Origin of the sequence: Nocardia sp. GCM10030253 (genome assembly GCF_042675075.1) — a bacterium.
Taxonomy (GTDB): domain Bacteria; phylum Actinomycetota; class Actinomycetes; order Mycobacteriales; family Mycobacteriaceae; genus Nocardia.
Window position 1 is genome coordinate 1 of record NZ_JBHTDL010000014.1, and the last position, 57251, is coordinate 57251.

The window sequence follows — 57251 nt, forward strand, 5'->3', positions numbered from 1 at the left end:
TAATTGGCACTGACATTCATCGACACACTATTGAGTTCTCAAAGAACACACGCACACACCATCGTGCAGATTTACTCTGATTGATCGGTGAGGCAACTTTTCAAGCTTAGCTCAGTCGCATACCCCGGCGCAAACCAGGATCTCGATCGAGCTAGTGTGATCGTCAGGCGCTCCTCGTACTACCTCGTTTCCCTCGCCTCTCGCTCAGCGTTTCCGCTGGGCTTCTCGGCTCCGGGTCGGTGTCCGTGTCGCTCTGACTTGAATAAAGTTACGTGCCTGCGTGGACGATGTCAAATCGCCTGGTCAGAAACGGTTTTGATCAATCAGCCGCACCGACACGCTTCACTTGACCACCCAATGCCTGCAACTGCTCGACGAAATTCGGGTAACCGCGGTCGATATGGAAGACGTCGTGCACTTCGGTGACGCCATCGGCGACAAGTCCCGCGAGAACAAGTCCCGCGCCTGCCCGAATATCCGACGACCACACCGGCGCACTCGACAACCGCGGAATACCGCGCACTACCGCGTGATGCCCATCGGTCCGTGCGTCGGCGCCGAGCCGGATCATCTCCTCTACAAAGCGGAACCGCGCTTCGAAGACGTTCTCGGTGATCATCGAGGTGCCGTCGGCGATCGCCGCGAGGCCGATGGCCATCGGCTGCAGATCGGTCGGGAACCCGGGGAAGGGCAGCGTGGAGAAGTTGACCGCGCGCGGTCGGTCGGCCTGGATCACCCGGAAGCCATTCGGCTCGAACGAAATTCGCGCTCCCGCCGAACGCAGCTTGTCCAGCACCAGTGACAGATGCTTCGGGTTGACGCCGCTGACTCGGACATCGCCCATCGTCATGGCGGCGGCAATTCCCCACGTGGCGGCCACGATGCGGTCGCCGATCACCCGGTGCGTGGTCGGCAAAAGACGCTCCACACCCTGAATGGTCAGCACCGAGGTGCCCGCACCACTGATCCGGGCACCCATCCGAACCAGCATGTTGCACAGGTCGACGATGTCCGGTTCGCGCGCGGCGTTGTCGATGACCGTCTCCCCCTCGGCAAGCACGGCCGCCATGAGGATGTTCTCGGTCGCCCCTACCGACGGGAAGTCCAGCCTGATGCGGGCGCCCTGCAGTTCCTCCGCCCGAGCGACCACACAACCGTGTTCGATTTCGCTGGTCGCGCCGAGCAGGCGCAGGCCGGCCTGGTGCATATCCAATGGACGAGAGCCGATCGCGTCGCCACCGGGCAGCGCGACAACGGCCCGCTTGCACCGCGCCATCAACGGACCGAGCACACAGACCGACGCACGGAACTGCGTCACCGCGGGGAAATCCGCGTGGTACTTCGGCTCCGCAGGGGTGTTGATTGTGACGACAGAGCCATCGATCTTCACGTCGCAGCCGAGGCCGCGCAGCACGTCGCCCATCAGCGGCACATCGAGGATGTCCGGGCAGTTCGTAATGGTGGTCGTGCCCTCGGCCAGCAGGGCAGCCGCCATCAGCTTGAGGACGCTGTTTTTAGCACCCCCGACCGCGACCTCACCGACGAGTCGATTCCCGCCGGTAACCAAAAACCTCTCCATGCCGCCTCTCCGCGTTTTCGGCGCACCTTCGTGCAAAGGATAGTTGCGGGCTCCCCCGCGTCTCCGCGTCTTCAGCCGATCGGTATGTGTCGCGGGGTTTGCGTCGCGGACCGGCGGTTGGGTGCCGGGCTCAGTTGGTGGGCGTACCCGGTGAGTTACCCATGTAGTGGGGAAATCAGTCGTCTTGTATCGAGCGAGTATCAAGCACCGGGCGTAGCTCCGCCAGGCTTCCATAGGATATCGCCGCCGGGGTTGGCGACACGGCTGAGGATGAAGAGCAGGTCGGACAGGCGGTTGAGGTACATCGCCGGGAGGACGCTGGTGTCGTCCGGGTGTGCCTCGACCGCGGCCCAGGCCGCGCGTTCGGCGCGGCGTGCGACGGTGCGCGCGGTGTGCAGCAGCGCCGCCAACGGGGTGCCGCCGGGCAGGATGAACGAATTCAGCGGCGCCAGTTCGGCATTGAACTCATCGCACCAGCCTTCGAGCCGGTCGATGTAGAGCTGGGTAATCCGCAGCGGCGGGTACTTGGGCTCCGCGACAACGGGGGTCGACAGGTCGGCGCCGGCGTCGAACAGATCGTTCTGTATCTGCTGTAGCACCGCCGACAACTCCGGCGCGGGGCTCCCGAGTGCGACGGCAACACCGATGGCCGCATTGGTCTCGTCACAATCGGCGTAAGCGACAAGTCGGGGATCGGTCTTGGCGACCCGCGAGAAGTCACTGAGTCCAGTGGTCCCGTCGTCCCCGGTACGCGTGTAGATCCGCGTCAGATGGACGCTCACGACTCCTCCTCGCTGATGCTCGGCTCCGCCGTGCGCGCCGCGCGCTGTGGCATGGTTCGCTCGCTGCGCTCGCTCACAAGACCACCTTAGATGTCGGACCTGAACAGCAGGCTGTTCAGAGGCCTGGAAGTCGGCGGGTGCGGTCGGAAGGGCGGGACTCGACCCAGGACAGGAATGCGGCCAGCGAACCGCGGTCGAGGGCGAGTTCAAAAGTGCCGTCGCGGTCGGACACCGCGGTCACCGACAGTTCTTCGGTCATAATGTCGAACTCGTCACCGCGCGGGCCGCGGCGGTCACCGATCTCGATGCCCTGGCGTCGGATGGTGGAGTCGGGGCCCAGTTTGAGACTGGACAGCTTGTAGAAGACCAGCCGATCCTCGTCGTATCGGATCAGACCGTGCCGCCAGCCCTGGCCGCCGCGCGCGGGCAAAACCCGCAAAATCGCGGCCGTACCGCCGCGGCGCAGCATGATCAGGCGGTAGGTCGAGGCAAGCGCCAGGAGAACGAGCAAGAGCACCAGAATGATCAGGAGAACCATCCCGGTCTGCAATGCCGTTCGTCCCTTCGCTCCGCCGCCGTGTCGGCGACACCTCGCGGTCATTCAACCACGGACCCGAGTTTACAAATGGCGCGGCCATGTCTTTTGCCCCGCGTCTCGTACCAACCCCCTGAAACGACGCTGTCGGCGGCGAATAGCTTCGCCGCCGACAGTGTCGTGCTCAATGGTGGTGCGTGACTACGCGTTCGCGTTCTGCTCGACCGCGCGCACTCGGGCCTGGGCCGCCTTCTGCTGTCCTTCGGTAGCCTCCGAGTCGGCCAGCACCCGGCGGGCTGCCTCGACATCGACCTCACCGGCGAACTCCGCGGATTCGGCGAGCACCCGGACCGTGGTTGCGGTCACCGAGAAGAAACCGCCGTGCACCGCAGCGACGATCCGCTGACCGTCGGTGTCGACGATGGTCACGGTGCCGCCCTCGACCAACTGGCCGAGCAGCGGCTCGTGGCCCGGCATGATGCCGATCTGGCCCTCGGTGGTCTGCGCGCTGACGAACGACGCCTGGCCGGACCAGAGCAGTCGCTCGACAGCGACGAGATCAACTGACATCTCCGCCATGGGTGACTACTTTCCGGCGATCTTCTTCGCGGCGGCCTCGACGTCGTCGAGTCCACCGCAGCTGTTGAACGCCTGCTCCGGGAAGTGGTCGAACTCGCCCTTGCAGACGCGGTCGAACGCCTCGATGGTGTCGGTCAGCGGCACCACGGAACCCGGCTGGCCGGTGAACTTCTCGGCGACGATGAAGTTCTGGCCGAGGAACTTCTCCAGACGACGGGCGCGGCCGACGAGGACCTTGTCCTCTTCGGAGAGCTCGTCCATGCCGAGGATGGCGATGATGTCCTGCAGTTCCTTGTACTTCTGCAGGATCCGCTTCACCTCGTTGGCGACCCGGAAGTGCTCCGCACCGACGATCGAGGCCTCCAGAATGCGGGAGGTCGAGGTCAGCGGGTCGACGGCCGGGTAGATGCCCTTCTGCGAGATCGGGCGGGAAAGCTCGGTCGTCGCATCGAGGTGGGCGAAGGTAGTCGCCGGGGCCGGGTCGGTGTAGTCGTCGGCGGGCACGTAGATGGCCTGCAGCGAGGTGATGGACCGACCACGGGTCGAGGTGATGCGCTCCTGCAGCTCACCCATCTCGTCGGCCAGCGTCGGCTGGTAACCGACGGCCGACGGCATACGGCCGAGCAGCGTGGAGACCTCGGAACCGGCCTGGGTGAACCGGAAGATGTTGTCGATGAACAGCAGCACGTCCTGGTGCTGCACGTCGCGGAAGTACTCGGCCATGGTCAGGGCCGAGAGCGCGACGCGCATACGGGTGCCCGGCGGCTCGTCCATCTGGCCGAAGACAAGGGCGGTGTCCTGGAGGACGCCCATCTCTTCCATTTCCAGGTGCAGGTCGGTGCCTTCACGGGTGCGCTCACCGACGCCGGCGAACACCGACGTGCCGGAGAACTCACGCGCGATACGGGTGATCATCTCCTGGATCAGCACGGTCTTGCCGACACCGGCACCACCGAACAGACCGATCTTGCCGCCCTTGACGTACGGGGTCAGCAGGTCGATGACCTTGACGCCGGTCTCCAGGATCTCGGTCTTACCCTCGAGCTGGTCGAATGACGGTGGCTTGCGGTGGATGCCCCACTGCTCACCGTCGCGGCCGAGGCCGGGGGTGTCGAGGCAATCGCCGAGGGCGTTGAACACGTGGCCCTTGACGACGTCACCGACGGGCACCGAGATCGGCTTGCCGGAGTCGGAGACCTTCGCCCCACGGACCAGGCCGTCGGTCGGCTGCATCGAGATGGTGCGCACGATGTTGTCGCCGAGGTGCTGGGCAACCTCGAGGGTCAGGGTCTTGGCCACCGAGGCCAGCGCGATCTCGGCGTGCAGAGCGTTGAATAGCTCTGGGATGGAACCCCGCGGGAACTCGACGTCCACGACGGGGCCGATGACACGGACGACGCGGCCTGCGGATGCGCCGGTCCGGCTCGTGTTGTCTTGTGTGACAGCTGCGGTCATTGGTTGGTTCTCTTCCTGCGCTTAGTCGCGGTCCGAGCTCGAAGCCAGCGCGTTCACGCCGCCCACGATTTCACTGATTTCCTGCGTGATCTGGGCCTGCCGCGCCGAGTTCGCCTGCCTGGTAAGGACATTGGACAGCTCATTGGCGTTGTCGGTGGCGGCCTTCATTGCGGTGCGCCGAGCCGCGGACTCGGATGCCGCTGCCTCGAGCAACGATGAATAGATACGCGTGTTGATGTACTTGGGCAGCAGCGCCGCCAGCAGTACATCGGCGTCGGGCTCGAACTCGTACTGCGCGTGCACATCGGCGGTTGCCGAATCGGACAGGCTGTCCTCACCCATGTCGAAGTTCTCGTCGACGTAGCTCACCTGGATCGGCGCCAACCGGCGCACCTCCGGGGTCTGCGTCAACATCGAGACGAACCGGGTGTACACAATGTGCAACTCGTCGACACCGGCGATATTGCCGGTGCCGTTCGGAGCGGGAACTTCGCCGTCGGAGCCAGCCATGAAGCTGTCCACCAGGTGGTGGCACGCGGCCGACGCATCGGTGTACTTCGGCTGCTGGGAGAACCCCGTCCACGACGCACGGGGCGCGCGGTTGCGGAAGGTGTAGTAGATGAGGCCCTTGTTGCCCATCACGTACACCACCGGCTCTTTGCCCTCGCCACGCAGCGTGGTCATGAGCTCCTCGGCGCGCTTGAGCACGTTCGAGTTGTAGCCACCACACATACCGCTGTCACTGGTAATTACCAGCACGGCGGCGCGACGCGGGTTGGCGCGCTCCGTCAGCAGCGGATGCGAGAGGTTCTTCGACGCACTCGCAAGCTCACCGAGAACCTTGGTGATCTCCTCCGCGTACGGCTTGGCCGCAGCAACCCTGGCCTGAGCCTTGGTGATTCGCGAGGTCGCGATCAGCTCCTGGGCCTTGGTGATCTTCTTGATCGAATTCACACCACGAATGCGGGAGCGCAATTCACGCAGGTTTGCCATCAGCGGTTCACTCTCCCTTCATTCGCCAGATTCCAATAACGCATGCTCGCCCGCGCTACTTCTCGACGTGCTTGCGGGTCACGGTGAGCGACTCGACCTCTTCGGACTCGAGCTCGCCCGCTCCGTCCTCGACCACGCGACTGCCGTCGGAGGCGAGGAAGCCCTGCTTGAACTTGTCGGTGGCCGCCTTGATCGCGTCGGCCGCGTCGCCCTGCAGCACCTTGCCGCCCGCGATCGACTCGAACGCCTCGGGCGCGTTCCGGTGCAGTTCCTCGATCAGCTCGGCGTTGAACCGGCGGATGTCGGCGACCGGGACCGACTCGTAGTAACCGGCGTCGACCAGGAAGATCGAGACGATCTGGTCTTCGACGGGGACCGGCGAGTACTGGTCCTGCTTGAGCAGCTCGACCCAGCGGGCGCCACGCTCGAGCTGGGCGAGCGAGGCCGCGTCCAGGTCGGAAGCGAAGGCGGAGAACGCCTCCAGCTCGCGGTACTGCGCCATTTCCAGACGCAGCGAACCGGCGACCTTCTTCATGCCCTTGGTCTGGGCGGCGCCACCGACACGGGAGACCGAGGTACCGACGTTGATCGCCGGACGGACACCCTTGTTGAACAGGTCGGACTCGAGGAAGACCTGGCCGTCGGTGATGGAGATGACGTTGGTCGGGATGAAGGCCGAGATGTCGTTGGCCTTGGTCTCGATGATCGGCAGACCGGTCATCGAGCCAGCGCCCATCGCGTCGGACAGCTTCGCGCAACGCTCCAGCAGACGGGAGTGCAGGTAGAAGACGTCACCCGGGTACGCCTCGCGGCCCGGCGGGCGACGCAGCAGCAGCGAGATCGAGCGGTAGGCCTCGGCCTGCTTGCTCAGGTCGTCGAACACGATCAGGACGTGCTTGCCCTGGTACATCCAGTGCTGGCCGAGAGCCGAACCGGTGTAGGGCGCAAGCCATTTGAAGCCGGCGGAGTCCGAAGCGGGGGCCGCGACGATGGTGGTGTACTCCATCGCACCGTGCGCCTCCAGCGCGGTCTTGACGCCCGCGATGGTGGAGCCCTTCTGGCCGATCGCGACGTAGATGCAACGCATCTGCTTGGTCGGATCGCCCGACTCCCAGTTGGCCTTCTGGTTCAGGATCGCGTCGATGCAGACCGCGGTCTTGCCGGTCTTGCGGTCGCCGATGATCAGCTGACGCTGGCCACGGCCGATCGCGGTGAGCGCGTCGATGGCGGTGATACCGGTGGCCATCGGCTCCTCGACCGGCTGGCGCTGCAGCACCGACGCGGCCTGCAGCTCGAGCACACGCTGCTCTTCGGCTTCGATCTCGCCGAGGCCGTCGATCGGCTGACCGAGCGGGTTGACCACGCGGCCGAGGAACTTGTCGCCCACCGGAACCGAGAGCACGTCGCCGGTACGGCGGACTTCCTGGCCCTCTTCGAGGGTGGCGTACTCGCCGAGGATAACCGCACCGATCGCGCGGTCCTCGAGGTTCAGCGCCACGCCGAGCACACCACCGGGGAACTCGAGCAGTTCGTTGGCCATCGCCGAAGGCAGACCACTCACGTGGGCGATGCCGTCGCCGGTGTCGGTGACAACACCGACTTCTTCGATGGAGGTTTCCGGGGTGTAGCTCTGGGTGTAGCTCTCGATCGCGCTACGGATCTCATCGGTGGAGATCGTCAGCTCCGCCATAGTCTTCCTGCTCTCGCTGTCTGGTCTCGAATGTCGGGGGATTAGGAGTCGTCAGGCTGTGACATCAAGCCAGAGCCCGACGCAGCCGTTCCAGTCGGCCGGTGGCGCTGCCGTCGATCACGTCGTCGCCGATGTGCACGATGACACCGGTCAGCAGACTCGGGTCGACCTGGACGTGCACCGTGACCGGCTTGCCATAGATGCGCTGCAACGACACCGCGAGGTGCTCCCGCTGCTGGTCGGTCAGTGCGATCGCCGCGTGCACATGCGCGACGATCTGGTTGCGCCGGGCGGCCGCGAGATCGGACAGCTCGTCGAATGCCTCGCCGATGCCCGTCTTCGACCGGGTGACCACTTGGTTCGCCAGGGTTTGGGTGATGGTGTCGGTCCTGCCCGCGAGCAGCCGGTCGATCAGTTCGCGCTTGGCCACTGCGGGCTTCGAGCGATCCGAAAGTGCCTGCTCCAACTCGGGGCTGTCGCTGATGGTCCGGCCGAGTCGGAACAGTTCGTCCTCGACCGTGTCGATCCGCCCGCTGTCGGCCGCCGACTCCAGCAGCGCTTCCTGCCCGAGCAACACCAGGGTGTCGACCAAATCGGCAGTGCGCGACCAGTTCTGGGCCACCGCGGTGGTCAGCACCGCCTGCGTGGCAGCACTGACCTTGCCGCTGAAGACCCGCTCGCTCAGCTCGGCGCGAACCGCGCCGGGCACCGATACGTCCGCGAGCGCAACACGCAGCGAACGCTGGTCATCCAGCACGGCGACAACGGCGAACAGTTCGGACCCCGTCGTGGCCGCAACACCGTCGCTTCCGGTCAGAGCGGCCCGAAGCGCCTCCCGGGACCGGGAGCTTGCCTCGCGGCTCGCTGCGTACATGCTTCTCACTTTCGCGTCGCTACCTTCCGACCCCGATGCCGGCATTCGACTGGTCGAGCTCGGACAGGAACCGCTCGATCGAAGCCGCTTGCTTGGCCTCGTCCGAAACCGACTGTCCGATAATCTTTTCCGCCAGATCGACGGCCGTCTGACCGACCTCGGCACGCAGTTCGGTGAGGATCTGCTGCCGCTGGGCTTCCAGCTGGCTGTGGCCTGCCGCGACGATGCGGTCGCTTTCGGCCTGGGCGTCCGCGCGCATCTGCGCGAGGATCTGCTGGCCCTGGGTGCGTGCTTCCTCGCGGATGCGCGCGGCCTCGAGCCGGGCTTCGGCCAGCTGCTGCTGGTACTGCTGCAGGGTCAGCTGGGCCTCTTCCTGCGCGGCCTCGGCCCGCTGGAGACCACCCTCGATCTTGTCGGCACGCTCGTCCAGCACCTTCATGAGGCGCGGAATCACGTACTTGTAGAAAATGACGCCGATGATCGCAATGCAGACCACCGACCACACGATGTCGTACGTCTCGGGGATCAGGGGGTTGACATCTTCCCCCGTGGCCGCAGCGAGAACAGTTTGCGTGGTCATCGCAATCTCAGAAAATGAAGCCGGCGACGAGGCCGATCAGCGCGAGCGCCTCGGTGAACGCGATACCGAGGAACATGTTGGTGCGGATCGTGCCCTGCAGCTCAGGCTGACGGGCGATACCCTCGATGGCCTTGCCGACGACGATGCCCACGCCGATGCCGGGGCCGATGGCAGCCAGACCGTAGCCGATGGCGCCGAAGCCCTTGAACGTCGACTCGTTGGTTGCAGCTTCCTGGGCCAAGTACGCGAGGCTCATGAGTTCCATTCCCTTTCTGTTGCCCACACGCCGGTCGGCGGGTGTAGCAGGTATCCGGTAGTTGTTCGGGTCAGTGCGAGTCAGCGTGTTGCGCGAGTCCGATGTAGACGGCGGTCAGCAGTGCAAACACGTAGGCCTGCAGGAAGATGACCAAAATCTCGAAAAGGGTGAATCCGAGTCCCGCGATCAGCGAGAACGGCGAGAACACCTTCATCCACGAGGTGGCGTCGAACAGGAAGAACCAGGTGGCGCTGAAGAACAGCACCAGCATGATGTGACCTGCCAGCATGTTCGCCATGAGTCGGACCGTCAGCGTGAACGGGCGAAGGATGAAAGTCGAGACGAACTCGATCGGAATCAGCAACACGTGCAAGGCGGGCGGAACATTCGGAACCACGATGCTGCTGCGCATGTAGGTGAGGAAGCCGTACTTCTTGATACCCACGTAGTTGAACGTGATGTAAGCAAGCGCGGCCAACACCAGCGGCATGCCGATTCGGGCGTTCGACGAGATGTTCAACCCCGGAATGATGCCGGAGAAGTTCAGGAAGAGGACCGTGAAGAAGATCGTCGCGATCAGCGGGAAGAACCTGCGGCCGGATTCCTTACCGAGAACCTCGTCGCAAATCTGTTCCTTGACGAACACCAAACCGGTTTCAGCGACGTTCTGCAGGCCGCGCGGGACCAGGCGGGGACTCCGGAATGCCAGCAGCATCACAATGACAAGAACTGCCGTCATGATCAGACGGATCAGCATCAGTCGATCGAGTTCGAACGGCGTACCCTCGAACAGCAAAGCTGGAGGGAAGAAGTCGGACAGCGATGGCGCGTGGAACTCGCCCGCCAAAGTGGTGACGCTCAGCGTTCTCTCCCGTGTTCGGGCCGTGGGTTCGGTCGCACCCACGGTTCGATCGGACATTGACGATCAATTAGTCGACTCAGGTCGGCTCGAATTTCGTCAGCAGCTGTGCGGCGGGATTGGAATCCGCCTGGCGTCTGTACGTGTGTCGGCGACATCGTCGACATGCAGAACCGGAACCCCTCGGAGTCCGGCACGGCAGTAAGCATAGCGGCACTCAGCGGGATCGGGGGATCCCCCCTCGCCTTGGTTGCTTGCTTACCAACACTTTACCAAGAGATCTACGACAGTGTGTAGGTGGGTGGGTTTTATTACTGGCCAGTACCCGGTTCGGGCTCCGCGTCGGGCACCGTCACGTACGGAACCTTCTGGCGCAGAACGCCGAACGTCTCCGCCCCCAGCACGATGACCAGGCTGCCTACCACGGTCAGGAAAAGGGTCATCCTGTTGTAGAAGTCGAAGTTCTGCAGCACCGCGATCACCACCATCGCGATAAGCAGCTTGCCGACCCAACTGACCAGCATGACCAGGCCCGCGGTGCTCGGCGGCAGCTTCGCGCCGAGCAGCACGACGGCGGCCGTGGTGAGGATGAAACCGCCGCCGATGGCGGCGCCGATGAGCGCGCCCCAGAAGCCGGGCATACCGGCCGCCGCGGACGCGATCGCCACAGCGAGCACGACCAACACGATCAACCCGATCGCGCCGTAACGCAGTGCCGCTTTGAGCGGGGCGTCGGGACCGGGGACGGGTGTCGGAGTAAAGCTCACGAGCAAAACTTTACCCGCGAGGCGTCCGGTCTCCCGCCGCCTCCCCGCGTCGCAGGCTCGGGATGGCGGTGACGACGAGCGCGAAAACCAGTCCACCGGCCATCAGCAGCACCACCAGCCGCCGGTCCATCAGCGCGGTCCCGACGGCACCGAAAGCGAGCACACCGACCCACAAATAGATGAGCAACACCACGCGCCGATGCGAATGTCCGATCTGCAGCAGCCGGTGATGCAAGTGCATTTTGTCCGGAGTCGAGAAACTCACGCCCGCGCGCACCCGTCGGACAATCGCCAGCAAAAGATCGAGCACCGGAATGAACATCACCGCGCCGACCAGCAGCAGCGGAGACAGCAGACCAACGATGTCGCGGGGCCCGTATCCGTTCAGCGGAATTCGGCCGGACGCACCCGTCGATACTGCGGCGAGCATCAGCCCGATCAGCATCGAGCCGGAATCGCCCATGAATATTCGGGCAGGTTGAAAATTGTGCGGCAGGAAACCGAGGCAGGCGCCCGCCAGCGCGGCAGCGAGCAGGGCGGGCGGATAGGTATCGACCGAACCGCCCTGGTCGTAGAGCAATCCGACGGCGAAAACGAAGACGGCGCCCGCACAGATCAATCCGAGCCCGGCCGCGAGTCCGTCCAGGCCGTCGACGAAATTCATCGCGTTGATCAGGGTGACGGTGATCGCGACGGTGACAAGACCGCTCTGCAGCGCGTCCAGCACCACCGTGGTGTCGTTGAACGGGTCGTAGATGACGTACCAGCTCAGGCCCATCAGGGCCATCACACCCGCGGCAGTGACCTGACCCGCGAACTTGGTGAGTGCGTCCAGGCCCCAGCGGTCGTCGACGATGCCGACGAGCACGATGAGCGTGGCCGCCACCAGCACCGCGGGAATGTCCGGCGCATAGTCGAAGCCACGACGCAGCGCGGGCAGTTGGTGCGCGAACAGCACGGCCGCGACCACGCCGATATACATACCGACGCCGCCCATCCGGGGAATGGGCTTGACGTGCACATCTCGTTCGCGCGGCACGGCAACCGCGCCGAAAGCGATGGCGGCCACCCGGATTCCACCGGTGGCCAGGAAAGTGACCGTTGCGGAGATGAGCAGCACCAGCAGCAGCTCGCGCAGCGGAACGACCGAACCCCACCCGAATATCGGGTCAGCGAGTATCTGATCCGCGAGGAGATCAGACTGTCCACCGATCACCGGGACACGGCGCCGGTCAAGGCTTCCGGCGACAGGCCGAGCACTTCGGCGATATCGGCGACCGATACCGCGCCCTCGCGCAGAATGCGCGGCTGATCGGCGGTGAGATCGACGATGGTTGAGGCGACCGCATGCTCGGTCGGCCCGCCGTCGAGGTACACCCCGACCAGATCGCCGAGCTGATCGCGAGCCTCGGCGGCGGTCTTGGCGGGCGGCTGCCCGGAAACGTTGGCACTGGATACCGCCAGCGGACCGACCTCACGCAGCAGCTCGAGCGCGACCGGGTGCAGCGGCATCCGCAGCATCACCGTTCCTCGGGTGTCGCCCAGATCCCAGGCCAGCGAAGGCGCTTGCTGCACAACGAGACTCAGCCCGCCGGGCCAGAACGCGCGAATCAGTTCGCGGGCCTGCGGGCGCACCGAGAAGACCAGGCCGTCGATGGTGTGCCACGAACCGACCAACACCGGCACCGGCATGTCCCTGCCGCGTCGCTTGGCGTCGAGCAGCGAACTCACCGCTGACGAATCGAACGCATCGACGGCGAGGCCGTAGAGCGTGTCGGTGGGCAGCACGACCAACCGCCCGGATTTCAGGGCGCTGGTGGCTGCGGTCAGTCCGGCGGCGCGCGAGTCTGGATCCGCGCAGTCGTAGACGGTACTCACGCCCCCATCCTGTCATGGGGTTGCGCCGGCGCCACTATCCCCCAGCCTGCCGCCGGTTGGAAGGCATCGCGGTATAGCTCAGCTACGCGTTGCGGCGACGAACCGGGGCTTGCCCGCAAGGTCCGGGTGCTCGACGATGTCGGTGAATTCGCCCTGTTTGCCGAGTAGAACCGCCAGGTCCGAGCCATTGGTGTCGTCGTGTTCGATGGCCGTTGCGGCGCCGGTGCGCAGCAGGCGGGCGATGGTGGGGATCATCGCGCGGATGACGTCCAGGCCGTCGGTGCCGCCGAAGAGGGCTAGGTGCGGGTCGTGGTCGGCGACCTCGGGATCGAGTACGGCGGCGTCGGGGATGTAGGGCGGGTTGGATACCACGAGGTCGACGCGGCCGTTGAGTTCGGACAGCAGGTCCGGGTCGGTGACATCGTCGGCGTACAGGGTGATCGCGGTATCCCCGTCGGCAATGCGGAGGTCGGCATTGCGGCGTGCCCATTGCAGCGCGCGCGGATCGATCTCGATCGCGTGCACGTCGGCGTCCGGGCGGGCATGCGCGATGGCCAAGGCAAGGGCGCCTGAACCGGTGCACAGGTCGACCACGACGGGCGTGTGATCGTGCGGCAGCTTCTCCAGCTGGCCTAATGCCCAGGCGAACAGCAGCTCGGTCTCCGGTCGCGGCACGAAGACCCCCGGCCCGACCGCCAGGTCGATCTCGCCCATCGAGGCGATACCGGTCAGGTGCTGCAATGGAATTCGTTCCGCACGCCGGGCGACCAGCGTGCGGTACTCCGCCAGCAACTCGGGCTCGACCAGCGGCGTCAGCGCCAGCCGTGTCCGTTCGATGCCGAGCAGATGCGCCGCGAGATGCTCGGCATCGGCCTGCGGACTGTGTACCCCTGCCGCCCGCAAGGTCTCGACGGCTTCATTGATGGCTGGACGCAGCGGCTCACGACTCATAGGGCTGACTTTGCCTGATCGATGCTTATTCGGCGGCCATTCTGGCTTCGCGATCCGCCTTGCCCAGTGCGTCCAGCAGGGCATCCATGTCGCCATCGAGCACGGCATCCAGGTTGTGGGCCTTGAATCCGATGCGGTGGTCGGCGATCCGGTTCTCCGGGAAGTTATAGGTGCGGATGCGCTCGGAGCGGTCGACCGTGCGTATCTGGCTGGCCCGGCCTGCCGCGGCCTCCTGGTCGGCCTGCTCCTCGGCGAGCGCCTGCAGTCGCGCGGCGAGCACCTGCATGGCACGCGCCTTGTTCTGTAGCTGGGAACGCTCGTTCTGGCAGGTCACCACGATGCCGGAGGGCAGATGGGTGATGCGAACGGCCGAGTCGGTGGTGTTGACGCCCTGGCCGCCCTTGCCGGAGGAGCGGTAGACGTCGATGCGCAGGTCGGTTTCATCGATCTGCACCTCTTCCACCTCGTCGGGCTCCGGGTAGATGAGCACGCCCGCGGCCGAGGTGTGGATGCGGCCCTGCGATTCGGTCACCGGGACGCGCTGCACCCGGTGCACACCGCCCTCGAATTTGAATCGCGACCAGACGCCGTCTCGCGCGGCGTCCTTGCTCTTGATCGACAGCGTGGCGTCCTTGTAGCCGCCGAGGTCGGAGATTGTGACGTCGAGAACCTCGACCTTCCACCCGTGCCGCTCGGCGTAGCGGATGTACATGCGGGCCAGGTCGGAGGCGAACAGCGCGGATTCCTCGCCACCCTCGCCTGACTTGACCTCGAGCACCACGTCGTCACCGTCGTGCGGGTCGCGCGGGGCCAGCAGATCCGCGAGCGTCTGCTCCAGTTCGACTACCTGGCGTTCCAGGTCGGGCACCTCGGCCGCGAAGGTCGCGTCGTCGGCCCCGAGTTCCTTGGCCGCGGCCAGATCGTCGCGGGCGGACTGCAGTTTGTTGTAGGTGGCCATGATCGGGGCCAGCTCGGCGAACCGCTTGCCGACCCGGCGCGCGGCGCCCGGATCGTTGTGCAGCGCCGGATCGGACAGCTGCAGCTCCAAGCCCGCGTGCTCGGCCAGAATGTCATCGATCGCGGACGGTTGCGTCACGGTAGTGCTTCCTCTCGTTTTTCCACGTCATCCCGGGCGAAGGCCGGGACCACACAAAAGCACCGACGCCCGGCCTGCGGAGCAGGACCGGGCGTCGGCGAGGAAGCTACTTGGCGTCGGCTTCGGCTTCGGCCTTCTTGCCGGCACGCTTGCCGTAGCGAGCCTCGAAGCGGGCCACGCGGCCACCGGTGTCGAGGATCTTCTGCTTGCCGGTGTAGAACGGGTGGCACTGCGAGCAGACCTCGACGGTGATGTGTCCCGACTCCTTGGTGCTGCGAGTCTGGAAGGTGTTGCCGCAACCACAGACGACCGTGGTGTCGACATACGTCGGGTGAATTCCTGCCTTCATGGGTGTCCTCTCGATATTGGCCGCCGGGTCGCCCTCGCAGATCGCTAGGACGTGAACCGGAGCCGACTAGGCGGGAGGTCTGCTCAGTGAGCAGACGCAACGACCGTTCAGTATGCCAGAACTGCCGCTACGCTCCCAAAACGCATCCCGGTACGGGTTTGTTCCCGGCCTCGCGAGTACTCCCCCACTCTTCCCGCCCATGGAAGTTCGGGCACGCGGATCCCACACTCTTACGGAACCCTTAAGTCGAGTAGTCGGCTACTCGGGAATGCGAACATCACTGTTCATAGAGTTTGAGGCCTGATTGCACAGTGTCGTGCCGAGACAGAAAGGAGAACTTCATGAACAGTCGAATCGCGCTCGCGGTCTTCGCCCTGTTGATTCTCACTGTCGCGGTGGGCTGGCTTGCCGTACCCGATGCCCCGAACAGCTCGACCTCCGCATACGCGATGCGGGCCACAACGGCCTTCGAGTCCTCGAACACCGGGAGCGCCACCGGCGCAACGGCAACGACCGCCATGGTCCTCGGCTTCATGATCAGCGGTGCTGCCGCCATCGGGCTGGCCTTCTTCGCCCCGGCGCATCCCGAAACGAAGCAGGGGCCCCGTTTGCACGGAGCCCCTGCTCTGGATTCACTCGTCGAGTGCGCCTGGCGCGGTCTTGCTTACCTGCATCAGGAACTCGAGGTTGTTCTTGCTCTTCTTCAGTCGGTCGATCAGCAGATCGATCGCCTGATGCGAGTCGAGGCCCGTCAGTACGCGGCGCAGCTTGTGCAGCACCGCGGCCTCATCTGGGCTGAGCAGTAGCTCGTCCTTGCGGGTACCGGACGGATTGACGTCCACCGCGGGGAACACGCGCCGTTCCGCGATCTTGCGGTCCAGCTTGAGCTCCGCGTTGCCAGTGCCCTTGAACTCCTCGAAGATCACCGTGTCACCGGTCGAGCCGGTCTCCACCATCGCGGTGGCGATGATCGTCAGCGAGCCGCCGTTCTCGATGTTGCGTGCCGCGCCGAGGAACCGCTTGGGCGGGTACAGCGCGGTGGAATCGACACCACCGGACAGGATTCGGCCCGAGGCAGGCGAGGAGTTGTTGTACGCACGGCCCAATCGGGTGATCGAGTCGAGCAGCACCACAACGTCTTTGCCCATTTCGACCAGGCGCTTGGCCCGCTCGATGGCCAGCTCCGCGACCGAGGTGTGGTCTGACGGCGGCCGGTCGAAGGTAGAGGCGATGACCTCACCCTTCACCGAACGCTGCATGTCGGTGACCTCTTCCGGACGCTCGTCGACCAGCACAACCATGAGGTAGACCTCGGGGTTGTTGATGGCGATCGCGTTCGCGATGTCCTGCATGATCGTGGTCTTACCCGCCTTGGGCGGGGAAACGATCAGCGCACGCTGGCCCTTGCCGATCGGCATGATCAGATCGATCACACGCGTGGTCAGCTTGTTCTGCGTGGTTTCGAGACGCAGTCGCTGGTTCGGGTAGAGCGGGGTCAGCTTGCTGAACTCGGGGCGGCGCTTGGCTGCCTCGACGTCACCACCGTTGACGGTCTCCAGCCGCACCAGCGGATCGAACTTCTGCCGCTGGTTGCTCTGCTCGCCGTCGCGCGGAGCGCGCACCGCACCGGTGATCGCGTCACCACGGCGCAGGCCGTTCTTGCGGACCAGGTTCATCGAGACGTACACGTCGTTCGGTCCGGCCAGGTAGCCCGAGGTTCGCACGAACGCGTAGTTGTCCAGCACGTCGAGGATGCCCGCGACCGGCTGCAACACGTCGTCTTCGCGAATCTCCAGCTCACGGGCCTCGCCCGTGCTTGGGCCGCCCTCGCGGTCGCGACCACGACGACGTTCACGGAAGCGACGTCCCCGCCGTCCGCGACCACCCTCGTCCTCGTCACCGCCACGGCTGCTGTCAGCACCGCGGCTGCTGTCGCCGCCACGGCCTTCGCCGCCACGGCCACCATTGCCGTTCTGGCTGTTGCGCTCGGACTGGCCACGCTCACCGGCTTGGCCACGCTCACCGGACTGGCTGCGCTCGCCCGACTGATTGCGCTCGCGGCGGCGTTCGCCCTGTTCCTGCTCCTGCTTCGGCTCGTCACCGCGCGATTCCGCCGACGCGGTCTCGCCACCGGAGCGTGCTTGGTCACGCCCGCGACGCTGCCTGCCACGACCACGCTGACCCGGCTCACGGCCGGATTCCTCGCTGGTCTCGGTCGGCACGGCATCGGCCTGCGCCGAGTCGGCCTGCGTTTGTTCAGACCGAGCAGACCTCGAGGGAGCGGACTTCGACGCGGCAGCGGGAGCCTCATTCGACTGAGCCACAGCGGGAGCCTGATTCGACGGAGCGGGAGCCTCGTTCGCCGCGGCAGGAGCCGAAGGCATCACATCCAGGGTCGCCTGCACCGGCGCCGCATTGGCGGTGTCCGCGTCGGACTTCACCTCGCCACGCGCGGACTTTTCTGCCTTCGCCGACTTTCCGGCCTGGTTTTCCTTGATAGCGGCGATCAAATCGCCTTTGCGCATTCCGGAGGTGCCTCGGATACCGAGCTCCCCCGCGAGCGCGCGCAACTGCGGCAACAACATTCCAGTCAGCCCCGATCGTGCGACGTCGGTTTGTTCGCTCATCTTCGAAATCTGTCCGGAGTCACTTTCGCGGTCGCCCGGGGTCGTTGGGTTGGATTCCACCCCGGGTGTCGCGAGCAGGTCCGTATCTGTCACGGAAATCCTTTCCTTCCCTCGATTGCCGTGTGCTATTTCGAGGGTTTGTTCCGCAGTCCGGGCACTGTGCCGAACTCGGAGTACAACCGCCGGACATCCGTCCAGCCGGTCGCTTGTGCCGTATCACCTGCCCCGCCGGACCGGCGGCTTCGCCACCAACTGGTGAAAGGTGGGTGAGATCATTCCAGTTGCGCAGCTACGCAGCACCCCCATGGCCTGGAGGCTCGAGCCTGGAGCCTGCTGGAGCGATTGCCCTGATGAAGCACCGGCGTCTGATGCGCACGATGTACGGACTCGCTCAGGATAGCTGGCAACTGTCAACCTCGGCAAGGCAGACTCGCCGTCAGTCGACCTGGACGCCTTCCGCGAGCCCCGGCTCGACCACCCGCAGGCCTTCCGCGGCCGCCAGTTCGCGGAGTTCCCGGGGGAATTCGCTGGTAATAAGGGCCAGTACGGTCGGACCGGCACCGGAAACCATCGCCGCGATACCGGCCGCACGCAGCCGGTGGATCCAGGCGGTGGTCAGCGGCAACGCGGGCGCACGCTGAGCCTGATGCAGCCGATCCGCGGTCGCGGGCAGCAGCAGATCCGGGCGCTCGGTCAGCGCGACCACCGCGAGCGCGGCCCTGCTGACGTTGAACGCGGCGTCGCCGTGCGGCACGACCTCGGGCAGCAGACCACGGGTGTGTGCGGTGGACGAGCGCTCCTCGGGAATGAGCACCACCGCACGCAGCTCCGGATGCGGCTCGAGGCGCACCGCACGGTAGATACGGGTCGGTGCGGCCGCGGTGCCGTCCGCGCCCGCATCGGCGGGGCGATCGGTCTCGGTCCAGGACACCACCACACCGCCCAGGACGCTGGCGGCCGCGTTGTCCGGATGTCCTTCGAATTCCGAAGCCAGCTGCACCAATTGGTCGGTACCGGTGGCCAGCGCGGGATCCAGTTTCGCGGCAAGGGCGCAGCCCGCGGCCAGCCCGCCGACCACCGCGGAGGCGGACGAACCGAGACCACGCGAATGCGGAATCACGTTGCGGCACACCACATCGAGGCCGTCGGCCCACACGCCCGCGGATTCCAGGCCACGCTCGATGGCGCGCACCACGAGATGCGAAGGGCCCCACGGCACGTCGTCGGCGCCCTCGCCCTCCACCCGGATCGTCAGGCCGGAATCGGTAGTGCGCACCTCGATCTCGTCGTAGATGCCCAATGCCATACCGAGCGAATCGAATCCGGGCCCCAGGTTCGCACTGGAGGCAGGCACCCGTGCGAGCACGGACAACCCAGCGGGCAGCGTCCGTGTCACGACCGCGGCCCGCTCACGCAGTTGACTTTCCCGCGCACTCAACTCAGGCCAGCTCTAGCTCGGCGGCCACCGCGACCGGATCGACCGGAATGGCTTGGACCTGCGGTATTCCCAATAGCGCTGTGTCGGGATCCTTGAGCCCGTTACCGGTTACGGTGCACACCACGGTCAGGCCGGAATCCAGCCAGCCCTCCTTGCGGGCCGCGAGCAGCCCGGCGATGCTGGCCGCCGAAGCAGGTTCGACGAAGACACCCTCGCTGGCGGCGACCAACCGGTACGCCTCCAGGATTTCCTCGTCGGTGGCGGCGCGGAAGGCGCCGCCGGACTGCTCCTTGGCTTCCATCGCGCCGTTCCAGGACGCGGGGGCGCCGATCCGGATGGCGGTCGCGATGGTCTCCGGGTCCTTGACCGGGGCGCCATTGACCAGCGGTGCGGCGCCCGCGGCCTGCACACCGAGCATCCTCGGCAGCTGCGTGGTGATGCCGTCGGCGTAGTACTCGCGGTAACCGCGCCAGTAGGCGGTGATATTGCCCGCGTTGCCCACCGGGAGCGCGTGCACGTCCGGCGCCCGGCCGAGCACATCGCAGATCTCGAACGACGCGGTCTTCTGCCCCTCGATACGAGCCGGGTTCACCGAGTTCACCAGTCCGATGCTCGGGAAATCCGCGGTCACCTTGCGCGCCAGCTCCAGGCAGTCGTCGAAATTGCCCTCGACCTGGATGATCTTCGCGCCGAGCATGACGGCCTGGGCGAGCTTGCCCATGGCGATCTTGCCCTGCGGGATCAGCACGGCGCAGGTCATGCCGGCGCGGGTCGCGTAGGCCGCGGCCGAGGCCGAGGTGTTGCCGGTGGAGGCACACAGCACGGCGGTCTGGCCGCGGTATTTGGCGTCGGTGATCGCCATCGTCATCCCGCGGTCCTTGAACGAACCCGTCGGGTTCAGTCCCTCGACCTTGAGATACACATCACACCCGGTCAGCTCGGACAGGTGCGGCGCGGGCACCAGCGGGGTGCCGCCCTCGAAAAGGGTGACCGGCTCCCAGTCGGCTGCGCCAGCGAGTCGATCGCGATAGGCCGCGATCAGCCCCGGCCAGCGGGAGTGCACTCCTGCCTGCGGCGCGACGCCAGTCGTACTCATTCTTCGGTGCCTTCCAATCTCAGAACACTGGTCACTGATGTGACGGACTCCATCTCCGCAAGTGCGGCCACGGTGTCCGCGAGCGCCGACTCCACCGCGTGATGGGTGACAACCACGAGGCGCGCACCGTTGCCGTGCCCTTCCTGGCGGACGGTCGAGATGCTCACTCCGTGCTTGGCGAACTCACCCGCCACCTTGGCCAGAACCCCGGGACGGTCTTCGACCTGCAGGTTCACGTGGTATCGGGTCGGCGTATCGCCGATCGGCGCAATCGGTAGCTCAGCATAAACCGATTCGCCGGGAGCGCGGCCACCGTAGAACTTGTTGCGCGCGGCCATCACCAGATCACCGAGGACCGCGGACGCCGTCGGAGCGCCGCCAGCGCCCTGGCCGTAGAACATCAACCGCCCCGCGTTCTCCGCCTCGACGACCACGGCGTTGAACGCGCCGCTCACCGCGGCCAGCGGGTGCTTGCGCGGGATGAGTGCCGGGTAGACGCGCACCGAGACGCGCTCCTTGCCGCCGTCTTCCGGGCCCGGCTCACCGGGGCCCGCGCCGACCCGCTCACAGATAGCGAGCAGTTTGACGGTGCAATCCAGCGCGGACGCGGTCTCCAGGTCCTCCGCGGAGATCGCCGAGATGCCCTCGCGGAACACATCGGCCGCGGTGACCCTGGTGTGGAATGCCAGCGAGGCCAGGATCGCGGCCTTCGCCGCGGCGTCGTAGCCCTCGACGTCGGCGGTCGGGTCGGCCTCGGCGTAACCGAGGCGGGTGGCCTCGGCGAGGGTGGCCGAGTAGTCGGCGCCCGTCTCGTCCATCGCGGACAGAATGAAGTTGGTGGTGCCGTTGACGATGCCGACGACCTTGTTCACCCGATCACCGGCCAGCGACTGGATGAGGGGACGCACCACCGGGATGGCGCCTGCGACGGCGGCCTCGAAGTACAGGTCGGCGCGGCTGCGCTCGGCGGCCGCGGCCAGCTCACCGGTGTAGTCGGCCAGCAACGCCTTGTTCGCGGTCACCACGGACTTGCCCGCGTTCAGCGCGGCCAGGATCAGCCTGCGCGGCGGATCGATACCGCCGATGACCTCGACGACCACGTCGACATCGTCGCGGGCGACCAGCGCGTCCGCGTCGGTGGTCAGCAGTTCGGCCGGGACTCCGCGGTCGGTGTCCAGGTTGCGCACCGCGACACCGCGAAGCACGACCGGCGCGCCGACGCGTGAGCGCAGGTCATCGGCGTGGTCGCGCAGAATGCGCACCACCTCGGTGCCGACATTGCCCATCCCGAGGACCGCGACCCCGATCGGACGATCGGTTCCCCATGTGCCTTGCTTCGCGGCATTGGTCATGATTCCACCTCCAGGCTGAGCAGGTCCGCCACCGTTTCCCGGCGCAGAATGAGTCGCGCAACGCCGTCGCGGACCGCGACGACCGCCGGACGAGTCAGCTGGTTGTACCGGCTGGACATCGAATAGCAGTACGCGCCGGTGGCGGCGACCGCGACCAGATCGCCTGGGCCGACATCGGCGGGCATCCAGGTGTCGCGAATAACGATATCGCCACTCTCACAATGCTTTCCGACGACCCGGGCGACGACGGGATCGGCCTCCGACGAGCGCGAGACCAGACGGCAGTCGTAGTCCGCCTGATACAGCGCGGGGCGGATGTTGTCGCTCATGCCGCCGTCCACGCTGACGTAGCGCCTGCTCAGTCCGCCGTCCAGCGAGACGTCCTTGATGGTGCCGACCTCGTACAGGGTCACGGTGCCCGGTCCGGCGATGGCGCGACCCGGCTCCACCGCGACGGTCGGCTCGGGCAGACCGGCACGGTCCGCCTCCTCGCCGACCAGCTTGCGCAAGCTCGTGGCGAATTCGTCCAGCGGCGGCGGGTCATCGTTCGGCAGGTACGAAATACCAAGGCCGCCACCGAGATCCAGCGTGGAGATCTGCGCGGTGCGCTCGATGCCGAACTTGTCGACAGCGGCACGCAGCAGGCCGAGCATCCGGCGGGCGGCGATCTCGAAGCCGTCGAGCTCGAAGATCTGCGACCCGATGTGCGAGTGCAGACCGACCAGACGCAGGTTGTCGGCCTCGAACACCCGGGCAAGCGCCTCCATCGCGTCGCCACCGGCAATGGAGAAACCGAACTTCTGGTCCTCGTGCGCGGTCGAAATGTATTCGTGCGTATGGGCTTCCACGCCGACGGTGACGCGGACCAGCACGTCCTGCACCACGCCGGCGCGGCCTGCGACGACCTCGAGGCGATCGATCTCGATCAGCGAGTCGACCACCACGTGCCCGACCCCAGCGGCGACTGCCGCCTCGAGCTCGACTACGGATTTGTTGTTGCCGTGCAACGCGATTCGCTCGGCCGGGAAGCCCGCGTGCAGCGCGACGGCGAGTTCGCCGCCGGAGCACACGTCCAGCGAGAGGCCTTCGTCGCGGATCCAGCGGGCGATCTCGCCACACAGGAACGCCTTGGACGCGTAATGAACTCGCGCATTCGAGCCGAACGCGCGCACCATATCGCGGCAGCGGGAACGGAAATCGTCCTCGTCCACCACGAACAGCGGGGTACCGAACTGCGTGGCCAGATCGCGCACCGGCACACCGGCCAGCCGCACAATGCCGTCGGCGTCGCGGGAAGCGTTGCGCGGCCATACATTCGCGGGCAGGTCGATCATCTGCTTCGGATCACGCGGGCGCTCCGCCAGATTGGGGGCGTGTGGGATCTCGGCGTGCCGGGGTCCGGCTGGATGCGCGCTCACTGATTTTCCTTCCTCGCACTGCTCGTCTCGAACACCGATAGCCGGTTCACATGCGCTCCGGTGCGCTGACGCCGAGCAGCCCGAGGCCGTTGGCAAGTACCTGCCGGGTGGCTTCGCACAGCGCAAGCCGTGCCGTATGCAGCGGCGTCGGCTGCTCGTCACCCTTGGGCAGCACCTGGCATGCGCCGTAGAACCGGTGATAGGCGCCTGCCAGCTCCTCCAGATAGCGGGCGACCCGGTGTGGTTCACGCAGACCGGCGGCGCTGGCCACCACCCGCGGGTATTCGCCGATCGTGCGGATCAGTTCGCCTTCGTGCTCGGTGGCGAGCAATCCGAAGTCCGGGTTGTCGATGGTCACCCCGAGATCCACAGCGTTGCGCGCCAGCGAGGACAGCCGGGCGTGCGCGTATTGCACGTAGTAGACGGGGTTTTCGTTGTTCGCGCTGGTCCACTGGTTCAGATCGATGTCGATGCTCGAGTTCACCGAACTGCGCACCAGCGCATAACGGGACGCGTCGACCCCGATCGCCTCGACGAGGTCGTCGAGGGTGACGACGGTGCCCGCACGCTTGCTCATCTTCACCGCGGCGCCGTCTTTGACCAGGTTCACCATCTGCCCGATGAGCACCTCGACAGTGGCGGGGTCGTCGCCGAACGCGGCGGCGGCGGCCTTCAACCGGCCGATGTAGCCGTGGTGGTCGGCACCGAGCATGTAGATGCACAGGTCGAAGCCGCGGGCCCGCTTGTTCTGGAAGTAGGCGATGTCACCCGCGATATAGGCCGCGTGGCCGTCACTCTTGATAACTACGCGATCCTGGTCGTCACCGTATTCAGAGCTGGCGATCCACCACGCGCCGTCCTTCTGGTATAGATCGCCGGAATCCTTGAGCTTCGTGACGGCCTGCTCGACCGCGCCGGACTCGAACAGCGAGCTCTCGTTGAAGTAGACGTCGAAATCGGTGCCGAACTCGTGCAGCGACGCCCTGATCTGGGCGAACATCAGCTCGACGCCCTCAGCGCGGAACAGCTCGAGCTGCTCGGCCTCCGGCAGCGCCGGCGCCTCCGGATGCGCGGCGACGATCTTGTCGGCGATCTCGCCGATGTAGACGCCCGCGTAGCCGCCCTCCGGAGTCGGCGCGCCGGTGGCCGCGGCGACCAGCGACTTGGCGAACCGGTCGATCTGCGCGCCGTGATCGTTGAAGTAGTACTCGCGGGTGACGTCGGCGCCCTGCGCGGCCAGGATCCGGCCGAGCGCGTCACCGACCGAGGCCCAGCGGGTACCGCCGAGATGCACGGGGCCGGTCGGGTTGGCCGACACGAACTCGAGGTTGATGCGGGTTCCGGTCAACGCCTCCGACGTGCCGTAACCCGCACCTGCCGCAAGCACCTGCGCGACGATCGCACCCTGCGCGGACGCGGCGAGCCGGATATTCAGGAAGCCGGGGCCTGCCACGTCGGCGGAGTCGATGCCGTCGGTCGCGGCCAGCGCCGAGGCGAGCCAGGCCGCCAATTCGCGTGGATTCGTTCCGGCCCGCTTGCCGACCTGCATCGCCACATTCGTGGCATAGTCACCGTGTTCCGGATTACGGGGGCGCTCCACATTGACCTCGTCGGGCAGGACCGCAGGGTCCAGTCCACGTTCGACAAGCACCTTCGCCGCAGTTGCGCGAAGGAGATCTGCAAGGTCAGCTGGAGTCACGAGTCTCTATCCTATGGTCTGGGCGGGTGTACACCTCGAGTGGGCACCGCACTGCCAGCGGATCCATCACGTCGAAAGAGCACAACGAGCAATGCCGAGCACAAGTGCCAAATCGGCCAAGGCCGTCCGGGCCGCCGGGAAGTCATCGTCTTCGCGCAAGAAGGGCGGCGGCAAGAACCCGCTCAGCAAGAAGCGCCAGATCCCGTGGCTGGCCATCGGCGCTGCCGCGGTCATCATCGCATTGGTCGGTGTGCTCGCCTACAGCCTGGTCCCGAAGTACCGGGATAAGGCCGACCTCGAGAAGTTCACGCCGACTGCCCAGCGCAAAGACCCCTCGGATCAGATCCCGGGCGTGATCAAGCAGGAGTACCCGGCCGGTCTGCACGTCTCGGGCGCCCAGCGGGTGGCCTACGACCAGAGCCCGCCGTTCGGCGGCCCGCACGATCAGGCCTGGGCGAACTGCACCGGTGTGGTGTACAGCAAGCCGATCCGGGTGGAGAACGCGGTGCACTCGCTCGAGCACGGCGCGGTGTGGATCACCTACAACCCGGACAAGGTCGACGCGGCCGGGGTCGACACGCTGAAGAAAAAGGTCGAGGGCAAGCAACAGACGCTGATGTCGCCCTACCCCGGCTTGGAATCGGCGGTGTCGTTGCAGTCCTGGGGCCACCGGCTGAACGTGGACAGCGCGGACGACAAGCGGGTCAACCAGTTCCTCACGTCGCTGCGCGCCAACCAGTACGCCTATCCCGAAGTAGGCGCGAGTTGCTCCAACCCGTCGTTCGACGCAAATAACCCGCTGCCGTTCGATCCGACCCCGCCGGGACCGAATGCGGTGCCGATGGACGGCAAGGGCCTCGAGCCCGATCAGACCGAACTCGGTGGCGGCCTGCCCGGTGGAATCCCGGGTGTTCCAGGCGTTCCCGGGCTTCCAGGCGTTCCCGGGCTTCCCGGTGCGCCTGGCCTTCCCGGTGCGCCGGGCCTGCCGGGTGCGCAGATCCCGATGCAACCCGCACCCGGTCAACCGACGACAGGTCAGTAGATGCCCGCCGACACCAACATTGGCACCGAGCCGGAACCGGCCGACGCTTCCGGCAGTGACGACGACACCGGTTCGACCGAGCCAGACCCCGCCACCGCCTCCAGCAATGACGACAACGCCGGTTCGACCGAGCCAGACCCCGCCACCGCCTCCAGCAATGACGACGGCACCGGTTTGGGCGCGCAGTTCCGCCGCCAGCGCACCGCACTGGCGGTCATCGGTGCGATCGGCATCCTGCTCATCGGTTTCGCCGTCGGCGTCCTGGCCCGGATTCCGCTGGACCGCAACGCCGAACCCGACCCGAGCGCCGTCGATATCGGTTTCGGCCAGGACATGTCGGCCCACCATGCCCAAGCGGTCGATATGGCGGGCGTCGCACTCATCGGCTCCACCGACAACGACGTACGCAGGCTCGCCTACGACATCCTGACCACCCAGCAGGCCCAGATCGGCCGACTGCAGGGCTGGCTGCAACTGTGGGGCAAGTCGATGCAGAACGCCGACGGCTACATGGGCTGGATGACCGAACCCACCGACGGCGGCCACGACCACGCCGGCAGTACTGCGGGCCATCCCATGTCCGGCCCGATGCCGACCATGCCCGGCATGGCGACAAATGCGGAAATGACGGCGCTGCGCCAGGCCACCGGTTCGACACTGGACACGATGTTCCTGCAGCTGATGCTGCGCCATCACCAGGGCGGCATGTCGATGATCCAATACGCGGCCCAGCACGCCGAAACCACCGCCATACGCAGCCTGGCAAGCACCATGGAAACAACCCAGCGCGGCGAAGCCCAACTGATGACCACCATGCTCGCCGCCCGCGGCGCAACACCTCTCCCGATGACGTAAGCGCGATCTGCGCCGGGTACGAACCTGCGAACCACCCGGCCCGGCGCACTTTTTGGCGGACAGCTGCCGATGCGATACGCTTGCCCCGCCCGATCGGCTGCCCTACCAGGCGCCCGACCGAGATCTATCCCGCCCTCGTAGCTCAGGGGATAGAGCGTCTGCCTCCGGAGCAGAAGGCCGCAGGTTCGATTCCTGCCGAGGGCACATAGGCCACCTACCAAAAGCACTGGTAGGTGGCCTTTTTACGTCCCAAATCGCGAGGTTGCGCAGTTACCGGGAGTATCCGTGATTCGCCCTATTCGTCCCGTGTGTGTCGCACATATGTCGCACGCCGGGCGCACGGGCATCGCAGGTCGGGCTCCGGCCAGGCGCTCGATGCTGCGCTCGGTGAATTATCGACGACAGCTCTCCCCCGTCGTACGTGAAGGCCGCCGTACAACCAGCACCGGCCGCCCGTCGCGCGCCCGGTTACAAGATCATTTGTCTCGCAGTTGTCCCGAAGATGTCTCGAAGATGTCCCGAAGACGTTTAGTCCCGTCGAAGTGCGGGACAGTCCTCCCAATCTTGCGTTGACCTGCGCCTTCGGCGCAGGCTCTTGCTCTCCCCGTTCCTGATTCTCTATGGCTTCGCTGTTCATAGAGAATCAGGAACGGGGAGAGCAAGAGCCAGGGGTTCAGTAAGTAGAGGTAGTGAAAGTTAGAAGTGAGGAAGAGAGACCACAAAGAGGGGGTTGGGTAGGTGGCTGAGTCAGGTGCGGAAGCGGCGGTTTAGGGATGTCGGTGGTTGAGTCAGGTGCGGAAGCGGTGGTTAGAAGCCGCGAGTAGCGCAGGGAACAGCCCGTAGCGCGACCGCGGATCGTGCCAAGCGGTAGAGGACCACAACAGAAGAGGCAGCCGGGGCGGATTGATGCATAAGCGTCAAGTCCGGTCCGACGGTTGATGCATAGGCATCAACAGCGAATGGCCAGTTCAGCCAACATTCTCAACAGAGCCAACACCCACGAAACCCGAAACCGCCCCTAAACCGCTCTCACGCGGTTGTGATCGGATACTCGTTCACGATCACTGTTCGTTCGGCGGGCCAGACGTTCTCGGCAACCTCGAGAACTGTCCCATCTTCGGCCGTCACACAATGAACGACGTGAACCACTGGCGAACCAGGGGCAAGCTCAAGCACCGTCAGTTCGTCGGCAGTCGCAAGTCTTGCTATCAGGCGATCCTGAGCTCTTGCGTACTGCTTGCCTGATAGTTCCTCGATGCAGAGGAACAGCGCTTTCGGCACTACCGAGGGTTCTTCCAAGTAGGTCCCGGCCGCGAACTCCATCGGTATGTAGCTTGCTCCGATCTCTTCCGGACGGCCCGTGGCTTTGTCGAACAGGTGTCGGCGGCGCGTGACAACATGCGTTGTGCCCTCCGGAAAAAGGTCCGCTACATGGCTGGGAACTGGCTCAACCCCTGCGGCGACGATCTCGTGCCGCAGGTGTGGCGTGAGTAGTTTCTGGTCGACCCTCGCCCGGCCGTAGTGTCGCCAGCCCGATCGTTGTAGCCGATTTGTCTCTTTGACGAACGACCCGATCCCGTGGCGAGATTCGAGAAGACCCTCTGAGCGGAGCACGCTGAGCGCCTGACGGACCGTCGGCAGGCTGACGTTAAATCGCTCGGCCAGTTCAGGTTCAGTCGGTATCCGCTGGCCCGGTCCCAGTACGCCGTCGCCAATCTCGCGCCGTAGCGCATCCGCGATTCGGCGGTACTTAGGAGCAAATGCGCTGGTGTTGTCCACGTGTGCCCTGTCTGTGCGCGGGTCGAATCCACGTCAAAGTCTAGTCTTCACGAAGACTTGACCTCCTTTAGCCCTCATGCTCTACTGTTAACCATGGTCTTAATGAAGACCTTAAGACATGATCGTTGGGTGGCAGTTAGCCCGGTCAACAAGAAGCTCCCCGGTGGTTAGAGCCACCGGGGAGCCAGCGCCAAAGCAGTTCGTAGCTGCTTCAGCATTTCCGCACTTCAGGGATTGGAGCCCAGAAGCATGTCCAGTGTAGAAGCACACCCGCCGAACGACGAGGTCGGCAGAGATCGGAATCGTCGGTTACGTGCGGTGTCGGATGTTCCGGAAAACCGTCCATCATCGATGCGGATCATCGGCGGACCCGGTTACGACCGCGGCGCTGTAGAGCCGGTCGAGATGCCCGACCGCACACCCGAACCGGTACAGCCGTCACCGCCCGCGGCGAACGAGCGTGGTCTTGGTGTGATGCGGCGCGGTGCTGACGAGTCAGCAACCGTCATGAGAGCTCTTGCGCGCAAGTATGAGTGGACAGAGCAGCGGTTCATCGACGAGTACGCACGGACCGCAGGGCAGATGGACGGCGCGAAGGCGGAGGCCGCGCCCAGTGACCGGCAAGTCAGGCGATGGTTGTGGGGAGAGGCCAAGCCCCGCAGGTGGCACGCCCGCGTGCTGGAACAGATGTTCCCGGGCTACACAGTCGAGGACTTGCGGCAGCCGTTCGACCCGCGCGACAGGAAGCCGATACCCGAGCCCCGCACGAGCTTTGGTGGCCGTGGTCGCGGCGCACTCGCGGCGCAGTACACCAGCGAGCACAGCGGGGAAACCCCAGCGCAGCAACCGCAGGCGCAGCCGCCGCGGTCGGCGGAGGCGGTGGCTCGGGTGCGGGAGTTGATGAGCTGGGTCGGTACCGAAGCACCGATCAAGGAACACGAGATCCGTAATGGTGTCGCGAGCCCGCCAGTTGAGCAGTCGATCCGGAAGGGTTACTACTCCTACGGCCGTGGCAGCGGTGTGGAACACGACAACGGCCCGGCAATCGACCTCGACGGGCCGGAACTTCAACGGTCGACGTCGTTTTGGGGCAACCACGACCGCAGGAACGTCCGCTCCGCCGAGGAAATCCAGGACGAGATCGCCAACCACCGCTACGAGGTGGAGCAGCGCAACTCCTACCGGCGCGGCAACGGTGTGGAGCGTGCCCGATGACCATCAACCACAACAGGATCGAGCGGGTGGTCGGGCAACCAGCCGAGCGTGACCGGCGCATCCGGGAGCTTCGCGACCTCGGTGCGACCTACCAGCAGATCGCGCGTCAGCTGCGCATCTCGGCGCGGAAGGTCGAAACCGTGCTCGGCGAAGCCGCCGTACTGCACGAAAACGGTTGCACTGTCCGGGAAATCGCGGCTCGGGTCGGGCTGCCGCGCGCATCGGCGCATCGGCTGATCGCTGATCAATCCGGGGCATCGTCGCAGTCGACGGCCCAGCACACGACCGCGGTCACGGGACTCGTAGACATGTACGGGATGCAACTCGATGTCCTGGCCTGGTTCCTGAACATGGACGAAAGCCACACATACGTGCTGGTGCGACAGCTGCGGAAAGACCGTTTGGTGCAGTCGAAGCTGCTTGAAATACAGGCAGGGCGGAAGTGGGTAGTTCCGACCGGGGAGACGGCCGCGAGCTATCTCGGTTGGCGGCCGTACACGGTGTGGACGCCTCCAGTCAGTCACTGCGAGCACTACCGCGCGGTCGCGCAGGTCCGGATCATGCTGACCGGCTCGGACTTGAAGAACTGGGTGTCGGAGCGTCGGTTGCGGCATACCGCCGAAATCGAAGCTCGCCAATCCCGTTCCCGCACAGACACTCTCGAACACATTCACGACGGCCGGTTCCTTGGAGTCGTGGACGGCACCTACGGATGGTGGGCGGTCGAAGTCGAGTTGACCACCAAGAGCAAAACCAACATGGACAAGGCCCTGCGCGGGGCGATCTACGCCGCCCGCGACGCGCAGCCAGAACCCATGATCGGGGTTCTGTACCTGTATCGCGGCGACGTACACAAGGCCGTCGAAGCCGCCGCCAAACGTCTCCCTGACGTACTGCAAGAGCTGGATATGCACCTTGTGCTGCGCGACATCGACCGCGACTGGAAACGCTTCCTCACCCACCGGCAAGCCCTACGCGCCGCCAAGAAGACCGCGCCCGCTGCCATTCTCCCGAGCTTCCCCAAGGACATGTCATGACCGGCACCGCACCCGATGACGAATACTTCTATCCAACCGGGCGCGAGTCATGCGCCATCTACGCGCTGGTGCAGCACCGCGCGATGCAACCCGATGTGCTCGCCGATTTCCTCGGCACTGGCCGCAACCACGTCTACGAGATGGTCGCGAAGCTCCGGGACAGCGGAATGGTGCATCCGTTGACAAAGGTCTCCTCTGGCCCGAAGTGGATCGTGCCCACCCGTAAAGCGGTAGCGCAGGTGTTCGGTCACCGGATGCCGGACTGGGCACCTTCCCGCTTGTGGTCTGCTCGCGGCCGTGCCATCGCGCAAGTCCGGATCGCGTTGGGCGCCACCGGTTACTACGACTGGGAGTCCGAACGTGAATTGCGTTATACCAACGGCTTTCGCGGCACATTCCCATACGACGGGCGGCTGACCCTCGGCGGTGCACTGGTCGCGGTCAAAGTCGATGGCGGCAGCGACGCCGCGCCGAGCAAACTCGCCGAGACCCTGGCGCGGACCATCCGCGCCGCCGCCGACCCTGGCGACGGCCTCCTGTACGTCTGTGCCGGAACCACCGAACCCGCGACGGTGCGCACCACTGTCGACGCGCTTACGCGACACGGCATCATCGACACGAGTGCGACGCGGGTCGCGGCTGTCGATTTCGATGACCTCACCGATCCGGCCATCCCGGTCCTCACACCGTGGGGTGTCGCATGACCAAGCACGTACGCACCGGTGACGCGACACCTGAGACGGTGCGCACCGCCGCTGTCTCGGTCCCCTCAGACCTCGAATTCCGAGCCATCAAGTTCGATGACCTGATCCAAGACCGGCCCCGAGATCAGAACCAGAAACGTCCAGGTCAGCACCTGATCGAGCGGGGGCGGTAGTCATGCAACACCCATGCGACACCACGCAACACCCGCTGTCTCACAACGAGACACCGGGCGCGACGGTCCGGTTCACAGCCCCTTCCGGTGACATGTCATGCGACACCCCTTACGCACCGGACGAGACAGCGGTGCGCACCACGCGACACCGCCTGTCCCACCGTGAGACACCCTCCGCACCGGACGCGACAGCAACGCACCGGATGCAACACCGACCGTCGCCCAGCGCACCGCCAGCCGAACCAACGCACCACACCGAAACGGAGACAGCACCATGAACGGAGGCGACGATCGCGCCGCAACCAAGTACCTGAGCGTCCCGCAAGCGGCCAGTTACTTAGGAACGACCGAGCGATTCATGCGCCGCCTGGTCGCTGAGCGCCGCATCGTGTTCTACAAGGTCGGCCGACACGTTCGGTTCTCTCTGAGCGACCTGGAGGAGTTCGCACAGGCTGGACGGGTCGAACCAGTCTCGATCACCTGGCGAGGCGGACAGGTGAGTGCCTGATGGCAAAGAGCTCCCGCCGCCGCTTCGGCTCGGTACGCAAACTCCCCTCCGGCCGGTGGCAAGCATCGTTCACCGGCCCATCTGGGCAGCGACAGAATGCCCCTCACACGTTCCGCACACAGACGGACGCGGAACGATGGCTGGTCAATGTCGAATCCGACATCAGCAAGGGTGTGTGGATGGATGGCGACCTTGGCCGCGAGAAGTTCGGGAACTACGCCACGGCGTACCTGAAGACCAACCCGAACATCGGGGAGAAGTGGGCCGAGGACTGCCGCCGGAATATGAGACTGCACATGGTCGCCCTGCTCGACCTTCCGCTGATCGCGATCACCGGCCCCGTAATACGTGACTGGCACTCAGCTGCACTCGCTGGCAAAGGAGGACGAACCGCCATCGCCCAGGCATACCGCTTCGGCCGGACAGTCATGAACTGCGCAATCCGCGACAACGCGATCAGGACAAACCCGTTCAACATCAAAGGCGCTGGCGCAGACAAAGCCCACGAACGCCCGATCGCCACAGTCATTGAGGTGGCAGCACTTGTCGAGCAGATCACCCCGCGCTACCGGGCGGCCGTGCTGTTGGCTGCCTGGTGTGGCCTTCGCCGCGGTGAGATCTGCGGACTAGCGGTCACTGACCTCAACCTCGATAAGAACGAAGTTTGGGTGCGCCGGAATCGGGTCGAACTACTGGAGTCACCCAGGAAGTTCGACAAGGACCCGAAGACGCCGGCGGGGAAGCGACCGGTCTCGATACCGCCGCATCTACGCCCCTACCTAGTCGTTCACCTTGAGGAGTGGGCAGGGAAAAAGTGGCTGTTCGTCGGCCAAGACAATGCCCGGATGCGCGGAGACGCCATCCGAAAGGCGTTCACCCGCGCCCGGTCCCGCGTCGGCGTGAAGGTGACCTTTCATGACCTACGCCATACCGGGCAGACACTTGCCGCATCCACCGGCGCCAGCCTGGCCGACCTCAAGAAGAGACTTGGCCATGCCTCCGATGCGGCAGCGTCGCGGTACCTGCACGCGGTAGATGGTCGCGACAAGGAGATCGCCTCCGCATTGAGTAAGCTCGCAGCGAGAGGCAGCGCCGCGCCGTTGCCCTCATCGATTGTGGTGAAGAACTGATGTCGCACGTAGGTTGCACGCCACACCCTCCGTAGTTCCTTGACCTGCAAGGTCGCTCACCGCCTCCGGAGCAGAAGGCCGCAGGTTCGATTCCTGCCGAGGGCACCCATGAAAAGGCCCTGACCAGCACAGTAGCGGTCAGGGCCTTTCTCGTCTGAGACCTCAGCTGGCCTCGATGTCTCAACTTGTCCCAAAGTCCTCGCGGCCTCCGCCAGGAAATCGTCCGGGGAATGGGTATAGATCCGCACTGTCACACTCGCGTCCGCGTGTCCGAGCCATGCCGCGATAACCCCGCATTGTCAGCGGCTACGGCGCGGGCAAGCCTGATGAGATCGCGGACCCGGGGATCGCCGACTGTGTAGCGCAGTTTGCGGCCATTGCGGCGCGCGATCACGTACCCGCAGGCCGTGAGAAAGTGGGTGCGCAGGCACCGGGGACGACCGGTTCGGTGACCACTGTGCGGCTATATCGAATCCTGGATGTCAAGGATGCTCAGACGAGGTGCAGGTAAGTGTCGCCGCTGAACACCGTGCTGTAGGTGTTCCAGCCGCCACTGATCTTCTTCCCACCTGCACCGGCCGTCCAAGTGGCGGTGCCGTCCCGCCACCCATCGTGGCGATACCACTGCAGATCACCGTCCGGCTTTATGCCATAGATCGCGCCGTCGTAGCCGCTGAACACCGTGTCGTAGATGTTCCAGCCACCACTGATCCTGTTTCCGCCTGCACCGGCCGTCCAAGTGGCGGTGCCATCCTGCCACCCATCGTGGCGATACCACTGCAGATCACCATTCGGCTTGATGCCATAGATCACACCGAGGTAGCCGCCGAACACCGTGTCGTAGATATCCCAGCCACCACTGATCCTGTTTCCGCCTGCACCGGCCGTCCAAGTGGCGGTGCCATCCTGCCACCCATCGTGGCGATACCACTGCAGATCACCGTCCGGCTTGATGCCATAGATCACGCCCTGGCCGATGCTGAACACCGTGCTGTAGATGTCCCAGCCACCACTGACCTTCTTCCCACCTTCACCGGCCGTCCAAAAGGCGCCGCCATCCTGCCACCCATCATGGCGATACCACTGCAGATCACCATTCGGCTTGATGCCATAGATCACACCGCTGTCGCGGCCGCTGAACACCGTGCTGTAGATGTCCCAGCCACCACTGACCTTCTTCCCACCTTCACCGGCCGTCCAAAAGGCGCCGCCGCTTTGGACCCCGTCGTGGCGATACCACTGCAGATCGCCGTCCGGCTTGATGCCGTATATCGCAGTGCCGACAACTCCAGTCATTTCTGTTCCTACCTTTGTCTGTCGAGAGTGATAATTCTGTAGTCATTCAGATGTTTCGGCCCCTCGGCCAACCTCCTGCCGATAATTTCAGGGAGCTGGATGGCCGGCGCCAGTAGTCAACTACTCGTTTTCGGCGAGTAGCCGATGAACTGCGGTGTAGCAAGTCCGCGCGGCTGGCGGTCAGGTCCGGCATGGGGATCGCTCGTGTTCGGGAAATGTCATGGGGCGAAAGAGTTTTGCGATTCGAGGCTGGAAAAGCCGACATCCCCCTACACCACGTTGTTCCGCACGCTGAACGTGACGAACCCTGGCGAGCCAGACCGATGCCGCGGATGCTGCGGGCGTGCTTTACAGCGCGGGTTCGGCGGAGCGAATCAGGAGGGCGAACACAGGACGGTGGCGTGTTCGGGTATCTGCTCGATTCGGAGGCGTACCGAGTCGTCACGCATGGGGATGATGAGAACGAACCCTTTATTTTTTTGCCAGTCAGTGGGTACCAGGAACCATCGATCGTTGCGGGCGGCTAGTTCCCGCAGATTCTTGTATCGGTAGAGGAACCGTTGGCTGGAATCAGCCGGTATCGGGATTTCGCAGACCTTTTGGTCGTTGAGGTAGAGTTTTTCGGTGGTGTCCACCACGACGTTGGGATGCGCGACGACCTGCGATGCGAAATTCTCCGCATCGCGCGCTCCATACGCGGTAGCGAAGATGTTCGCTAGCCAAAACAAAGCAAGCACTATGACAGCAAGCGCTATGAACTGACTCGCGCGTTCGGCAGGCATAACGGCTCGGCGCGGAAAGCCGGTTCGAATCGCAGACAGAGTCCACGTACCGCTCGCAGCGAGAATAGCCCCGACACCCAGCGCAGCAGGTAGCTGCGCTGGATTCAGCCAGGACAGACCGGCGAGCAGTCGACCGAGCAGCACAGCCAGAGCGTAGATCAGGGCGAGAGCGGCCCCGCTGAGTAACACCCACCCCACCGTGCCGAGCGCGCGCTGTCGCCCCGTCGAGGCGCGCCGATATCTCACACTGACCCACCCGCCGGCGACTGCCAGCAAAGTGGCGACCTCCACCGAATTGAGGACCGCCGGTTTGTGAACCGGGAGGAATGAGACGAGGGCGTAAGTGAGGAACAGGACACCGGCGCCGAGGCATATCCAGCCGAACGCTCGTATCGCCGGTAGCTGCCGACCCGAGACGATCGCGCGTATCAACAGCTGGCGGATCCCGAGTCCGACCCACAGAAGGATGACGGATATGGCGATCTGTGGATACATCACCTGGACGCTGCGCATGACGTACTCGGTGCTCGTGAACCCGAGCAGATCGGTGTCGACATCGAAGTAACCGAAGAATCGGCGGGTCGAGACGTAGCCGAAGTAATAGGCCAGGGCAGCGAGGAGCGTCGTGGGCGCAATGATCGACGAGGCGAGGCTGACCCATGCACTCAACGAAGCCCTGGACTGCGGCACAGGCGCGTCATCCATTCGTGACCATCATTACCTTGACGGTGCCGACGCGGCGGGCTGCTTCGCCGGTGGCTCAGGCGGCTGGGAAGGCGTGGTGGTGGAGGTAATGGTGGCGGTGGGACCGGGGAATATCGGGCTCGTCGATATCGGCGTTGTACCGGTGATGTACGTTTCCGGCGGGATCGTCGAAGGTTTAGGTGACCAAGCCGTCGATGTGGCCGTCGCTGGTTCGGTGTGAGCCGTAGAGGCCGCAGTCGTCGAAGGTTGGAGTGACCAAGCCGTCGATGTGGCCGTCGCCGGTTCGGTGTGAGCCGTAGAGGCCACAGTCGTCGAGGTCTGTGACGGCGAGGGCGCTTGGTTTACGCATCCGGCGAGACCGACTGCGAATGCCAGCGCGATGGCGATCGAAGCCGACGCAGGTACCAGTATCTTCGATAATGAACCCCGTTGCATCGGACCTCCAGCGTAGTAACCAGACCGCTAAGGCAATTCTTCTGCGCACATCATGTTTGGACCTGAGTAGCCCGATACTCGTTTCGGACCGGTGGTGGATTGGTCCCAAGGAAGCGGCTCACCTGGCACCGCTGACCTGCATTAGAGCGCGTTCGCCATTTGTTCTCCGGTGCTTTGTTGGTGGCGTCGAGGTGTTCGACCTGGTCCGTGGCGGGCAGCAGTTCGCGGCCTGCATTGTCGGCGATGTCGAAACCGCCTCGCCACAACCTGCGACCGCGGATTCGAACCTATTGTTGAAGCCACGACGACAATTCACGCCGTCGCCACGTGGCGGGCCGACTCCAGTAGCTCGGCCCGCACCGCATCGATTCGGTGATGGACAAGTCGCCCACCGCGTTTGACGATCTCGCCGCCGACCAACACAGTGTCGATATCGGCAGGTCCGGCAGCAAGGACAACTGCGGCGATCGGGTCGAGTAGGGCGCTCATGCCGAGGCTGTCGGTGCGCAGCACGAGGAGGTCGGCTTGTTTGCCAGGGCGCAGCGAGCCGGTGACATCGCCGAGGCCGAGAACCTGCGCGCCTTCGAGGGTGGCCATGCGCAGTACGTCGCGAGTGCTGAATTCCAGTCCTGGACGGGCTCTTTCGAGTAGGTACGCGGCGCGCATCACGCTGAACATGTCGCCGGGGCCGCTGGTGACGGAGTCCGAGCTCAGCGAGGTAGGAATACCGGCCGCGCGCAATCGACCGGTAGCCGGATAGCCGATGTGCAAGCCGGCTTCGCTGATCGGCGCGATCGACGCCGTGCCGCCGGTGTCGGCTATCCGCCGCAGTTCGTCGTCGGAGAAATAGTTGGGGTGGATATATGTGGTCTGCGGTCCGAGCAGGCCGTTCGCCGCCAACACGGCCAATCCCTTTTCCGCGCTTTCCCTTCCATTGCCACCCATGTGCACGGTGATCGGCAACCCGAGATCCCTGGCTGCGCGCCATTCTCGAATCGCCTCGTCCGCTCCGGCGATTTCGGGCCCCATTGCGGCATAAGCGAATGTGAGCCGAGGCGCGACCGCGGCGGGCGCGACGCCGCCGTAAGCGAATACGCCGCGGATACCCGACTCTTGGAGCCCTTGGATCGCGGCTTCGGTGTGCGCCGCAGTGGCATTGAGCTGGGACCAGTCCAGCAGTGTCGTGGTACCGGAACCGAGCGCGTCCAACGCTCCCGCGAGGTTGCCGATGCGAACGTCGGCAGGTCGATAGCGCGGTGCGTAACCACCGAGGACGCGCGCGAGGTAATCGCCCAGGGTGGCGTCGGCGGTGGTCGCGCCGATGGCGGCCTGCCAGGTGTGCCGATGTGTGTCGACGAAGCCGGGCAGCACGATGTGGCCGCTGACATCGAGTACCTCGGGCGCACTCAAACCCGTTCCGAGGGCAACGATTCGACCGTCCTCGATCAAGACGTCGGTGTGCTCGGTAACCCGTGGCCGCGGCTCGGTATCGAGCACGATGCCGCCGCGGAGAAGAAGTGTCGAACTCATCACTGAAGACTAGATGAAAAGCTTTTCAGAAAGCAATATCGAAAGATAGTAGACTGCGCGGCGTGCAGGATGACGTCGACGAACTAGTGCCGGGATGGCAGGCCAATGGCCTGTCCGACTCGTTGATCGCGACGCTGGAACTGAGCAAGCGGATCTCGCGGCTGAACGGGGCCATGGAGCAGGCGATCCGGACGGAGATCGCCGAATTCGGGCTGACCTATGCCGAATTCGATGTACTTGCAGCACTATTGCGCGCGGGCGCCCCCCATCGCCTCAAGCCGAGCGAGCTGAGCCGCTCGCTGTTCCTCACCTCGGGCGGCACCAGCAACGTGCTGCAGCGCCTCACCACCGCGGGCCGCATCGAACGCGCCGACAACCCGGGCGATGGACGCAGTCGCTGGGTCCAACTGACGCCGGAGGGCTTGCGTATCGCCGAGGCCGCGGTGACTACCGCGGGCCGGGTGCACGAGCAGGTGATGGCGGGCGTCTCCGACGACGCGATTCGCCGGGCCGCGGACGCGCTGCGCGAAATCAACACGATCGTCGGCCGACGGCGCCTGCGCTGACACTCGCCTGCCGCTCTGCGGCCAGTCACCACAGGCGTTGTTTCGGTTTCGTTCGCCAGCTACCGAAGTGCCGTAATCTTCGATGCGGGCCGGGGGTGAGCGGAGGGATGGGACGATGACATATCCGCCGGACGGTCAGCCGCCGTACGGACCGTCGCAATACCCGGAACAGCAAGGTCAGCAGGGGTATTCGCAGCCGGGACAGCAGCCATACGGATACCCGCAGCAGGGCGGCCAGGGGTACCCGCCGCCCGGATATCCGCCAGAGGGATATCCGCGGCAGCAGGGTTATCCACCGCCTCCCAGGACGAAGCGCACGGGCCTTTTCATCGGGCTACTGGTGCTGGTGTTGATCATCGCGGGCGGGATTGCCGCGGGGGTGGTGCTGACGGTGCAGGGCAGGACGCCGCTTGCCTCCGACGAGAAGAAGATCGAGGTAGCCATCCGCGACTTCTATGACACCCTCGGTAAGGATGGTTTCCGGGCGGCGGCGGCCAAAGCGTGCGCGATCGATCGGGCCGAGTTCGACTCGCTGAGCGAGGAGCAGAAGCAGGCTTTCGATTCGGCCGAGCTTTCGGTGACCATCGATAGGATCGAGGACATCGTGGTCACCGGAGACAGGGCGACCGCGCATATCGTCGGGCAGCTCACGATGTCGTTACCTGGCGAGACGCCCAGCACCGACAACAGCACCAACGAGCACATGAAGAAGGAAGACGGTAAGTGGAGGGTTTGCTCGGCGGAATCGGGCAAGAACTGATCGCGCACAGCCGCCTATGAGTTGCTGCGGTCCATCTCGCAGAACCATCCTCGCCGCCATCAGCCTTGCCGCGCTACTGCCCGCCACGGGCACGGTCCGGTCGAGTTCAGCTCGGGCACAGATGAATTCGCTGATCGCAACCGACCTCGAAGTGGTCACGATCACCGATCGATCGGTGATCCTGACCTGGACGACGGTTGCGCACGACCCCACGGGACGACTGGTGCCGGCGGACTCCGATGCCGAAGTCCGACTCGGCCCCGCCGACTCACCACGCGCTCCGGGGCCGGTCTACGCGGACGCCGAGCCCACCCCGTTCCACTACGCGGAAATCGACGGCCTCGAACCCGGCCGCCGCTACCGGTTCGAGGCGAGGTCGAACGGTGTGCGGGCGAGCCCTGCGCTCTCGTTGACCACGCTGGCCCCAGGCACCCCCGAATCCACCAGCGAATTCACCACATTGGTGCCGCCACCGGGCCGACCGCTGCGCACCCTCGCACTGGCCAACGATGTGCACTACGGCGAGCGGGTCAGCGGCCTCGTGATCGGTGAGCTGCCGCCCGGATTCCGGCAGGAAGCGGGCCTGCCGCCGTATCCGGAGGTGATGCTCGCGGCGTTGCTCGACGATCTGCGCCGCCCCGACCGCGCCGCCGAACGGCTGCTCATCGCGGGCGACCTCACCAACGAGGCGACCGCGGCGGAGTCCCGCGCCGTCCGCGCCCACCTGGACCAGTGGGGCACGCTGGGGCGCGACTACCTCGTCGCACGCGGCAACCACGATCGGCCCCATCTCGGTGCGGCCTATCAATCCTGCGCGGCCGCGGCCGCCGATCATCACGACTGCTGGGCCGACGAATTCACCCCGCGCCAGCAGCTGATCGAGCACGAGGTCGGCGGACTGCGGCTGATCGGCCTGGACACCAGCGAACTCGACGGCTCCGGCGGCAGCATCGATCGCCCGCAATTCGATCATCTCGCCGAACTGCTGCGCGCCGACCCGCACCGTCCGACGCTGGTCTTCGGCCACCATCCGGTGACCATCGAGTCCGGGCTGACAAACACCGCGGGACCCGGGTTCGTGCTGAACCGCCCAGACAGCGCCGAACTGCAATCGCTCTACGAGCGAGCTCCCGGCGTGTTCCTGCAGCACAGCGGCCATACGCACCGCAACAGACGCACTCGCCCCGACGCGGCATGCGCGGTCGAATTCCTGGAAGTGGCGGCGGTGAAGGAGTATCCCGGCGGCTACAGCCTGCTGCGGCTGTACGAGGGCGGATACATGGTGAATTTCTACAAGACCCGCACACCCGCCGCCAAGCGATGGAGCGCGACAACCAGAGGCGAATACTTCGGCCTGCTGCCGGATTACACGCTCGGCACCTGTGCCGATCGCAATCATGTTGTGCTGCGCGATTTCTCGGGGCTCGAATAGCGGTTTTGTTCGAGCGACCTGCAAGCAGTCGCCAGCGGCGTTGTTTCGGCCGACCTGCAAGCAGTCGCCAGCGGTGTTGTTTCGGCCGACCTGCAAGCAGTCGCCAGCGGTGTTGTTTCGGCCGACCTGCAAGCAGTCGCCAGCGGCCGCAGCGCGCCGTACCGATACCATCCGCGCACGTCGACGCGGTATGTTGCTTAGGTAAGCCTCATCATAGGTAGGCGGACCTTGTATGCGTCGGAAGGACAGATAATGGTGTCGGTCAGATGGAAATCGCTTTCCGCGGCGCTGGCGGTCACGGTCGCCACACTCGGCCTGACGGCCTGCTCGAATTCCTCGGACGACACGAACGAAATCACGGTCTACAACGCGCAGCACGAATCGCTCACCAAAGAGTGGGTGGACGCGTTCACCAAGCAGACCGGCATCAAAGTCACCCTGCGTCAGGGCGGTGACACGGCGCTGGGCAACCAACTGGTCGCCGAGGGCGCCGCCTCCCCCGCCGACGTCTTCCTGACCGAGAACTCCCCCGCCATGGCGCTGGTCGAGAACGCGGGCCTGTTCGCCGACGTCGACAAGCAGACCCTCGATCAGGTGCCTGCACAATACCGTCCCTCCACCGGCAAGTGGACCGGAATTGCTGCCCGTTCAACGGTTTTCGTCTACAACAAGGACAAGGTCGCGGCCGGTCAGCTGCCCGCCTCGCTGCTGGATCTGGCGCAGCCGCAGTGGAAGGGCCGCTGGGGCGCGGGCGTTTCCGGCGCCGACTTCCAGGCCATCGTGGCAGGCCTGCTCGCGCTGAAGGGTGAGGACACCACACGCGCGTGGCTCAAAGGCATGAAGGAGAACGCGACCGCGTTGCAGAACAACGTCGTCACCATGAAGGCCGTCAATTCCGGCCAGCCCGACGGCGGTGTGATCTACCACTACTACTGGTACCGCGACCAGGCCAACACCAAGGAGAGCAGCGCCAACACCGCACTGCACTACTTCAAGAACCAGGATCCCGGCGCCTTCGTGAGTGTGTCCGGAGGTGGGGTACTGAAGTCGAGCAAGAAGCAGGAATCGGCGCAGAAGTTCCTGGCATTCATCACCGGCGAGTCGGGGCAGGAGATCCTGCGCGACGGCACCTCCATGGAGTACCCGGTGGCCAGTGATGTCGCGGCCAACCCGGCGCTGCCGCCGCTGGCCGACCTGCAGGCTCCGTCCATCGATCCGAGCAAGCTCGACGCCAAAAAGGTGACCGCGCTGATGACCGAGGCAGGTCTGCTCTAACCGTGGCTGTTCGGACCGCTGTCGTCTCGTCCCGGGTCGCAAGACCCGGGCCTCTCGTCACGACCATCGCCGTGCTACTTGTTGCGGCGACGTTCGTGCCGCTCGGCTACATCGTGTCCACGATCTTCTCCACCGGCCTCGATCAGGCGGCGGAGCTGGTGTTCCGCCCCAGAGTCGGTGAGCTGCTGCGCAATACGGCCGGGCTGGTGGTGCTCACCGTGCCGATTTGCGTGGTGCTCGGGGTCGGGCTGGCCTGGGTGGTCGAGCGCACGGCGATTCCCGGCGCGGCCTGGTGGGGTCCGGTGTTCGCGGCTCCGCTCGCCGTGCCCGCATTCGTGAACAGCTACGGCTGGGTCAGCGTTTTCCCGACGATGCACGGGCTGTCGGCCGGTGTCGTCATCTCGACCATGTCCTATTTTCCGCTGGTGTATCTGCCCGCGGCGGCGACACTGCGCCGCCTGGACCCCTCGGTGGAGGAATCCGCGCGTGCGCTCGGTTCCGGGCCGGTCGCGGTGTTCCTGCGGGTTGTGCTTCCGCAGCTGCGGTTGGCGATTCTCGGTGGCGGGCTGCTGATTTCGCTGCACCTGCTGGCGGAATACGGTGCCTTCGTGATGGTCAGGTTCGACACCTTCACCACCGCGATCTTCGAGCAGTACCAATCCAGTTTCGCCGGTCCGGCGGGCAGCATGCTGGCCGGTGTGCTGGTGCTGTGCTGCCTGGTGTTGCTGGCGGGCGAGGCGGCCGCACGCGGTAGTGCGCGCTACGCCAGGATCGGCAGCGGCGCGCCGCGCGCCGCGACCCGGGTCCGGCTGGGGCCCGGCACAATTCCGGTGCTCGTCGCGCTGACGGCGGTAACCGTCGGCGCGCTGGGGGTACCGCTGTGGACGATCGCGCGCTGGCTGCGTTCGGGCGGCGCGAAGGTGTGGGATCTCGGCGAGATCGGCCCGGCGCTCGGGCAGACCGTGGCGCTCGCCGCCATGGCCGCCTTGATCACCACTCTCTGCGCGTTCCCGGTGGCCTGGATCGCGGTCCGCTCCACCTCGGCGTTCGCCCGAATCATCGAGGGCGCCAACTACATCACCAGTTCTTTGCCCGGCATCGTTATCGCGCTGGCCATGGTGACAGTCACCATCCGGTGGGCCCCGCCGCTCTATCAGACGGTGACCATGGTGGTGGTCGCGTATGTGCTGATGTTCCTGCCTCGGGCGCTGGTCAGCGTGCGGGCCGGGCTGGCGCAGGTGCCGATCGGGCTGGAAGAAGTGTCCCGCTCGCTCGGGCAGTCCGGTGTGGTCACCTTCCTGCGAGTGACGTTGCGGCTCACCGCACCCGCAGCAGCATCCGCGGGCGCGCTCGTCTTCGTGGCCGTCGCGACCGAACTCACCGCGACATTGCTCTTGGCGCCCAACGGAACTCGGACGCTGGCTATGCGCTTCTGGTCGCTGTCGGGTGAATTGGACTACGCGGCCGCGGCGCCCTACGCGCTGATCATGATCGTCACGGCAGTGCCGGTGACGTATCTGCTGTTCACCCAATCCAGGAAGGCGGCCGGAGTATGAGCCGACTTGTCGTGACCGACGTCGCGAAGACGTTCGGCCACACCCAGGTTCTCGGTGGGATCACCCTGGAAGCTCCCGACGGGAGTTCCACCGCGGTGGTCGGCTCGTCCGGCTGTGGCAAGACGACCCTGCTCCGGGTGATCGCGGGCTTCGAGTCACCGGATGCCGGATCGGTGTCCATCGGCACCGAAACCGTTGCGCGTGAGCGATTCTCGGTGCCGCCACAGCGACGCAACATCGGCTACGTCGCGCAGGACGGCGCCCTGTTCCCGCATCTGACCGTCGGCCAGAACATCGCATACGGCCTGCGCAGCGGGTTCTTCGGTCCGCGCAATGACAAGCACCGGGTCGGTGAACTGCTGGAGATGGTGTCGCTTGACCCGTCCTATGCCGACCGCCGCCCGCACCAGCTTTCCGGCGGTCAGCAGCAGCGCGTCGCGCTGGCCCGCGCGCTGGCCCGCAAACCAAGGGTGATGCTGCTCGACGAACCGTTCAGCGCGTTGGACGCTGGCCTGCGCACCACCACCAGGCAGGCCGTTGCCGAGACGCTGCGGGCGGCGGGTATGACGAGCATCCTGGTCACTCACGATCAGGAAGAGGCACTCTGCTTCGCCGAGCAGGTCGCGGTGATGCGACAGGGCCGGTTCACTCAGGTCGGAGCGCCCGAGCAGGTCTACGCGGCGCCTGCCGATCTGTTCACCGCCCGCTTCCTCGGTGACTGCGTACTGCTCGACGCGATCGTCGACGCGGATGTCGCCAAGTGCGCGCTCGGGCGGATCCCGGTGCAGAAGTCCGCGCCGTCCGGCCCGGTGACCATCATGATCCGCCCGGAACAGCTGGTGGCCCACGTGGTTTCGGAACCCGAACAGAGCAGCGGCGTGGTGCGCGAGGTGGAATTCCGCGGCGCCGACGTGATGCTGACCATCGCGCTGGACGGCGATACCGATCCGGTGCGGGTGCGTCGTGCCAGCGTCGTGGCGCCGACCCAGGGTCAACGAGTTCGCCTGGATGTACTCGGCGCCGCAGTGGCCTTCGAGGCAGCAGAAGAATCCTGAACCGGGGCGCGCCCGACTCGGTGATGGCGTTCACCGAGTCGGGCACCCGGGCAGCACCCCTGACTGCTTAGAGCGAGCGGCGGGAATTGAACCCGCGTAAACGGCTTTGCAGACCGTTGCCTCAACCACTCAGCCACGCCCGCCTCGCATTGAATAGTGCCGTTTCGGGTCGGGCCCGGCCACCCTTGCGCTCACTCTGATTCGAACACCGGCGATGTGATCGCCGAGCCCGGCCGGATGTGGCGGGATGGCGGCCATGCGCATGGAATGATCGAGGTCATGTCTCGGCCACGCCCACTCCCGCAGGATCCGATCGAGGAGGCCCATCGTCAGTGGGTCGGCCACGGCTGGGGTGATGTCGCCGACGGAATGGCCGCCGTGACCTCTCTGGTGCGGGCCCAGCAAATCGTGATGGCGCGGGTCGACGAGGCACTCAAACCGACCGGTTTGACTTTCTCGCGCTACGAACTTCTCATGCTGCTGAACTTCAGCAAGACCGGCGCGCTGCCGATGGCCAAGGCGAGCGCTCGGCTGCAGGTGCACCCGACCAGCGTGACCAATACCGTCGACCGACTGGAGGCCGCGCGGCTCGTCGAACGAGTGCCGCACCCCAGCGATCGTCGCGCCACACTGATCGAAATCACCAATGCCGGAAGGGAATTGGTTGCCAAGGCAACCGACGAACTCAATGAGAAGGTGTTCGCGCTGCCCGGGCTCGCGCCGGATCGACTGCACACGCTGTTGCAGTTGCTCGCGGAGTTCCGCCATGCCGCAGGCGACTTCGACACCGGCGGCGAAACAGCCCGTTGGACTGCTACAGATCACTGACTTTCACGCGGCGAACCGATCGGTCTTTACCTGAACTGAACGACTGCCCCGTAACGGTCCGGCATCCAACTAGCGAATTCCCAGCCCCGTCGCCTTGGCAGCGGCGCGGAAAAGGTTCACCATGGAGTCCATGGTGCTGGTCTTGGGGGTATCGGCGGGCGCTGGTGGCGCGCGCGCGATGCTGACACATTCCGATCAGCCACATCTCCCCCCGATCGATCGTTGCCTGGTGCCACGGCGCGCCGGCGGCGGCGTCGATGAACCCGTTTTCGAGGCGATTCGCCAGATGAGCGGATCCGCGGAGCGGCGCGACGAGCTCATCACCGGAACCGCCGTGACCTGTCGCTGCCCACTGCACGCCGAGTCCATCCGGGCCACCGCGGGCCACACCCGGCTGACCATTGTCGACGAACCACTGGCCCAGCTGCGGTATCTGCGCTTCACCGGACTGCTCCCCGACAGCGGCTCGGTCATCCTCTACGACCTCGGCACCTCCGGCCTGACCATCACGCATGCCGACTGCCGGACCGACACCATCCTGTCCAGCAAACGCAGCACGGTCCTCGGCGGCGATGGCTACGACGCGCTGCTGCGCTGGCAACTGGCCCGCGGTGGCGTACTCACCGATAAGCCGACCAGCCGCAGATACCGGGAATCGCTGAGCAGTTCCAGGGTGGTGACCGCCATGGACCCCGACTCCGGCGGCAGGGCCGTCGTGACCCGCAGCGACCTCGCCGAACTGTGCGCGGCGGGCATCCACCACTCGGCATCGTTCGTCCGCCAGCTCATCGAAGAGACCGGCGTCCAGCCCGAGGCGATGGTCCTGCTCGGCGGCTGCACCCGCAACCCGAGCATCCGCGAGGCGCTCGGCGAGATGACCGACCTCCCGATCATCTACGACTCGGAACCCGAATACGTCTCGGCCCGCGGCGCCGTTCTGCTCGCCGCCGAACGCCCCACCGGCGACGTGCGCATGGCTCGAATCCGAACGGGCGCAGCCCTGCCCACCGCCCTTACCTCCCGCACCGTCGGCCGCAGAAAACTCATCGCCGCGGTAGCGGTCACCGTGGCACTCGGCGCCACCATCGCCGGATTGCTTGCCATGGACAAGAATTCGGCGCAGTCTCCCGACGGGGGGACCGCGCCGACTCCGGTCGAGGTAGCCGGAATCCCGGCAACACCCTTCGGCTGAGCGGTCGTCGCACCCGAGCCCGTCCGAGCATCGGGCATCGCTCGCGGGGCCGAGTCCCGCAGGCATTCGCCGACACCGACATGTCGCGGTCGTTCCGCGGGGCCTGAAATCAGAAAGCCCGGCTGAGGTGCTCAGCCGGGCTTCCCCTCATCATTGTCAGCGGTTGGTGAACTTCGCGGGGCGCTTCTCGACGAAGGCGGACATGCCTTCCTTCTGGTCCTCGATCGCGAAGAGCGAGTGGAAGACTCGCCGTTCGAAGCGCAGGCCCTCGGCGAGAGTGGTTTCGAAGGAGCGGTTCACGGCTTCCTTGGCGATCATGGTGACCGGCAGTGACATCGAGGCGATGGTTTCGGCGACCTCGAGTGCGGTGTCGAGGAGTTCGGCGGCGGGCACGATGCGGGAGACAAGCCCGGCGCGCTCGGCTTCCTCGGCATCCATGTTGCGGCCGGTGAGCACCAGGTCCATGGCCTTGGCCTTGCCGACGGCGCGGGTCAGGCGCTGCGAGCCGCCGATGCCGGGTATGACACCGAGCTTGATCTCCGGCTGGCCGAACTTGGCGTTGTCGGCGGCGAGCAGGATGTCACAGATCATGGCCAGCTCACAGCCACCACCGAGCGCGTACCCCGCGACCGCGGCAATGGTGGGCTTGCGGAACGCGGCAAGCCGATCCCAGCGCGCGAAGTAGTCGTTCATGAACATGTCCATGTACGACTTGGGCTGCATCTCCTTGATGTCGGCGCCAGCCGCGAAGGCCCGCTCCGAGCCCGTGATGACGACGGCGCCGATCTCGTCGTCGTGCTCGAGCTCGTCGAGCGCGGCGATGACATCGTCGAGGACCTGCGCGTTCAGCGCATTGAGCGCCTTCGGGCGGTTGAGCGTGATCCAGCCGACCCGGCCCTTGCGCTCCAGCAGAATCGTCTCGAAGTCGGGCCCTCCCGTCACCCGACCGCCACCCCCCACGGAATCGCTTCGCGATGCGTCCATCTTTTAGGCACCTTCTTGGTCGGAACGGTTACGGATATCGGTGACGATAGCCGAGAAGTCCTTTCCGGCCTCGGCCTGGTTGAACCGGGTGTAGATCTCGGCGGCAAGCATGCCGAGCTGGCCGTCGATGCCGTTGTCGCGCAGCGCGTTCGCGGCCAGACCCAGGTCCTTGGTCATCAGCGCGGTGGCGAAACCGGGCTGGTAATCGTTGTTGGCGGGGCTGGTCGGCACCGGGCCGGGGACCGGACAGTAGCTGGTCAGCGCCCAACTCTGGCCCGAGGCGGTGGAGACGACGTCGAAGAACGACTGGTGGCTCAGGCCCAGCTTTTCGCCGAGTACCAGTGCCTCGGACAAACCGATCATCGAGATGCCCAGCAGCATGTTGTTGCAGATCTTCGCGGCCTGGCCGACGCCGGCGCCACCACAGTGCACGACCTTGCCGCCCATGACCTCGAGCACCGGCAGCGCGTCGGCGAAGTCCGCGGCGCTGCCACCGACCATGAAGGTCAACGTGCCCGCGGCCGCGCCCGCGACGCCACCGGAAACCGGGGCGTCCAGTGCGCGATGGCCCGCGCCGATGGCAAGCACCGCCGCGGCCTTGGCGTCGGCGACGTCGATGGTCGAGGAGTCGATGAACAGCGTGCCCGGCGCGGCGGCCGGGAGCAGATCCGCGTAGACGTCGAGGACCAGTTTGCCGTTGGGCAGCATGGTGATCACGACATCGCGGTCGGCGGCGGCCGCCGCCGCGGTGTCCACCACGGTGGCGCCGTCCTGGCGTGCCTGTTGCTGTGCGGCGGGGATCGGGTCGAAGGCGCGGACGTCGTAGCCCGCCTTCACGAGGTTGGCGGCCATGGGCCCGCCCATGTGGCCGAGGCCGAGGAAGCCGATCTTCTTACTCACTGCTGACCCTCCGGAATCGTCGAACCCAATTCGTACTCGCCCAATTCGGCGAAGTACGCGTCGACCTGTGCCGCGGTGACGTCGCCGAGCGTCGCGGGCGACCATTGCGGGTTGCGGTCTTTGTCGATGACCTGCGCGCGGATGCCCTCGACCAGATCATGCGAGGCCAGTGCGGCGACCGACACGCGGTACTCCTCGTTCAGCACCGCTTCGAGGCTCGCCGCACTGCGCGCGGATCGCAGCGAGCGCAGCGTAACCTTCAGTGCGACAGGCGATTTGCCGAGCACATCGGCGGCGGCCTCAGCCGCGGCAGGCGAATCGTTCGCCCGCAGACGGGCAACAATCTCCTCGACCGAATCCGCGCTGTAGCAGGCATCGATCCAGTCCTGTTGCGCGACCAACTCGGATTCCGGTGCGTCCGTGGCGAACTTGGCGATCGCGATCTCGGCGGTCTCCGAGCGCAGCGTCTCCAGCAGGGCCGGAAGGTTTTCCGAGGGCACGTAGTAATCGGCGAAGCCCGCGGCGATGGCATCGCCCGCGCCCATCCGCGCGGTGGTCAGCGCGACGTGCGTGCCGATCTCGCCCGGGGTGCGGGCCAGCAGATAGGTGCCGCCCACGTCGGGAATGAAGCCGATGCCGACCTCGGGCATGCCGATCTTGGAGCGTTCGGTGACGATGCGATGGCTGCCGTGTCCGGAAATGCCGACACCGCCGCCCATGACGATGCCGTCCATGACGACAACGTAGGGCTTGGGGTAGCGGCCGATCAGCGCGTTGAGGATGTACTCGTCACGCCAGAAGGCGGCCGTCGCGCTGGTGGCGGGGTCGCCACCGGCCTTCGCGTCATGGTGGATGGCGACGATGTCGCCGCCCGCGCACAACCCGCGCTCCCCCGCGCCGGTGACCACGACGGTCCGTACCTCGTCGTCCTCGGCCCACTCCCGCAATGCGCGCAACATGGCAAGCGCCATCTCATGATTCAGCGCATTGATGGCCTTCGGCCGGTTGAGCGTGATCAGGCCGAGGCCGTCCCGCTTGTCGATCAGGATGTCGGGTTCAGTATCGGTCATGCCGCTCCTACCACCGAGCGGGCGACAACCACCCGCATGATTTCGTTAGTTCCCTCGAGAATCTGATGCACCCGCAGATCGCGGACGAGCTTCTCGACACCGTATTCGGCCAGATAGCCGTAGCCGCCGTGCAACTGAAGCGCCTTATTGGCCACATCGAACCCGGCGTCGGTCGCGAATCGCTTTGCCATGGCGCACAACTCGACCTTGTCGTCGGCATCCGCGTCCAGCGCCGCCGCGGCACGCCACAGCAGGGTGCGCGCGGCTTCCAACGAGGTTCGCATGTCGGCAAGCTCGAACTGCAGCGCGGTGTTGTCCAGCAGTCGGGCACCGAAGGCCTTGCGCTCGCCCATGTAGGCGACCGTCTTGTCCAGTGCCGCTTGCCCTCCGCCCAGCGAGCAGGCGGCGATGTTCAACCGACCGCCGTTGAGCCCGTTCATGGCAATCCGGAAACCGTTGCCCTCCAGGCCGAGCCGGTTTGCGGCGGGCACCCTGGCGTTGTCCAGGATCACCTGGCGGGTGGGCTGCGCGTTCCAGCCCATCTTCTTCTCGTTGGCGCCGAACGAGACTCCCGGTGTGTCGGCGGGAACGATGAACGCCGAGATGCCGCGGGCTCCCGCATCGCCGGTGCGCGCCATCACGACGTGCACGTCGGTGCTGCCCGCGCCGGAGATGAATTGCTTGACCCCGGTGAGCAGATAGTCGTCACCGTCACGGACAGCCTTGGTACTCAAGGCCGCCGCGTCGGATCCGACACCCGGCTCGGTCAGCGCATAGCTGCCGAGCCATTCCATCGAGGTGAGCCGGGGCAGCCAGTGGTGGCGCTGCTCCTCGTTGCCATAGCTGTCGATCATCCACGCGACCATGTTGTGGATGGAGATATAGGCCGCGATGGCCGGGCAGCCGGTGGACAACTGCTCGAAGATACGTACGGCATCGAGCCTGCGCAGCCCGGAGCCACCGACATCCTCGCCCACGTAGATGCCGCCCATGCCGAGTGAGCCCGCCTTGCGCACCACATCGACCGGGAAGTGTTTCTGCTCATCCCATTCGAGGGCGTTCGGGGCGAGCAGCTCGTCGGCAAAGGAGCGGGCAGTGTCGCTGATCGCCCGTTCGTGGTCGTCGAGTATGAACATGGCCTGAGCCTCAGTCCATCGTCGGGATGACGAAGGCGTTGCTCTCTTTGAGGCCGGAAGGCCAACGCTGCGTCACCGTCTTGGTCTTGGTGTAGAAGCGGATCGAATCCGGGCCGTGCTGGTTCAGGTCGCCGAAGCCGGAACGCTTCCAGCCACCGAAGGTGTAGTAGGCGATCGGAACGGGGATCGGGACGTTGATGCCGACCATGCCCACCTGGACGCGGGCGGCGAAATCGCGGGCGGTGTCTCCGTCGCGGGTGAAAATCGCTACGCCATTGCCGTATTCGTGCTCGTTGGCCAGGCGCAGTCCCTCTTCGTAGTCCTTGGCGCGCACCACGCTGACCACCGGGCCGAAGATCTCTTCCTTGTAAATCCGCATCTCCGGAGTGACCCTGTCGAACAGGGTGGCGCCGACGAAGTAGCCGTTCTCGCCGCCTTCGACCGTCAGCCCACGGCCGTCGACGACGAGTTCCGCACCCTCGTCGATGCCGATCTGGACGTAGTTGTTCACCCGGTTCACGCCGTCCTGGCCGACCAGTGGGCCGAGGTCGGCGCCGGGATCGTCGGAGCGACCGATATTGAGCTTGTGCACCCGCTCGGTGAGCTTGGCGACCAGGCGATCCGCGGTCTCCTCGCCGACGGGCACGGCGACCGAAATGGCCATGCAGCGCTCGCCCGCGGAACCGTAACCAGCGCCGATCAATTGGTCGGCGACGTCGTCGAGGTCGGCGTCGGGCATCACGATCGCGTGGTTCTTCGCGCCGCCGAAGCACTGCGCGCGTTTGCCGTTCGCGGTCGCGGTCTCGTAGATGTACTGCGCGATCGGCGTGGAGCCGACGAAGCCGACGGCCTTGACCCTCGGGTCGTGCAGCAACGCGTCGACGGCTTCCTTGTCACCGTTGACCACGTTGAACACACCGGCGGGCAGGCCCGCCTCCAGGAACAGCTCGGCCAGCCGCAGCGGCACCGAGGGGTCGCGCTCGGAAGGCTTGAGCACGAACGCGTTTCCGCACGCCAGCGCCGGACCGGCCTTCCACAGCGGGATCATGGCCGGGAAGTTGAACGGGGTGATGCCCGCGACGACACCGAGCGGCTGGCGCATCGAGTAGACGTCGATGCCGGTGCCCGCGCTCTCGGTGTATTCGCCCTTGAGCAGGTGCGGTATGCCGGTGGCGAATTCGATCACCTCGAGTCCGCGCTGGATGTCGCCCTTGGCGTCCGGGATGGTCTTCCCGTGCTCGCTCGACAACAACGCGGCCAGCGAGTCCATCTCGTCCTGCACCAGGGTCAGGAACTTCATCAGCACGCGCGCCCGCTTCTGCGGGTTGAACGCGGCCCACACCTGCTGCGCCTCGGCGGCGTTCGCGATCACCGCCTCGACCTCGGACTTGCTTGCCAGCGGCACCCGCGCCTGCACCTCGCCGATATTCGGATCGAAGACATCGCCGAACTTGCCGGACGTGCCGGCGACATGCTGCCCGCCGATGAAGTGTGTGAGTTCGCGAACCATGCCAGTCCTCAGGTGTCGACGGCGGCGTGGAACCCCACGCCAGATTTACGGTCATCCTATAGTTGGATATCCAAGTAAATCCATGGCGTCAGCAGAGTGTGGCGTACACCACTCGCCGACAAAAGCGGGGCCAAGAAGGAAATACCAGGTCAGGACACCGAGAATCGGCTCCCTCCTGCGCCGTCACAGCACCGATGGATCAGCCTCTGCCGCAGCACTTCCGGCCCCAAATCCCTCGCACAATCGACACACCCGGCCATGCGGCACTACCTGGCGTTGTGACTGCCATCACCGTAGGATTAGTTTGACGTCCTAGTATCGGGCGCCAAAAGGACCTCCGGAGGACCAACGTGGCCGATCGCAGCGCGCTTCATACGCCCACCAACCCCGTCCGATTCGTGACGTCCGCCGCCCTGTTCGACGGACACGACGCGGCGATCAACATCATGCGGCGCATTCTGCAATCGCAGGGTGCGGAGGTGATTCATCTCGGCCACAACCGAGCGGTGCACGAGGTCGTCGCCGCGGTGGTCGAGGAAGACGTGCAGGGCGTCGCGGTCAGTTCATATCAGGGCGGGCACGTCGAGTACTTCGAATACCTGGCCGCCGCGCTGCGCGAGGCCGGGGCGGGGCATGTGCGCATCTTCGGCGGTGGCGGCGGCGTGATCGTCGCCGAGGAAATCGCGCGGCTCGCCGAATCCGGCGTGACGATCTTCTCGCCCGAGGACGGACAGCGGCTCGGTCTGCCGGGCATGATCAACGAACTGGTCCGCCGGTGCGATGTCGATCTATCGGCCGATCGGCCGTCGATCGATGCGGTGCTCGCTGGCGAACGCACGGCGCTGGCCAGGGTCATCACCTGTCTGCAGCAGGACAGCCTGTCCCCCGCGGATCGCGAGACCCTGACGGCGGCGGCGGCCGCACGGTCGGTGCCGGTACTCGGCATCACCGGCACCGGCGGCTCCGGAAAGTCTTCTCTCACCGATGAATTGGTGCGGCGCCTGCGCTCGGATCAGCAGGACAAGGTCCGCGTGGCGATTCTCGCGGTCGATCCGACCCGACGCCGCGGCGGTGGCGCGCTACTGGGTGACCGCATCCGTATGAACGCCTTGGATGGCGACCACATCTTCTTCCGGTCACTGGCCACCCGCGGCAATCACGAACTGCCACAGAACATCGACGTCATCATCTCGGCATGTCGAGCCGCCGGATACGACCTGGTGATACTGGAGACGCCGGGCATCGGCCAGGGCGATACGGCGATCACCGACCACGTAGACGTGTCGATGTACGTGATGACACCGGAATTCGGCGCGGCCTCCCAGCTGGAGAAGATCGACATGCTGGATTTCGCGGATGTGGTGGCGATCAACAAGTTCGAACGCCGCGGCGGCGCCGACGCGCTGCGCGACGTGTCGCGCCAACTGCTGCGCAATCGCGAGGCGTTCGGGTCGAGCCCCGACGACATGCCGGTATTCGGCACCAGCGCGGCGACATTCAACGACGACGGCGTGACCGCGCTGTATCAGCATCTGACCGGGCGGCTCGGCGAGCACGGCCTGCGGCTGGAACCCGGTGCGCTACCCAGGGTGGAGACCCGAACATCCACCCGATTCGCCCAGATCATCCCGCCTGCCAGGGTGCGCTATCTCGCCGAGATCGCCGAGACGGTGCGCACCTATCACGCCGGTACCGAACAGCAGATGCGCGCCGCGCAACGGGTTCAGCGCTTCGAGCAGGTGCTCGCGGAACTCCCCGATGACACGGCGGTGGCCGATTTGCTCGCTCACGCGCGCTCGGAACTGACCACCGAGAACGCAGAGCTGCTCGCCGACTGGCCCGCTATCGCAGAAAGCTATCGCGGTGCGGAACAGGTGGTACGGGTACGTGATCGAGAGATCCACACGGCGCTGCGCCGGGAATCATTGTCGGGCAGCAGCATTGCCCGCGTCGCGCTGCCGCGCTACACCGATCACGGTGAGCTGCTGCGCTTTCTGCGGTCCGAGAACCTCCCGGGACGCTTCCCGTTCACCGCTGGCGTGTTCCCCTTCAAGCGCGACAACGAGGATCCGGCCCGCATGTTCGCGGGCGAGGGCGATCCGTTCCGCACCAACCGACGCTTCAAGGTGCTCTCCGAACACGCCGAGGCGACCCGGCTTTCCACCGCCTTCGACTCGGTGACCCTCTACGGCCGCGATCCCGACGAACGCCCCGACGTCTACGGCAAGGTCGGCACCTCAGGAGTGTCGATCGCCTCCGTCGACGATATGCGGGCACTCTATGACGGATTCGATCTCACCGCGCCGACCACCTCGGTGTCGATGACCATCAACGGACCGGCACCGACCATCCTCGCCTACTTCCTGAACACCGCGATCGACCAAGCGCTGGAACGGTTCCCGACGGCCGAGGGCCGTCAACCCACCGCCGCCGAGGCTGCCGATATCCGGGCGAAGACCCTCACCACGGTGCGCGGCACAGTGCAGGCCGACATACTCAAGGAAGACCAAGGCCAGAACACCTGCATCTTCTCCACCGAATTCAGCTTGCGCATGATGGCCGATATTCAGGAGTGGTTCGTACGCAACGAGGTTCGCAACTTCTACTCGGTCTCGATCTCCGGCTATCACATCGCCGAGGCGGGCGCGAACCCGATCAGCCAGCTGGCCTTCACCCTCGCCAACGGCTTCACCTATGTGGAGGCCTATCTCGCGCGCGGCATGAATATCGACGAGTTCGCGCCGAACCTGTCATTCTTCTTCTCCAATGGCATGGACCCGGAGTATTCGGTGATCGGCCGTGTCGCACGGCGTATTTGGGCCGTGGCCATGCGCGACAAGTACGGCGCCGACGACCGCTCGCAGAAGCTGAAGTACCACATTCAGACCTCCGGCCGGTCGCTGCACGCGCAGGAGATGAACTTCAACGACATCCGCACCACACTGCAGGCCCTCATCGCCATCTACGACAATTGCAACAGCCTGCACACCAACGCCTATGACGAGGCGGTGACCACCCCCACCGAGGATTCGGTGCGCCGCGCGCTGGCGATCCAGCTGATCATCAACCGCGAGTGGGGCCTTGCGATGAACGAAAACCCGCTCCAGGGCAGCTTCATCATCGATGAACTCACCGAACTGGTCGAGGAGGCGGTACTCACCGAGTTCGAGCGGATCAGCGAGCGCGGCGGCGTGCTCGGCGCCATGGAGACCGGCTACCAGCGCGGCCGCATCCAGGACGAATCCATGCTCTACGAGCGCCGCAAGCACGACGGCTCGCTCCCGATCGTTGGCGTCAACACCTTCCGCAACCCCAACGGCGAACCGCACCGCGAACTCGAACTTGCCCGCGGCACCGAAACGGAAAAGAAGTCGCAACTCGATCGGGTCCGCGAATTCCAAAACCGCCATCGTGACGAGGCCCACGACGCCCTTGCTCGCCTGGACGCCGTGGCCCGCACCGACGACAACATTTTCGACGTCCTGATGGACGCGGCCCGGGTCTGCACGCTGCAACAGATCACCGACACCTTTTTCACCGTCGGCGGCCAATACCGCCGCAACGTCTGAGCCCGCGGCGGGATCGGCCGGGACCGTTCAGAAGATCCGGACCTCGGGGATCGACTCCATGAGTCGCGCCCATTCCGGATACTCGGCGACCTTCGCCTCGTGCAACGCCATGATCTTGTCGCGGAGTTCGGGATCCGAATCATCCGAAACATCGGGCCCGATCGCTATTTTCGCGAGGTGCGGGATGATCCGCGGATCACCGTCGAGGTGCACCGGATCGTGCAGATATCGCTCCAGCGCGTCCAGGTTTTCGATGCCGACGCAGTAGGCATGGGTGAATCCTTCGGCGGCATCACCCAGGTTCTGCCCCACCGACGAGAACGACACCGACTCCACGGCGGCGGTGCGTTTCATCAGGGCAAGCACCTCTGCCCGGTCGGTGTCCGTGGCTTCGTCCCGGAATCCGAAGCGCAACAGGTGAACGATCATGACCATCTCCTCACTTGAACTGACGAGTTCAAATTAGTAAACGAACCAGTAGGAACACAAGAGTGAACCCATGAGTTCATTCGGCGGTGTGGAGGCGCTAACATGCAGGGGTGACGGGAGCAACGGCCGCGCGGGGCCGCATCGACAAGCGGCAAGCGATCCTGAATGTGGCGTTCACCGTCTTCGCCCGACGCGGGTACGACAAGGCTTGCGTGCAGGAGATCGCCGACGAAGCGGGCGTCGCCAAACCGACGGTGTACAACCATCTCAACGACAAAGAAACGCTGTTCCGACACGCCGTCCTCGCCGCGGCCGACGCCGTGGCGGCCGAGAACCTCGACATCGTCGAACGGCTGCGCGATCCCGGCGATGACCTGTCCGCGGCGCTCACCGACGTCGCGTATCGACTGCTCGAGGTCTGCGTGGGCGAGCGCGCCCGCGACCTGCGACGGCTGACCTACGCGCAGCTCGCCAGCCTGCCCGACCTGAGCGCCACCGTGCTGGAACGCACCTCGCATGGCATCGCCGAGGCGCTGGCCGACCGGCTGGCCCGGCTGGCGCTGGCAGGCAGGTTGCGTCCGTGCGATCCCACTGTCGCCGCCGAACAGCTACTCGCACTGCTCACCGGCCCGTTGGAGCGGCGCTCACAGCTCGGTGCCCGTGCCGTCCCCGCCACCGAATTGCGCGCAGTCGCCCAAGCCGCCGTGCACACCTTTTTGGCGGCCTACGGAAGCTGAACGTCGCTGGCTACGGAGAAGTCTTGGACGCGCGCGACAGCAATACCGCGCCGACAATGAGAACTATTGCGCCGACGGCCAATACCGCACCCGCCGCGCCAACGGTGCCGTCGGTCCACGTCCATACCGCTTCCGCAGCGGCCAGGGCGATCGCGGCACCGCCACCGATAACGAGTACCGCCGAGCGCTGCGTGGCATATAACGCGAA

54 protein-coding genes and 2 tRNA genes (1 of these 56 running past the window's edge) are annotated in these 57251 nt (G+C 65.5%); 20 read left to right on the forward strand and 36 right to left on the reverse strand.

Going from position 1 to position 57251, the window contains the following annotated elements:
• Window positions 1-319: 319 nt before the first annotated feature.
• The 24 genes from murA to argS form a co-directional block, all read right to left on the reverse strand.
• Entirely contained in the window at window positions 320-1579 is a 1260-nt protein-coding gene (murA, locus tag ACFQZZ_RS29550; protein WP_378687295.1) for a UDP-N-acetylglucosamine 1-carboxyvinyltransferase, read from the reverse strand.
• Between the two features lie 200 nt (window positions 1580-1779).
• Window positions 1780-2361 carry a cob(I)yrinic acid a,c-diamide adenosyltransferase gene (locus tag ACFQZZ_RS29555; RefSeq protein WP_378687297.1) on the reverse strand — a complete coding sequence of 194 codons (582 nt, stop codon included), beginning with the start codon at window positions 2359-2361 and terminating at the stop codon, window positions 1780-1782.
• 115 nt (window positions 2362-2476) lie between these two features.
• A complete protein-coding gene (locus tag ACFQZZ_RS29560; RefSeq protein WP_378687299.1) occupies window positions 2477-2899 on the reverse strand; it encodes a DUF2550 domain-containing protein in 423 nt (140 codons plus the stop codon).
• Between the two features lie 198 nt (window positions 2900-3097).
• Complete coding sequence (locus tag ACFQZZ_RS29565; protein WP_378687300.1) at window positions 3098-3475, reverse strand: F0F1 ATP synthase subunit epsilon; 378 nt, start codon at window positions 3473-3475, stop codon at window positions 3098-3100.
• A 6-nt stretch (window positions 3476-3481) separates the two neighbouring features.
• Window positions 3482-4930, reverse strand: coding sequence for a F0F1 ATP synthase subunit beta (gene atpD / locus ACFQZZ_RS29570; protein WP_378687302.1), 1449 nt, complete (start codon window positions 4928-4930; stop codon window positions 3482-3484).
• A gap of 21 nt (window positions 4931-4951) precedes the next feature.
• On the reverse strand, window positions 4952-5923 hold the full coding sequence (locus tag ACFQZZ_RS29575) for a F0F1 ATP synthase subunit gamma (RefSeq protein WP_378687304.1): 972 nt from the start codon (window positions 5921-5923) through the stop codon (window positions 4952-4954).
• A 55-nt stretch (window positions 5924-5978) separates the two neighbouring features.
• Window positions 5979-7613 carry a F0F1 ATP synthase subunit alpha gene (gene atpA, locus ACFQZZ_RS29580; RefSeq protein ID WP_378687306.1) on the reverse strand — a complete coding sequence of 545 codons (1635 nt, stop codon included), beginning with the start codon at window positions 7611-7613 and terminating at the stop codon, window positions 5979-5981.
• A 64-nt stretch (window positions 7614-7677) separates the two neighbouring features.
• Complete coding sequence (locus ACFQZZ_RS29585) at window positions 7678-8487, reverse strand: F0F1 ATP synthase subunit delta (RefSeq protein WP_378687307.1); 810 nt, start codon at window positions 8485-8487, stop codon at window positions 7678-7680.
• A 19-nt stretch (window positions 8488-8506) separates the two neighbouring features.
• On the reverse strand, window positions 8507-9067 hold the full coding sequence (locus tag ACFQZZ_RS29590; protein ID WP_378687309.1) for a F0F1 ATP synthase subunit B: 561 nt from the start codon (window positions 9065-9067) through the stop codon (window positions 8507-8509).
• Between the two features lie 7 nt (window positions 9068-9074).
• Window positions 9075-9323, reverse strand: a complete 249-nt coding sequence (locus ACFQZZ_RS29595; RefSeq protein ID WP_364906576.1) for an ATP synthase F0 subunit C — start codon at window positions 9321-9323, stop codon at window positions 9075-9077.
• A gap of 70 nt (window positions 9324-9393) precedes the next feature.
• Window positions 9394-10242 (reverse strand): F0F1 ATP synthase subunit A, encoded by an 849-nt coding sequence (atpB, locus tag ACFQZZ_RS29600; RefSeq protein ID WP_378687311.1) that lies wholly within the window; start codon window positions 10240-10242, stop codon window positions 9394-9396.
• A gap of 251 nt (window positions 10243-10493) precedes the next feature.
• A complete protein-coding gene (locus ACFQZZ_RS29605; protein WP_378687313.1) occupies window positions 10494-10949 on the reverse strand; it encodes a hypothetical protein in 456 nt (151 codons plus the stop codon).
• 10 nt (window positions 10950-10959) lie between these two features.
• Window positions 10960-12114, reverse strand: coding sequence for an MraY family glycosyltransferase (locus tag ACFQZZ_RS29610; RefSeq protein ID WP_378688005.1), 1155 nt, complete (start codon window positions 12112-12114; stop codon window positions 10960-10962).
• Between the two features lie 47 nt (window positions 12115-12161).
• Window positions 12162-12827: an L-threonylcarbamoyladenylate synthase gene (locus tag ACFQZZ_RS29615; RefSeq protein ID WP_378687314.1), complete on the reverse strand. Its 666-nt coding sequence runs from the start codon at window positions 12825-12827 to the stop codon at window positions 12162-12164.
• A gap of 78 nt (window positions 12828-12905) precedes the next feature.
• Window positions 12906-13778, reverse strand: a complete 873-nt coding sequence (prmC, locus tag ACFQZZ_RS29620; protein WP_378687317.1) for a peptide chain release factor N(5)-glutamine methyltransferase — start codon at window positions 13776-13778, stop codon at window positions 12906-12908.
• 25 nt (window positions 13779-13803) lie between these two features.
• Window positions 13804-14874: a peptide chain release factor 1 gene (gene prfA, locus ACFQZZ_RS29625; protein WP_378687318.1), complete on the reverse strand. Its 1071-nt coding sequence runs from the start codon at window positions 14872-14874 to the stop codon at window positions 13804-13806.
• A 106-nt stretch (window positions 14875-14980) separates the two neighbouring features.
• Window positions 14981-15223, reverse strand: a complete 243-nt coding sequence (gene rpmE, locus ACFQZZ_RS29630; protein WP_328409859.1) for a 50S ribosomal protein L31 — start codon at window positions 15221-15223, stop codon at window positions 14981-14983.
• A gap of 277 nt (window positions 15224-15500) precedes the next feature.
• Window positions 15501-15779, reverse strand: a complete 279-nt coding sequence (locus ACFQZZ_RS29635) for a hypothetical protein (RefSeq protein ID WP_378687320.1) — start codon at window positions 15777-15779, stop codon at window positions 15501-15503.
• A 76-nt stretch (window positions 15780-15855) separates the two neighbouring features.
• Window positions 15856-17850 (reverse strand): transcription termination factor Rho, encoded by a 1995-nt coding sequence (rho, locus tag ACFQZZ_RS29640; protein ID WP_378687321.1) that lies wholly within the window; start codon window positions 17848-17850, stop codon window positions 15856-15858.
• Between the two features lie 436 nt (window positions 17851-18286).
• Window positions 18287-19246, reverse strand: coding sequence for a homoserine kinase (thrB, locus tag ACFQZZ_RS29645; RefSeq protein WP_378688007.1), 960 nt, complete (start codon window positions 19244-19246; stop codon window positions 18287-18289).
• Between the two features lie 43 nt (window positions 19247-19289).
• Window positions 19290-20384 (reverse strand): threonine synthase, encoded by a 1095-nt coding sequence (thrC, locus tag ACFQZZ_RS29650; protein WP_378687323.1) that lies wholly within the window; start codon window positions 20382-20384, stop codon window positions 19290-19292.
• Window positions 20381-21736 (reverse strand): homoserine dehydrogenase, encoded by a 1356-nt coding sequence (locus ACFQZZ_RS29655; RefSeq protein WP_378687325.1) that lies wholly within the window; start codon window positions 21734-21736, stop codon window positions 20381-20383. The genes thrC and ACFQZZ_RS29655 overlap by 4 nt, the downstream gene beginning before the upstream one ends.
• Complete coding sequence (gene lysA / locus ACFQZZ_RS29660) at window positions 21733-23154, reverse strand: diaminopimelate decarboxylase (RefSeq protein WP_378687327.1); 1422 nt, start codon at window positions 23152-23154, stop codon at window positions 21733-21735. Before lysA ends, ACFQZZ_RS29655 begins: the two co-directional genes overlap by 4 nt.
• Window positions 23155-23200: 46 nt before the next feature.
• A complete protein-coding gene (gene argS, locus ACFQZZ_RS29665) occupies window positions 23201-24853 on the reverse strand; it encodes an arginine--tRNA ligase (RefSeq protein WP_378687329.1) in 1653 nt (550 codons plus the stop codon).
• A 91-nt stretch (window positions 24854-24944) separates the two neighbouring features.
• On the opposite strand from argS, the gene ACFQZZ_RS29670 reads away from it, so the two are divergent.
• From ACFQZZ_RS29670 to ACFQZZ_RS29680, 3 genes are all read left to right on the forward strand, one after another.
• A complete protein-coding gene (locus ACFQZZ_RS29670) occupies window positions 24945-25895 on the forward strand; it encodes a DUF3105 domain-containing protein (RefSeq protein WP_378687330.1) in 951 nt (316 codons plus the stop codon).
• Window positions 25896-26750 carry a DUF305 domain-containing protein gene (locus ACFQZZ_RS29675; protein ID WP_378687332.1) on the forward strand — a complete coding sequence of 285 codons (855 nt, stop codon included), beginning with the start codon at window positions 25896-25898 and terminating at the stop codon, window positions 26748-26750. It begins immediately after the preceding gene.
• Window positions 26751-26881: 131 nt separating this feature from the next.
• A tRNA-Arg gene (locus ACFQZZ_RS29680) sits at window positions 26882-26954 on the forward strand.
• Window positions 26955-27779: 825 nt separating this feature from the next.
• Here ACFQZZ_RS29680 and ACFQZZ_RS29685 read toward each other — a convergent pair.
• On the reverse strand, window positions 27780-28529 hold the full coding sequence (locus tag ACFQZZ_RS29685; RefSeq protein WP_378687333.1) for a GntR family transcriptional regulator: 750 nt from the start codon (window positions 28527-28529) through the stop codon (window positions 27780-27782).
• A 249-nt stretch (window positions 28530-28778) separates the two neighbouring features.
• Here ACFQZZ_RS29685 and ACFQZZ_RS29690 point away from each other — a divergent pair, with 249 nt between their 5' ends.
• The 6 genes from ACFQZZ_RS29690 to ACFQZZ_RS29715 all read left to right on the forward strand — a co-directional run bounded on the left by ACFQZZ_RS29690 (window position 28779) and on the right by ACFQZZ_RS29715 (window position 33296).
• Window positions 28779-29744 carry a hypothetical protein gene (locus tag ACFQZZ_RS29690; protein ID WP_378687335.1) on the forward strand — a complete coding sequence of 322 codons (966 nt, stop codon included), beginning with the start codon at window positions 28779-28781 and terminating at the stop codon, window positions 29742-29744.
• Window positions 29741-30781: a helix-turn-helix domain-containing protein gene (locus ACFQZZ_RS29695; RefSeq protein WP_378687337.1), complete on the forward strand. Its 1041-nt coding sequence runs from the start codon at window positions 29741-29743 to the stop codon at window positions 30779-30781. Before ACFQZZ_RS29690 ends, ACFQZZ_RS29695 begins: the two co-directional genes overlap by 4 nt.
• Entirely contained in the window at window positions 30778-31485 is a 708-nt protein-coding gene (locus ACFQZZ_RS29700) for a hypothetical protein (RefSeq protein ID WP_378687339.1), read from the forward strand. Before ACFQZZ_RS29695 ends, ACFQZZ_RS29700 begins: the two co-directional genes overlap by 4 nt.
• A complete protein-coding gene (locus tag ACFQZZ_RS29705) occupies window positions 31482-31658 on the forward strand; it encodes a hypothetical protein (RefSeq protein ID WP_378687341.1) in 177 nt (58 codons plus the stop codon). Before ACFQZZ_RS29700 ends, ACFQZZ_RS29705 begins: the two co-directional genes overlap by 4 nt.
• A 274-nt stretch (window positions 31659-31932) precedes the next feature.
• Window positions 31933-32166: a helix-turn-helix domain-containing protein gene (locus tag ACFQZZ_RS29710; RefSeq protein ID WP_378687343.1), complete on the forward strand. Its 234-nt coding sequence runs from the start codon at window positions 31933-31935 to the stop codon at window positions 32164-32166.
• A complete protein-coding gene (locus tag ACFQZZ_RS29715; protein ID WP_378687345.1) occupies window positions 32166-33296 on the forward strand; it encodes a tyrosine-type recombinase/integrase in 1131 nt (376 codons plus the stop codon). The genes ACFQZZ_RS29710 and ACFQZZ_RS29715 overlap by 1 nt, the downstream gene beginning before the upstream one ends.
• Window positions 33297-33788: 492 nt before the next feature.
• Here ACFQZZ_RS29715 and ACFQZZ_RS29720 read toward each other — a convergent pair whose 3' ends face one another.
• Together ACFQZZ_RS29720 and ACFQZZ_RS29725 are read right to left on the reverse strand one after the other, a co-directional pair.
• A complete protein-coding gene (locus ACFQZZ_RS29720; protein WP_378687347.1) occupies window positions 33789-34592 on the reverse strand; it encodes a tachylectin-related carbohydrate-binding protein in 804 nt (267 codons plus the stop codon).
• A gap of 374 nt (window positions 34593-34966) precedes the next feature.
• On the reverse strand, window positions 34967-35887 hold the full coding sequence (locus ACFQZZ_RS29725; protein WP_378687349.1) for a hypothetical protein: 921 nt from the start codon (window positions 35885-35887) through the stop codon (window positions 34967-34969).
• Window positions 35888-35999: 112 nt separating this feature from the next.
• Here ACFQZZ_RS29725 and ACFQZZ_RS29730 point away from each other — a divergent pair, with 112 nt between their 5' ends.
• The gene (locus ACFQZZ_RS29730) at window positions 36000-36299 is read left to right on the forward strand and encodes a hypothetical protein (RefSeq protein ID WP_378687350.1); all 300 of its coding nucleotides are present in this window, start codon (window positions 36000-36002) and stop codon (window positions 36297-36299) included.
• A 527-nt stretch (window positions 36300-36826) separates the two neighbouring features.
• Here ACFQZZ_RS29730 and ACFQZZ_RS29735 read toward each other — a convergent pair.
• Complete coding sequence (locus tag ACFQZZ_RS29735; protein ID WP_378687352.1) at window positions 36827-38044, reverse strand: amidohydrolase family protein; 1218 nt, start codon at window positions 38042-38044, stop codon at window positions 36827-36829.
• 62 nt (window positions 38045-38106) lie between these two features.
• Here ACFQZZ_RS29735 and ACFQZZ_RS29740 point away from each other — a divergent pair, with 62 nt between their 5' ends.
• The 6 genes from ACFQZZ_RS29740 (at window position 38107) to ACFQZZ_RS29765 (ending at window position 44688) form a co-directional block, all read left to right on the forward strand.
• On the forward strand, window positions 38107-38610 hold the full coding sequence (locus ACFQZZ_RS29740; RefSeq protein WP_378687354.1) for a MarR family winged helix-turn-helix transcriptional regulator: 504 nt from the start codon (window positions 38107-38109) through the stop codon (window positions 38608-38610).
• A 115-nt stretch (window positions 38611-38725) separates the two neighbouring features.
• Window positions 38726-39370: a hypothetical protein gene (locus tag ACFQZZ_RS29745; RefSeq protein ID WP_378687356.1), complete on the forward strand. Its 645-nt coding sequence runs from the start codon at window positions 38726-38728 to the stop codon at window positions 39368-39370.
• Window positions 39371-39491: 121 nt separating this feature from the next.
• Window positions 39492-40802: a phosphohydrolase gene (locus ACFQZZ_RS29750; protein WP_378687357.1), complete on the forward strand. Its 1311-nt coding sequence runs from the start codon at window positions 39492-39494 to the stop codon at window positions 40800-40802.
• A 252-nt stretch (window positions 40803-41054) separates the two neighbouring features.
• Window positions 41055-42077 (forward strand): iron ABC transporter substrate-binding protein, encoded by a 1023-nt coding sequence (locus ACFQZZ_RS29755; protein WP_378687359.1) that lies wholly within the window; start codon window positions 41055-41057, stop codon window positions 42075-42077.
• A gap of 2 nt (window positions 42078-42079) precedes the next feature.
• Window positions 42080-43633 (forward strand): ABC transporter permease, encoded by a 1554-nt coding sequence (locus ACFQZZ_RS29760; RefSeq protein ID WP_378687361.1) that lies wholly within the window; start codon window positions 42080-42082, stop codon window positions 43631-43633.
• Window positions 43630-44688, forward strand: coding sequence for an ABC transporter ATP-binding protein (locus tag ACFQZZ_RS29765; protein ID WP_378687363.1), 1059 nt, complete (start codon window positions 43630-43632; stop codon window positions 44686-44688). Before ACFQZZ_RS29760 ends, ACFQZZ_RS29765 begins: the two co-directional genes overlap by 4 nt.
• A 71-nt stretch (window positions 44689-44759) precedes the next feature.
• Here the strand turns inward: ACFQZZ_RS29765 and ACFQZZ_RS29770 are convergent.
• Window positions 44760-44831, reverse strand: a tRNA-Cys gene (locus ACFQZZ_RS29770).
• A 136-nt stretch (window positions 44832-44967) separates the two neighbouring features.
• Between ACFQZZ_RS29770 and ACFQZZ_RS29775 the strand changes: the two genes are divergently transcribed.
• Both ACFQZZ_RS29775 and ACFQZZ_RS29780 read left to right on the forward strand, forming a co-directional pair.
• Entirely contained in the window at window positions 44968-45516 is a 549-nt protein-coding gene (locus ACFQZZ_RS29775; protein ID WP_378687365.1) for a MarR family winged helix-turn-helix transcriptional regulator, read from the forward strand.
• 130 nt (window positions 45517-45646) lie between these two features.
• Entirely contained in the window at window positions 45647-46708 is a 1062-nt protein-coding gene (locus tag ACFQZZ_RS29780) for an Hsp70 family protein (RefSeq protein ID WP_378687367.1), read from the forward strand.
• Between the two features lie 156 nt (window positions 46709-46864).
• Here ACFQZZ_RS29780 and ACFQZZ_RS29785 read toward each other — a convergent pair whose 3' ends face one another.
• Genes ACFQZZ_RS29785 through ACFQZZ_RS29805 form a run of 5 tightly spaced genes read right to left on the reverse strand, consistent with a single transcriptional unit; the run spans window position 46865 to window position 52308 of the window.
• Window positions 46865-47650 carry an enoyl-CoA hydratase gene (locus ACFQZZ_RS29785; RefSeq protein ID WP_378687368.1) on the reverse strand — a complete coding sequence of 262 codons (786 nt, stop codon included), beginning with the start codon at window positions 47648-47650 and terminating at the stop codon, window positions 46865-46867.
• A gap of 45 nt (window positions 47651-47695) precedes the next feature.
• Window positions 47696-48592, reverse strand: coding sequence for a 3-hydroxyisobutyrate dehydrogenase (gene mmsB / locus ACFQZZ_RS29790; RefSeq protein ID WP_378687370.1), 897 nt, complete (start codon window positions 48590-48592; stop codon window positions 47696-47698).
• Window positions 48589-49662, reverse strand: a complete 1074-nt coding sequence (locus ACFQZZ_RS29795) for an enoyl-CoA hydratase/isomerase family protein (RefSeq protein WP_378687371.1) — start codon at window positions 49660-49662, stop codon at window positions 48589-48591. Before ACFQZZ_RS29795 ends, mmsB begins: the two co-directional genes overlap by 4 nt.
• Window positions 49659-50798: an acyl-CoA dehydrogenase family protein gene (locus ACFQZZ_RS29800; RefSeq protein WP_378687374.1), complete on the reverse strand. Its 1140-nt coding sequence runs from the start codon at window positions 50796-50798 to the stop codon at window positions 49659-49661. The genes ACFQZZ_RS29795 and ACFQZZ_RS29800 overlap by 4 nt, the downstream gene beginning before the upstream one ends.
• 10 nt (window positions 50799-50808) lie before the next feature.
• Window positions 50809-52308 (reverse strand): CoA-acylating methylmalonate-semialdehyde dehydrogenase, encoded by a 1500-nt coding sequence (locus tag ACFQZZ_RS29805; RefSeq protein WP_378687376.1) that lies wholly within the window; start codon window positions 52306-52308, stop codon window positions 50809-50811.
• Between the two features lie 350 nt (window positions 52309-52658).
• On the opposite strand from ACFQZZ_RS29805, the gene icmF reads away from it, so the two are divergent.
• Entirely contained in the window at window positions 52659-55877 is a 3219-nt protein-coding gene (gene icmF / locus ACFQZZ_RS29810) for a fused isobutyryl-CoA mutase/GTPase IcmF (RefSeq protein ID WP_378687378.1), read from the forward strand.
• A 27-nt stretch (window positions 55878-55904) separates the two neighbouring features.
• On the opposite strand, the gene ACFQZZ_RS29815 is transcribed toward icmF, so the two are convergent.
• A complete protein-coding gene (locus ACFQZZ_RS29815) occupies window positions 55905-56306 on the reverse strand; it encodes a Dabb family protein (protein WP_378687380.1) in 402 nt (133 codons plus the stop codon).
• 110 nt (window positions 56307-56416) lie between these two features.
• Between ACFQZZ_RS29815 and ACFQZZ_RS29820 the strand changes: the two genes are divergently transcribed.
• Complete coding sequence (locus tag ACFQZZ_RS29820) at window positions 56417-57043, forward strand: TetR/AcrR family transcriptional regulator (protein WP_378687381.1); 627 nt, start codon at window positions 56417-56419, stop codon at window positions 57041-57043.
• Between the two features lie 10 nt (window positions 57044-57053).
• Here ACFQZZ_RS29820 and ACFQZZ_RS29825 read toward each other — a convergent pair whose 3' ends face one another.
• Window positions 57054-57251, reverse strand: the 3' portion of a protein-coding gene (locus ACFQZZ_RS29825) for a hypothetical protein (protein WP_378687383.1). 771 nt of this gene lie beyond the right edge of the window; the window shows 198 of its 969 coding nt (coding positions 772-969); its start codon lies beyond the right edge, outside the window; it ends in the stop codon at window positions 57054-57056.

Excerpts from the sequence above, each read along its gene's own strand:
- murA (WP_378687295.1), bottom strand. The coding sequence starts at position 1,579 with ATGGAGAGGTTTTTGGTTACCGGCGGGAATCGACTCGTCGGTGAGGTC.
- ACFQZZ_RS29560 (WP_378687299.1), bottom strand. The coding sequence starts at position 2,899 with ATGGTTCTCCTGATCATTCTGGTGCTCTTGCTCGTTCTCCTGGCGCTT.
- ACFQZZ_RS29565 (WP_378687300.1), bottom strand. The coding sequence starts at position 3,475 with ATGGCGGAGATGTCAGTTGATCTCGTCGCTGTCGAGCGACTGCTCTGG.
- atpD (WP_378687302.1), bottom strand. The coding sequence starts at position 4,930 with ATGACCGCAGCTGTCACACAAGACAACACGAGCCGGACCGGCGCATCC.
- ACFQZZ_RS29575 (WP_378687304.1), bottom strand. The coding sequence starts at position 5,923 with ATGGCAAACCTGCGTGAATTGCGCTCCCGCATTCGTGGTGTGAATTCG.
- atpA (WP_378687306.1), bottom strand. The coding sequence starts at position 7,613 with ATGGCGGAGCTGACGATCTCCACCGATGAGATCCGTAGCGCGATCGAG.
- ACFQZZ_RS29585 (WP_378687307.1), bottom strand. The coding sequence starts at position 8,487 with ATGTACGCAGCGAGCCGCGAGGCAAGCTCCCGGTCCCGGGAGGCGCTT.
- ACFQZZ_RS29590 (WP_378687309.1), bottom strand. The coding sequence starts at position 9,067 with ATGACCACGCAAACTGTTCTCGCTGCGGCCACGGGGGAAGATGTCAAC.
- ACFQZZ_RS29595 (WP_364906576.1), bottom strand. The coding sequence starts at position 9,323 with ATGAGCCTCGCGTACTTGGCCCAGGAAGCTGCAACCAACGAGTCGACG.
- atpB (WP_378687311.1), bottom strand. The coding sequence starts at position 10,242 with ATGTCCGATCGAACCGTGGGTGCGACCGAACCCACGGCCCGAACACGG.
- prmC (WP_378687317.1), bottom strand. The coding sequence starts at position 13,778 with ATGAGTCGTGAGCCGCTGCGTCCAGCCATCAATGAAGCCGTCGAGACC.
- rpmE (WP_328409859.1), bottom strand. The coding sequence starts at position 15,223 with ATGAAGGCAGGAATTCACCCGACGTATGTCGACACCACGGTCGTCTGT.
- ACFQZZ_RS29635 (WP_378687320.1), bottom strand. The coding sequence starts at position 15,779 with ATGGCGGCAGCACCGCTGATCATGAAGCCGAGGACCATGGCGGTCGTT.
- rho (WP_378687321.1), bottom strand. The coding sequence starts at position 17,850 with ATGAGCGAACAAACCGACGTCGCACGATCGGGGCTGACTGGAATGTTG.
- thrC (WP_378687323.1), bottom strand. The coding sequence starts at position 20,384 with ATGAGTACGACTGGCGTCGCGCCGCAGGCAGGAGTGCACTCCCGCTGG.
- ACFQZZ_RS29655 (WP_378687325.1), bottom strand. The coding sequence starts at position 21,736 with ATGACCAATGCCGCGAAGCAAGGCACATGGGGAACCGATCGTCCGATC.
- ACFQZZ_RS29670 (WP_378687330.1), top strand. The coding sequence starts at position 24,945 with ATGCCGAGCACAAGTGCCAAATCGGCCAAGGCCGTCCGGGCCGCCGGG.
- ACFQZZ_RS29675 (WP_378687332.1), top strand. The coding sequence starts at position 25,896 with ATGCCCGCCGACACCAACATTGGCACCGAGCCGGAACCGGCCGACGCT.
- ACFQZZ_RS29690 (WP_378687335.1), top strand. The coding sequence starts at position 28,779 with ATGTCCAGTGTAGAAGCACACCCGCCGAACGACGAGGTCGGCAGAGAT.
- ACFQZZ_RS29695 (WP_378687337.1), top strand. The coding sequence starts at position 29,741 with ATGACCATCAACCACAACAGGATCGAGCGGGTGGTCGGGCAACCAGCC.
- ACFQZZ_RS29700 (WP_378687339.1), top strand. The coding sequence starts at position 30,778 with ATGACCGGCACCGCACCCGATGACGAATACTTCTATCCAACCGGGCGC.
- ACFQZZ_RS29705 (WP_378687341.1), top strand. The coding sequence starts at position 31,482 with ATGACCAAGCACGTACGCACCGGTGACGCGACACCTGAGACGGTGCGC.
- ACFQZZ_RS29710 (WP_378687343.1), top strand. The coding sequence starts at position 31,933 with ATGAACGGAGGCGACGATCGCGCCGCAACCAAGTACCTGAGCGTCCCG.
- ACFQZZ_RS29715 (WP_378687345.1), top strand. The coding sequence starts at position 32,166 with ATGGCAAAGAGCTCCCGCCGCCGCTTCGGCTCGGTACGCAAACTCCCC.
- ACFQZZ_RS29720 (WP_378687347.1), bottom strand. The coding sequence starts at position 34,592 with ATGACTGGAGTTGTCGGCACTGCGATATACGGCATCAAGCCGGACGGC.
- ACFQZZ_RS29725 (WP_378687349.1), bottom strand. The coding sequence starts at position 35,887 with ATGCGCAGCGTCCAGGTGATGTATCCACAGATCGCCATATCCGTCATC.
- ACFQZZ_RS29735 (WP_378687352.1), bottom strand. The coding sequence starts at position 38,044 with ATGAGTTCGACACTTCTTCTCCGCGGCGGCATCGTGCTCGATACCGAG.
- ACFQZZ_RS29745 (WP_378687356.1), top strand. The coding sequence starts at position 38,726 with ATGACATATCCGCCGGACGGTCAGCCGCCGTACGGACCGTCGCAATAC.
- ACFQZZ_RS29750 (WP_378687357.1), top strand. The coding sequence starts at position 39,492 with ATGAATTCGCTGATCGCAACCGACCTCGAAGTGGTCACGATCACCGAT.
- ACFQZZ_RS29755 (WP_378687359.1), top strand. The coding sequence starts at position 41,055 with ATGGTGTCGGTCAGATGGAAATCGCTTTCCGCGGCGCTGGCGGTCACG.
- ACFQZZ_RS29765 (WP_378687363.1), top strand. The coding sequence starts at position 43,630 with ATGAGCCGACTTGTCGTGACCGACGTCGCGAAGACGTTCGGCCACACC.
- ACFQZZ_RS29775 (WP_378687365.1), top strand. The coding sequence starts at position 44,968 with ATGTCTCGGCCACGCCCACTCCCGCAGGATCCGATCGAGGAGGCCCAT.
- ACFQZZ_RS29780 (WP_378687367.1), top strand. The coding sequence starts at position 45,647 with ATGGTGCTGGTCTTGGGGGTATCGGCGGGCGCTGGTGGCGCGCGCGCG.
- ACFQZZ_RS29795 (WP_378687371.1), bottom strand. The coding sequence starts at position 49,662 with ATGACCGATACTGAACCCGACATCCTGATCGACAAGCGGGACGGCCTC.
- ACFQZZ_RS29800 (WP_378687374.1), bottom strand. The coding sequence starts at position 50,798 with ATGTTCATACTCGACGACCACGAACGGGCGATCAGCGACACTGCCCGC.
- ACFQZZ_RS29805 (WP_378687376.1), bottom strand. The coding sequence starts at position 52,308 with ATGGTTCGCGAACTCACACACTTCATCGGCGGGCAGCATGTCGCCGGC.
- ACFQZZ_RS29815 (WP_378687380.1), bottom strand. The coding sequence starts at position 56,306 with ATGATCGTTCACCTGTTGCGCTTCGGATTCCGGGACGAAGCCACGGAC.